Source organism: Novosphingobium percolationis (assembly GCF_020179425.1).
Lineage (GTDB): Bacteria > Pseudomonadota > Alphaproteobacteria > Sphingomonadales > Sphingomonadaceae > Novosphingobium > Novosphingobium percolationis.
The window spans coordinates 386,943-443,682 of record NZ_JAILYM010000004.1 but is presented as its reverse complement, the minus strand read 5'-3'; the positions used below and the strand labels follow the sequence as shown (position 1 = coordinate 443,682).

Here is a 56,740-nt window from a genome sequence, read left to right as displayed (position 1 = left end):
CCATGCACTGCGCGCGACAGCGCCAGCACGCCCAGCACCTGCACGCCAAGGATCATCGCGACGATCGCGCGCAGCGCTGCCTCCGGCCCGATCACGGGGATCAGCGCCTGCGCCAGCAGGTCGCAGCCAAGGTTGCCCAGCAGCCCCCATTTGAAATCGTACCATTGCCGCAGGATCGGCGAGGCCCCGCCATCGACCTGCACGATCCAGCGACCCATGTGGCCGGCAGCATCGACCAGCGGCGGCGTTGCGACAAAGGCCATCGGCAGCATCGCGGCGAAGACCAGAACCGCGGCCAGCCAGCGGCTCTGGACTGCCGCCTCTACCTGCGCGGGCCAATCCTGATCCGCACCTTCGTTGCCCGTATCGGGAAACACGAAGCGGCGCGACAACCAGTAGAACGCGACGGCATAGACGCCGGTGGCGGCGATATGCGGAACGATCGTTCCGCCAAGGCCCAGCCGTTGCCCGCCTGCCACAACCAGCAGGTTGAGCGCATAGGCGAGCGCGGCGGCGGCAGCGAAGCGCGGCAACTGGCGCCCATGATCGCCGTTATCGGCGCGGAAAGTGACGCGGCGGTGCAGCAGGTACGAACAGCCGAAGCCCCCGGCATAGCCGAAGGCATTGGCGGGATAGTCGCCCAGCCCCAGCCACAGCCCCAGCTGGATCAGTGACAGGCCGACCGCGGTGTTGATCGCGCCGACGCCGATGAAGCGTGCGGGCAGCGCCATGGCGGCGCGCAGGCTGCGCCACGGCAGCACGCCGCCTTCAACCATCCCCGCTTCTGAACTCATTGCGGATCGCCCCGGCGCACTTCGCGCACGATGTACATCGGGCGGCCCTTGGTTTCGATGTACATCCGGCCGAGATATTCGCCGAACACGCCGAGCACGAGCAGTTGCAGGCTGCCCAGGATCAGCACCACGCCGATCATGCTGGTCCAGCCATGAACGGTGCCGCTGCGCAGCCACACGCTCAGCACCCAACCGAGCATGACGAAGCCTGCGAGCCCCGAAAGCCCGCCGCACAGCGAGGCGAGGCGCAGCGGCTTGACCGAGAAGCTGGTCACGGCATCGAAGGCCAGCGCCAGCATCTTGCGCAACGGATAATGCGTTTCGCCCGCGAAGCGCGCATCGCGACGATAGGGCAGCGCAACCTGGCGGAAGCCCACCCAGCCGACCATGCCGCGCACGAAGCGGAACCGTTCGGGCATGGCGTTCAGCGCATCGACCACGGGCCGCGTCATCAGGCGGAAATCGCCGGTGTCCCGCGGGATGCGGATATCGATCAGCTTTTCCAGCAGGCGGTAGAACGCCGCCGCGCTGGCCTTCTTGAACAGCGTTTCGCCGGCGCGCGCCACGCGCTGGCCATAGACCACGTCGGCACCCGCTTCGATCAGGCGGATCATCTCGGGCAGCAGTTCGGGCGGGTCCTGAAGGTCGGCGTCGATCGCCATCACGAGATCGCCCCGGCACACCTGAAGCCCGCAGGTCAGCGCCAGCTGGTGGCCGTGGTTGCGCGCCAGATCGACGCCCACGATGTGGGGTGATCGCGCCGCGTGCGCCTCGATCAGCGACCATGTGGCATCGCTCGATCCGTCGTTGACCAGCACGATCTCGTAATCGCCCGGCCGCACCGCTTCGCAAATCGGTTCCAGCCGCGCCATCAGCGCGTCGATCACCGGCGCTTCGTTGTAGCAGGGCACCACCACCGACAGGCCGATCCGGCCCGGAGTGCGCCACGGCGAGTAGGTCCCTTCGACCTGCCAGTTCTGAAGATCCTGAAGCATGGCCGCACTTATCCGGTGGGTATGGTTAAGCACTCGTAAAGGCGGCGCCGGGCCGGGACGATTGATGGGCGTCAATGCACGGGCACCCGCCGCAATTTATCCGGCTTACAAAATACCGCAAAAGAGGATGCCATGGCGGACAAGGACTTGGTGCTGCTGGACACGGGACTGACCCGCGCGGCAGAGGCGTTGGGCGATATCACCCCGCGCGTGATGCAGCGGCTGCTGGCGCGCTTTCCCGAGGCAGCGCAGCGTTTCGATTCGCTCTGTTCGTGGGATCGCACGCCCGAAGTACGCGCGCGGCTCGAAGGCGAGATGGTCGAACAGGCGCTCTATTGCCTGATGCGCTGGCTCGAATCGCCGCAAGAGGTCGAGATCATCCTCTACGGCAGCGTGCCGCACCATGCCGAAACGCTCGACGTGCCGCCCGCGATGTTCACCGGCCTGCTCGAAGCGGTCTGTGACGAGATCATCGCCACGATCCCGGCGGACGTCGGGGACGAATTGCAGCTGTGGCAATCCCTGCGCGCCGATCTCGTCGCGCTGATCGCGCGCGCCGCGCTCAACTGAAGGCGGCGTTCCATTCGGCAGGCTTGAAGCCGACCAGCAGCCCACCGGCGTGTTCCACGATCGGGCGCTTGATCAGCGAAGGCTGCTCCACCATCAGCGCCACGGCTTTTGCGCCGTCGAGATCGGCCTTCGTTTCATCGGACAGCTTGCGAAAGGTCGTGCCCGCCTTGTTCAGCACCTTGTCCAGCCCGGCCCGTTCCACCCAGCCTGCCACCTGTGCCGCATCGGCACCCTGCTTCTTGTAGTCGTGGAAGGTGTAGGCGAGGCCCTTGCCGTCGAGCCAGACGCGCGCCTTCTTCACGGTGTCGCAGTTGGGAATGCCGTAAAGGGTGATGCTCATGCGTTCGACCTGTCGAAGTGGTGGTGGCGGGATGGCTCCCCTGCGAACAGGGTGTAGCTCTCGTAATAGTCGGCGCGGCCCCGGCCTTGCACGGCGGCGTGGTCGGCCTGCCTGCGCCAGTTCAGCGCGGCGGCTTCGTCGGCCCATTCGGACAGCGCGATCACTTCGCCGTCGTCGGCGGCATAGCTCTTGAACGACAGGAAGCCCGGCTGTGCGCGGGCGAGCGCCTCCATCGCCTCGGCATCGGCGGAATAGGCGGCGGCATCGATGTCGGCGCGTTTGCGGTTGCGGAAGACGACGAGGTACATGGGGCGCGTTCTAGCGCGCGCCGCTTCGCCGCCAATGGACTTTTTCGCCCCGTTGCGACAAAGCCCCTGCCCATGAGCTTCAATTCCTTCGGACACGTCTTCCGCTTCACCACATGGGGGGAAAGCCACGGCCCCGCGCTCGGCGCGGTCGTCGACGGGTGCCCGCCGGGGCTGCCGATCTCGGAAGCGGTGATCCAGCCGTTCCTCGACGCGCGCCGTCCCGGCCAGTCGCGCTTCACCACGCAGCGGCAGGAACCCGATCAGGTCAAGATCCTGTCGGGCGTGTTCGAGGGGCGCACCACCGGCACGTCGATTTCGCTGATGATCGAGAACGTCGACCAGCGCTCGAAGGACTATGGCGACGTGGCCAAGGCCTATCGCCCCGGCCATGCCGACTATGCCTATGACGCCAAGTACGGCTTCCGCGACTACCGCGGCGGCGGGCGTTCCAGCGCGCGCGAGACGGCGGCGCGCGTCGCGGCGGGCGGCGTGGCGCGGCTCGTGATCCCTGAGGTGAAGATCACCGCGTGGGTCAGCGAGATCGGCGGCGACAAGATCGACATGGACCACTTCGACGCTGCCGAAATCGGCCGCAACCCGTTCTTCTGCCCGGATTCGTGGGCGGCGGCGCGCTGGGAGAAGCTGGTGGACGATGCGCGCAAGTCGGGCTCGTCACTCGGCGCGGTGGTCGAATGCGTGGCCGAGGGCGTGCCCGCAGGCTGGGGCGCGCCGCTCTATGCCAAGCTCGACGCCGAATTGGCCCACGCGATGATGGGGATCAACGCGGTCAAGGGCGTCGAGATCGGCGATGGCTTTGAATCGGCACGGAATACCGGCGAAGGCAATGCCGACCCGATGCGCCCCGGCAATGACGGCCCTACCTTCCTTGCCAACCACGCCGGCGGCATCGCGGGCGGAATTTCGACCGGGCAGCCGGTGGTTGTGCGCGTGGCGTTCAAGCCGACCAGCTCGATCCTGACGCCGATGCCCACGATCACGCGGGAAGGCGAAGCGACCGAGCTGTTCACCAAGGGCCGCCACGATCCCTGCGTGGGAATCCGCGGGGTTCCGGTGGTCGAGGCGATGATGGCGCTGGTTCTGGCCGACCAGAAACTGCTCCACCGCGCCCAGACCGGTCGCTGATTCGCACCGCGCCTGAACCACACCTAAAGTGACCTGAACGGCACCTAAGCCGTTCTCAACGTCCCTTCCACACCGGCGAACGCTTCTCAGCGAAGGCCAGCGCGCCCTCGTGCGCGTCCTCGCTCTGTCGCCACGCGGCAAACGCAGGGTAGCTGCCCTGATTCGCCATCGCCGCTTCGATCCCCGTCTCGTCCAGCCCGCGCATGACCGCCTGCTTCGAGGCGCGGATGGACAGTGGCGCGCCCTTCAGGATGGCATCGACCCAGCGGCGGGTCGCGGCTTCCAGTTCGCCATCGGGCACCACTTCGGTCACGAAGCCCAGCCTCTCGCCCTCTTCGGCGCTGACGCGGCGGGCGGCGAGGATCATGCCCATCGCCTTCTTCAAGCCGATCTGGCGGGCAAGGCGGTGGACCCCGCCGCCCAGCGCCACCGCGCCGACCAGCGGTTCGGGCAGGCCGAAGCTGGCGCCTTGCGCGGCGATGATCAGGTCGCAGGCGAGCGCGACTTCGAAGCCGCCGCCGAGCGCGAGGCCGTTGACCGCCGCGATGATCGGCTTGTCGCAATCGAAGCGTTCGATCAGGCCAGCATAGCCGTGCGCGGGGTAGTCGCGGTGGCCGTTGGCGACCACGGATTTCAGATCGCTGCCAGCGCAGAACGCGCGGCCTTCGCCGGTGACGACGCAGATCCACTGGTCGGGATCGGCGGAATAGGCGTTGAACGCGGCTTCCAGTTCATCGTGCATCTGCGCATCGATGGCGTTGAGCACTTCAGGCCGCGCCAGCCGGATCCACGTTACCGGGCCTTCGCGTTCGACCCTGATCTTGTCCATGCGCCTTGATCCTTCCCTGTTTGCGCCAAGCCTAGCCAGAGGTTAGTCTCGCGCGCAACAATCTTGCGGGGACGAAACACCTTGGGCCGACGCCTTACTCTCTACATCGTGATCGCCATGGTCGCGGGCATTCTCACCGGCTTCGCGCTCAACCGCGCCTATCCTGCGGGCGATGCCACGCTGGCGAGCCTTGCCGATACGCTCAAGCTGCTGCCGGAAGTGTTCCTGCACCTGATCAAGATGATCATCGCGCCGCTGATTCTGGCGACGCTGGTGACGGGCATCGCCGGGATGGGCGACAGTTCGGCGCTGGGCCGCATCGGTGGGCGGGCGCTGGGCTGGTTCATCACCGCCAGCCTGATATCGATCGGGTTGGGGCTGTTGCTGGTCAACCTGTTCCAGCCCGGCGTCGGCCTGCAATTCGTGCCCGCCACGCCGGTGGGCGATCTCGCCACGGCGGACTTCACGCTGCGCCATTTCGTGCTGGAGATCTTCCCGACCAGCGTGTTCGAGGCGATGGCCAAGAACAACGTCCTGCAGATCCTCGTGTTCTCGCTGTTTGGGGGCGTGGCCCTGTCGGCCATCGGCGAAAAGGGCGCGCCGCTGGTGCGCGGGGCCGAGGCGCTGGCGACGCTGATGCTGACGATCACCGATTACGTGATGCGCGCCGCGCCCTTCGCGGTGTTCGGCGCGCTGGCCTCCGTCGTCGCGACCAAGGGTCTGTCGATCATCGTGACCTACGGCGTGTTCGTGTCCGAGTTCTTCTTCGGGCTCCTGCTGCTGTGGGTGATCCTGTTCTCGCTGGGCGGCATCTTCCTCGGCAAGCGGGTGCTGCTGCTGGCGCGCTACATCCGCGAGCCGCTGCTGCTGGCCTTTTCGACCGCGAGTTCGGAGAGCGCGCTGCCCAAGCTGTTCGAACAGCTCGACCGTTTTGGTGTGCCACGCCGCATTTCGGGCTTCGTCCTGCCGCTGGGCTATTCGTTCAACCTCGACGGTTCGATGATGTACACCAGCTTCGCGACGATGTTCATCGCGCAGGCCTATGGCGTCAACCTGTCGATGGGGCAGCAGATCGCCATGCTGTTGACGCTGATGGTCACGAGCAAGGGCATCGCCGGGGTGCCGCGCGCCAGCCTCGTGGTGATCGCGGCGACGCTGACCCAGTTCGGCCTGCCGCTCGAAGGCATTGCGCTGCTGCTAGGGGTCGACACCTTCCTCGACATGGGGCGCACCGCGACCAACGTCGTCGGCAATGCGGTGGCGACCTCAGTCATCACCAAGTGGGAAGGCATGTTGCAGGTGCCGATGGACCCGGATGCGGTAGAGGCGCTGCCGCCGCACGACACGCCCGAGCAGGGACGCCGGGGCCTGCATCTCGATCCGGAGCAGTGATCGCTCGGGGGGGGATAAGAAGAAAACGAAGGCGAGGGGGTACCCCCTCGCGCTCCCAGGACGTCTTCCGACGCGTAGGTTGCGCTGGGGGTGACGGAGCGCCGGTCCTTGCCGTCGGCGCAAGGTTTGGCCGGGAGACGGACACGGGGTGCAGGGGTGGTAAACCCCTGCCGTTGGCTCTTCTTCAAACCAAACAAAAAGGCCGCCCCGGTTCCCCCGGAGCGGCCGTTTTCATGTCAGCGCGAAAAGGTCGATCAGCGCAGGCGAACCGGCACGTAGATCGGCGGCTGGCCGCGGCGCTGGATACGCAGCAGTACGGCTTCGCGGTTTTCGGCCTTGGCCTGGCGCACCACGCCTTCGAGGTCAGCGAGTGTCGCCACCGCCTTGTAGTTGGCCGACAGCACGATGTCGCCGCGCTGCAGGCCCTTAGCCGCCGCATCGCCCGAGGTATCGACCGCGGTGATGACCACGCCCTTGGTGTCCTCGCCCGCGCCGAGCTGGCGGGCGATCTGGGCGGTCAGGGGCATGGCGGCAAGGCCGAGCGACTGCTGGATGGCGGGGCCAGCGGTCTGCTTTTCGACGCCAGGCTTGGCGAAGCCGTCGCCGTCGCTGTCGTCCTGCGCGTCGGGGTCGAAGGTGTTCTTGGCCAGTTCCTCCTCGCTCGGACGCTTGCCCACGACCGCCTGCACCGTCAGGCGCTGGCCGTTGCGGATCAGTTCCAGCGGGATGCGCGTTCCAGGTGCGGTGTTGGCGACCATGAACGACAGCGTCTGGTCGGGCGTCACTTCCTGGCCGTTGACCTTCGTCACCACGTCGCCCGCCTGGATGCCGGCTTTGGCCGCGCCCTGGCCGGGTTCGACCGACTGGATGAACTCGCCGCGCTTCTTGGCAAGGCCCAGCGAGGCGGCAAGGTCGTCCGACAGCTGCTGGATGCGCACGCCGAGGTAGCCGCGCTCGATCGCCTGCCCGCTGCGCAGCTTTTCCACGATCGGCGCGGCGATTTCCGCCGGAATGGCAAAGCCGATGCCGACGCTGCCGCCGGTGGGCGAGAAGATCGCGTTGTTGATGCCGATGACGTTGCCGTTCATGTCGAACATCGGGCCGCCCGAGTTGCCCCGGTTGATCGACGCGTCGGTCTGCAGGTAGCGGTCATAGGCCGAGCCCGAGCCGGTGTTGCGATAGACCGCCGAGATGATGCCGCTGGTGACGGTGCCACCAAGGCCGAACGGGTTGCCGATGGCGATCACCCAGTCGCCGACGCGGGCATGGCGCGAATCGCCGAACTTCACGAACGGGAAGGGCTTGGTGCCGGTGATCTTCAGGACCGCGAGGTCCGAGGCGGCATCGCGGCCGATGAGCTTGGCGGGATAGTCGGTGCCGTCGGTCATGGTGACGGTGATCGATTCGACCTCGCCCTGACCGTCGGCGGTGATCACGTGGTTGTTGGTCACGATGTAGCCATCGGCCGAGATCACGAAGCCCGAGCCCAGCGACTGCGCCTCGCGCGTTTGCGGGTTGCCCTGCTGCTGGCCGCCGAACAAGTCGCCGAAGGGCGTGCCCGCGAAGGGGTTGTTGGGCGCGACCTTCACCCGCTGTCGGGTCGAAATGTTGACCACGGCCGGCTGGAGCTGTTGCGTCAGGTCGGCGAAGCTGGCGGGCGCGCCCGCGCGCGGCACCGTCTGCATCTGCGATGAATCGTTTTGCGCCACCTGGGCCCCGGCCGGAAAGCCGGTCACCAGGGTCGCCGCGCTGCCGGCAAGGAGCAGCGCCGTAGTTACTCCATAAGCATATCGCACGTGGCTCGTTCCTCTTGTCCTATGCGTTGGCGACGGTGCTGACCGCGCCCGGTCCCCGTCGGCGATTCACGCTTCGTCGCATGAACGGGGTTTGAATGGGCGCGTTCCTGTCACTTTCCGCGGAATTGCCTCAGGTACTGGTTGTCGGGCGACAGCACGATCGACGTGCTGGACCCCTTTTGCGCAAACGTCGTGTCATAGCTCTGCATCGCGCGATAGAAATCGTAGAACGACGGATCCTTGCCGAAGCTGTCGGCATAGGTGCGCGAGGCATCGGCTTCGGCCTGCGCACGGATGATCTGCGCGTTCTTCTGGCCCTGCGCGCGGATCGTTGCGGCTTCCTGCTGGCGGGCGGTTGCCATGCGGGTGAAGGCGGATTCAAGGGGGGCGCCATCGGGCAGGTCCGCCCGCTTGATGCGCACGTCGATCACCTGTGCGCCATATTCGCGCGCTTCCTTGTCCAGCCCCTTGCGGATGTTGGCCATGGCCTGGCCCCGATCGGCGGTGAGCAGGCTGGCGAACGTGCGCTTGCCCAGTTCCTGGCGCAGCACCGAATTGAGGATCGGCTGGAGCTGTTCGGACACGCGCTCGACCGTGCCGGCGGTCTCGTACATCTTGACCGGGTCGATCACGCGGAAGCGGGCATAGGCGTCGACTTCGAGACGGCGCTGGTCGGCGCTGGTCACCTGCTGGCGCTCCATGTCGACATCGAGCACGCGCTTGTCGACCCAGACCACCGTTTCGAGGAACGGAATGCGCCACGACAGGCCTGCGCCGGTCTGCCCGAAATCGGCATTGGGGCGGAAGCGGTTGATCACGCGCTGCGGATCGCCCAGCCGGACGATCAGCGCCTGCTGCGTTTCTGGCACGACGAGAAGGCTGGAGAAGGCCCCGAACAGCGCCACCACGGCGACGGCGAGGGACAGCTTGTGGTCGGCCCAGATGCGTTCGATGGGGTTCATCTCAGCGGCCCTCCTCGGCGGTGGCGTCGGCAGGGCGGCGTTTGATCTCGGGCAGCGGGAGGTAGGACTGCACGCCCGGCGTCTCGACGATAACCTTGTCGGTCTGGCTCAGCACGCGTTCCATCGTTTCGTAATACATGCGGCGGCGGGTCACTTCGGGGGAGAGCTTGTACTGCTCGTAGACCTTGTCGAAGGCGGCGGCCTCGCCCTGCGCGCGCGCGGTCAGCTGCTGGGCCCAGGCCTGCGCGCGGTTGACCTCGCTCTGCGCGTCCTGCTGCGCGGCGAGCACTTCCTTGAAGGCATCGACCACCTTGGTCGGCGGGTCGGTCTTCTTGATCTCGACGCCCTGGATCTTAACGCCCGAGCGATACGCATCGAGCACGCGCTGCATCCGCTCGCGCACGTTCTGTTCGATCGTGGCGCGGCCGGAGCCCATCGCATCGTTCAGCGTCACTTCGGCGATCGAGGCGCGCATTGCGGCCTCAGCCACTTCGCGCACGGTCTGGTCGGGCTCGGCCAGCTGGAACGAATAGAGCTTCAGGTCCTTGATGTTCCAGCGCACCAGGTAGGTGAGATCGACCAGGTTCTGGTCGGCGGTCAGCATCAGCTTCTCGCCCTCGCCCTCGGGGATGGATTCGCGCCGGATCGAGGTCACGTCCTTCACCCGCACCGACTGGACCGGCCAGGGCAGGGTCAGCGCCATGCCCGGATGGAGCGTGCGCGAATAGGAGCCAAAGGTGGTGACGATGCCCTGTTCCTGCGGGGCGATGCGGTGGACCATCGACGTGCCCAGCCACAGAGCCACGAAAGCAGCGACGCCGATCGGCACCCACGATTTGCCGTCGGGGCGCTGCGGCAGGCGGAACGAAGGGCCGCGCCCGCCGGGGCCGCCTGCGCCGCCGCCCCCGTTCCCGCCACCGTTGCGGCGGCGGAACAGCTCTTCGATGCCGGGGGCCTTGCGTGGCTCGCCCGAGGCGGGGGGCAGCCAGGGATTGCGCGGTCCTTCCGCCGGCGGCGCCTGTGGCGGCGTGCGCGGTTCGTCCGGGCCTGCGCCACGGTCTTCGGGCGGGTTTGCACTGCCCTGCGTTGCTTCGCCTTCCCCGCCGGGATTGCCCCATGGGCTCTTCTTGCCGGTCATCGCGCCACTGCTCCCCGGCAAGGGCTAAGCCTTGCGCCGTCTCCGCCGAAATCCATCATGCCGTCCGTTATAGGAACCCTGCACGCGAAAAACAGTGTCTCGCTCCCAAAATTCCTCTGCTAGGGGACTGCCCGAAAGGCCGGGACGCGGCCGGAAGGACAGGAGCGGGCGTGAGCCTCGATGGCAAGGCGCTGCACGATGCGGTGCGGCAGGTGGCGGGCGAGCGGTTGCAATCGGCAACCGTGAAGGAGCAGGTGGCGACGGTCGTGCTCGACGTGGGCGGCATGGACGGTCCCGCGCGCGACCAGTTGAACCTTGCGGTGCGCGATGCGGCCAAGGCTGCGGGCGCTGCCGACGTGCGCGTGGCGATGACCGCCGAAAAGCGCGCCGCGCCGCTCATCCTGGCGGTCGGATCGGGAAAGGGAGGGGTTGGCAAGTCGACGCTTTCGGCCAATCTTGCGGTGGCGCTGGCGCGCAGCGGCAGGAAGGTCGGCCTAGTCGACGCCGATATCTACGGCCCCTCGCAGGCGCGCCTGCTGGCGACCGAGGGCATGCGCCCCACCGCAGAGGGCAACAAAATGCATCCGGTGCAAAGCCCGTGGGGCCTGCCGCTGCTGTCGATGGGGCATCTCGTCCAGCCGGGGCAGGCGATCGCCTGGCGCGGCCCCATGGCCAGCAATGCGCTGGGCCAGCTGACCGACGCGATCTGGGGCGACATCGATCTGCTGGTGGTCGACCTGCCGCCGGGCACCGGCGACGTGCAGCTGACCATGCTGCAGAAGCACAAGCCTGCGGGTGCGGTGATCGTGTCCACCCCGCAGGATCTGGCGCTGATGGACGCCACCCGCGCGGTGCAGCTGTTCGAGCAGGCGCACGTGCCGATCGTCGGTCTGGTGGAGAACATGGCCGGCTACATCTGCCCGCATTGCGGCGAGGAGAGCGATCCCTTCGGTTGCGGCGGGGCGGAAGCGGCGGCGAAGACCATGGGCGTCCCCTTCCTCGGGCGCGTGCCGCTCGACCTGTCGATCCGGCAGGACAGCGATGCCGGGCGGCCCCCGGCAGCAGGAGAGGGCAAGCAGGCCGAAGCCTTTGCGGCCATCGCGCAGGGCGTGATCGCCTGGCTCGACGCGCGCAAATAGGGCGATGCGGCTTACCCGGCGCGGACTGCTGATCGGCGCTGGCGCGGGCGGTGGCCTGCTGCTGGCGTTCCGGCTGGTCCCGCGCCACTACGCGGGCGCGCTCGTCGCGGGCGAGGGCGAGCGCATCTTCGACAGCTTCATCCGGCTGGCGCGCAATGGCGATGTCAGCGTCGCGGTGCCGTTCTGCGAGATGGGGCAGGGCGTCACCACCTTGGCCGCGCAGATCGTGGCGGTGGAGATGGGCGCGGACTGGAAGCGCGTTGGCGTGGAACCCGCGCCGGTCAGCCCGGTCTATGGCGATGCCGTGCTGGCGGCGCGATGGGCCCCGCTCTGGATGCCGCTGGCGCCCTCGCTGGCCGATAGCCCCGAGGGCACGCTGGCGCGGCTTCATGCCGAGCGTGAACCGTTCCAGATCACCGCCGAAGGCACCGCGCTCGCCGCGTTCGAGGCACCGTTGCGCGAAGCGGCAGCGGCGGTGCGGGCGGTGCTGTCGATGGCGGCGGCGGACCAGTGGGGCGTCGGCTGGGAAACGCTGGAGGCGCGCGACCACGCGATCTTCAACGGCAGGCAGCGGCTGGGCTTCGTGCGGCTGACGCAAGCGGCAGCGCGCTTCGATCCGCCCGACCCGCCGGTACTGCGGGCCGAACCCGCGCGCGAGAAGCCCGGTTCCTTTCCCGATGGCGCAAGGCCCGCCTACCCCCGGCTCGATCTTCCGGCCAAGGTCGATGGCAGCTTCGTTTTCGCAGGCGACGTGCGCCTGCCGGGCATGGTCTTTGCCGCGATCGCGCACGGGCCGCAGGGCGACAGCGTGCTGGCAAGCTACGACAAGGCCGCGGCGGCCGATGTGAAGGGCCTTGTCGGCGTGGTCCATGCCAGGCGCTGGCTGGCGGCGGCGGGTACCACCTGGCACGCCGCCGACAAGGCACTCAAGGCAATGGACCCCCGCTTCAAGGCGGCGGGCCGCATCGCCGACAGTGCAGCGCTCGAAGCGCGCATCGACACGGCGCTGCACAAGGGCGCCAAGGTGCGCATTGCGGCCGAGGGGGATCCCGATGCGCTGCTGGCCAAGCCCAGCCTGTCTGCGCGTTATGATGTCGAGCCTGCGCTCCACGCGCCGCTCGAAACCGCCACCTGCACCGCGCGGCTGGAAGAGGGGCGGCTGGAAATCTGGCTGGCGACGCAGGCCCCGGACCTCGCCCGCCGCGCCGCAGCCCGCGCGGCGGGTGTCCGCTTGCGCGACACCGTGGTCTATCCGCTCCACGCCGGCGGCAGCTTCGATGCCCGGCTCGACGTGCGCGTAGCATCGCAGGCCGCCGCGATTGCCAAGACCTTGAACCGCCCGGTCCAGCTCATGTGGTCGCGCTGGCAGGAATCGCTTGCCGGATACCCGCGCACGCCGGTTTCGGCGCAGCTTTCCGCCGCGATGAGCCCGGACAAGCAGCGCCTGCTGGGCTGGCGCACGCGCATGGCGCTGCCCGCCAGCGCGATCGAATGGGGTACGCGCCTGCTCGATGAAACCAGTGCGCAGGCAGCGCAAGACGCGGCGCACGGCAAGGCCGATCCGCTGGCCTGCGAAGGCGCGCTGCCGCTTTACGCCATCCCCGAAAAGGCGGTCGATCACGTGCCGCTCGATCTGCCGCTGCCCACGGCGCGGATGCGCGGCGGCGCACTGGGCTATACCGCGTTCATGGTCGAAAGCTTCGTCGATGAATGCGCGCATTTCGCGGGTGCTGAGCCACTATCGTTCCGCGTGGCAATGCTGTCGGGCCAGCCGCGCCTTGTCGCCTGCCTGCAAGGTGTGGCGAGGCTGGCGATGTGGGGTGGTGGTGCCGATGCCTCGGGGCAAGGCATCGCCTGCCAGCGCATGGACCTCGCCGCGCCCGAAGGCTTGCGTAGCGGCTTCATCGCGGTGGTCGCCACCGCACGGCAGGAAGAGGGCGCTATCCGCGTCGACCAGTTGTCCGCCTATGCCGACATCGGCCGCATCGTGAACGTGGAACTGGCCCGCCAGCAGATCGAGGGCGGCTTGCTGTTCGGCCTTGCCCACGCGATCGGCGGCAGCACCGCCCATGCCGCGGGCCTGCCGCTGTCGGGCCGCCTGTCGCAACTGGGGCTGCCGCTGCTCGCCGATTGCCCCAAGGTCGATGTTGTCTTTGCCGATTCGGGAGAGCAGCCGTTCGACCCTGGCGAACTCGGCATGGTGGCGACCCCGCCCGCCATTGCCAACGCTTTGTTCTCGGCCACCGGCGTGCGCCTGCGCCGCCTGCCCCTCCTTTCCGAAGGTTTCTGATGACCGATTCGCCCACTACCGACGGCCGTCCCGCCGACCACCCGCCGATCCGCACCGGCAAGGTCGGCGTGCTGCTGGTCAACCTCGGCACGCCCGATGCGCCGGATGCCAAGTCGGTGAAGCGCTATCTGGGCGAATTCCTGTCCGACAAGCGCGTAGTCGAAATTCCGGCGCTGATATGGCAGCCGATCCTGCGCGGGATCATCCTGAACACGCGCCCGAAGAAGAGCGCGCACGCCTATGAGCAGGTTTGGACGCCGGAAGGTTCCCCGCTCGCGGCGATCACGGCGGCGCAGGCGCGGGGGCTTCAGGCGCGGCTGGGCGACGGCGTGATCGTGCGCCACGCCATGCGCTACCAGAACCCTGAGATGGGCAAGGAACTCGACGCGCTGCTCGAAGCCGGGTGCGAGCGCATTCTCGTTGCCCCGCTCTATCCGCAATATTCGGGCGCGACGACTGCCAGCGCGCTCGATGCCGTGGCCGACTGGATCAAGGCCCGCCGTCGCCTTCCCGCGCTGCGCACGCTGCCGCCCTACCACGACGATCCCGCCGCGATCGGCGCGCTTCATGCTGACTTGTCGCGCCAGATCGGTGCGCTCTCCTTCACGCCCGAACTGCTGCTGCTGAGCTATCATGGGATGCCCGAGCGCACGCTGCACCTGGGCGATCCCTACCATTGCCACTGCCGCAAGACCTCACGCCTGCTGGCCGGGCGTTTCGCGCAGAGTCATCCCGCCTTGCGCGTGGAAACCACCTTCCAGTCGCGGTTTGGCAAGGCGAAGTGGCTGGAGCCGGCGACCGACGTGGTGCTGGCGCAAGAGGCGAAAAAGGGCACGAAGCGCGTGGCCATCGCCGCGCCGGGCTTTTCTGCCGACTGTCTCGAGACGCTGGAGGAACTGGCGATTCGCGGCCGGGACGACTTTCTCGCTGCGGGCGGCACGGACTTCGCCGCGCTGGGCTGTCTCAATGCGGGCGAGGCCGGCATCGATCTGATCGAGGCGCTGGTGCGGCGCGAACTGTCGGGCTGGATCTGAAATCTTCCGGGTCTTGCCTGTGCTGACATTCGTGTCATCAATGGGGCAAGCAAAAATCCCGGGAGAATATCGATGGCGAGCGTTCCCGCCCGCAGTTTCACCGACGTGACCGTCCAGTCCGAGCGCGGCAATCCCCACTGGACGCGCCACCCCGGCGATGGTGCGCTCGACGCCATTCCCGGCGAGGACGGCCGGCCGATCGTCGGCACGACCTTCCGCCAGCTCGCCGATCCGACGCGGTTCGGGCAGGAGATGCTGGCCAAGTACGGGCCGGTGTACCGCACGAAGAGCTTCGGGCGGCGTGGCGTCACCTTGGTCGGTCCTGATGCCAACGAACTGGTGCTGTTCGACCGCGACAAGCTGTTCTCGAACGAGCAGGGGTGGGGGCCTATCCTCAACCTGCTGTTCCCGCGCGGCCTGATGCTGATGGACCACGAAGCGCACCGCATCGACCGGCGCGCCCTGTCGATCGCGTTCAAGCCCGAGCCGATGCGGGCCTACTGCGGCCAGCTGAACGAACAGATCGCGCACGGCGTCGAAGCCTGGGGCAAGGAAGACGTCACGCAGGTGCGCTTCTACGATCTGATCAAGGCGCTGACCCTGCAGACCGCCGCCGTCAGCTTCCTGGGGCTTCCGCTGGGGCCCGAGGCCGACCGGCTGAACAAGGCCTTCGTCGACATGGTGCAGGCTTCGGTCGCGCCGATCCGGCGGCCGCTGCCCTTCACCGCGATGGGCCGGGGCGTTGCCGGGCGCAAGCTGATGGTCGAATACTTCACCCAGCTGGTGCGTGAACGACGCGAGCAGCCGGGGCAGGACATGTTCAGCCAGTTCGCGCTCGCCCGCCGCGAAGACGGCAGCCTCTTGCCCGAAGACGTGGTCGTCGATCACATGATCTTCCTGATGATGGCCGCGCACGACACCATCACCAGTTCGTTCACCACGCTTGCCTGGCATCTTGCGCACGCGCCCGAATGGCAGGACAGGCTGCGCGCCGAAGCCCTGGCCGTGACGGGCGGGGCAGGCCGCCCGCTCGCCTACGAGGATCTCGGCAAGCTGGAGTTGTGCGACATGGCCTTCAAGGAAGCGCTGCGCATCATGCCGCCGGTCCCGGCCATGCCCCGCCGCGCGCTGCGCGACTTCACCTTTCACGGCCACCGCATTCCGGCGGGCACGGGCGTGGGCATCAGCCCGGCCGCCGTCCACGCCGATCCTGTGCTGTGGCCCGATCCGGACAGGTTCGATCCCTTGCGTTTCACGCCGGACAAGGTGGCGGCGCGGCACAAGTACGCATGGGTGCCCTTCGGCGGCGGCGCGCACATGTGCCTGGGGCTGCACTTTGCGGCGATGCAGACCAAAGTGCTGGTCGCGCAGATCCTTTCGCGCTATCGGCTTGAAGCGACGCCCGGGTATGCACCGTTGTGGCAGGCCTGGCCCATCCCCAAGCCCCGCGACGGACTGCGGCTGACGCTGCGGAGGCTGGCCTGATGACCAGCGAATCTGTTGACCGAAGCCCCGATCGCCGCTAAGGGCGCCGCTTTCCGGCGGGCTTTCCCGCTTTCCATCACGATTGCTTGGGCGCCTTGTCAGGTGGCCCGCCAGAGGACACGAGACAGGAACACATGGCCAACACGCCGCAAGCCCGCAAGCGCATCCGCCGCAACGAACGTCGCGCCGAAATCAACGGCAACCGTCTTTCGCGCATCCGCACCTTCGTGAAGAAGGTCGAAGCCGCGCTGGCCGGTGGCGACAAGACCGAAGCGGCCGAAGCGCTCAAGGCTGCCCAGCCTGAGCTGGCGCGCGGCGTTGCCCGTGGCGTGCTCCACAAGAACACCGTTGCCCGTAAGATGAGCCGTCTCAGCAAGCGCGTCGCCGCTCTCTGATTCGGTAGCGACGCCGGTCGATGACCGGCGCGTTACGGCACAAAAAAAGAACATGGCCGGCGTGTCAAACGCCGGCCATTTCTTTTGGGCGTCTGTTTCAACACCGTCATTTTTGTGCAGGCGCAGCAAGTCACGGAATCTCCGCGATTCGGCTGGAACATCTCAGAAAATCGTTATGAATCAGTATATTGATGGAGTTCTGCGGGGCAGAGCCGAGTCAAGCGGGTTTATTTCAGTTTTTTTGCTTCACGCCGCTTGCGCGATTGGGCGCTGGGCCAATAGACAGGATGAACCGGCAGCGACGGGGGCCTTCTGCTTCGGCAGGGCGATCGCGCGGTCGGTGTCACGAACATCGCTTGAAGCAGGGTCCGGACGCGAAAAACGCGATTCCGGACAAGGGGTAAGTCGTGCCTTGCGTCCCGTTAATGGGGCGGGGCCGGAATGCGGGACGGCGGCACGTGAAGATTGACGAATTCGGCAGTGGTAGCAGCATTGGTGGCGGCGCGGGGCATGGCGCTGCCGGAATCAACAAGACATCGGCGCAGGCCGGGCAAGCGAAGAAGGGACGTGACGGCGCAATGATCGAGGACCAGGAAGCCCTGGATCTGGCCGCCGACTGGGCCGACATCAGCCAGGGTCTCAAGAAGGACCTCGGCTCGCAGTTGCACAGCCAGTGGATCAAGCCGATCCAGCTCGGCAGCTTCTGCAAGGAAACCGGCACGCTCGACCTGTTCCTGCCCACCGAGTTCTCGGCCAACTGGGTGGCGGACCGATTCGCCGATCGCCTCAGCCTCGCCTGGAAGATCGCCCGGGCCGAAGTGCGCCAGGTGCGCATCACCGTCCATCCGCGCCGCCGCGCGATGCCCGAGCTGCGCGTAGGCGCGCCCTTCGCCGGCGAGCCGACCGCGCCTGTGCGCGCCGTCGCTCCCGCGGTTGTCGAATCGGCGCTTGCCGGGCTCGATCCCTCGCTGACCTTCTCCGACTTCGTCTCAGGCGCGACCAACGTGCTCGCCGTCAATGCGGCGCAACGCATGGCCGCGCTGGAAACCCCGCAGTTCTCGCCGCTCTACCTCAAGGGTTCGACCGGACAGGGCAAGACGCACCTGCTGCACGCCATCGGACACGCCTATGCCGCGGCCAGGCCCGGCGCGCGGATCTTCTACTGCTCGGCCGAGCGCTTCATGATCGAATTCGTCCAGGCCATGCGCTCGAACGAGATGATCGAGTTCAAGGCGCGCCTGCGCGGCTTTGACATGCTGCTGGTCGACGACATCCAGTTCATCATCGGGAAGTCCAGCACGCAGGAGGAATTCCTCCACACGATCGACGCGCTGATGAGCGCGGGCAAGCGCCTCGTCGTCGCCGCCGACCGCGCGCCGCAGGCACTTGATGGCGTCGAACAACGCCTGCTCTCGCGCCTGTCGATGGGCCTCGTCGCCGACATCCAGCCCGCCGATATCGAGCTGCGCCGCAAGATCCTCGAACACCGCCTTGCCCGCTTCGGCAACGCCCAGGTGCCCGCCGACGTGATCGAGTTCCTCGCCCGCACCATCAACCGCAACGTGCGCGAGCTGGTCGGCGGCCTCAACAAGCTGATCGCCTATGCCCAGCTCACCGGCCAGCCGGTTAGCCTGCAACTGGCGGAAGAACAGCTCACCGACATCCTGTCTGCCAATCGTCGCCGCATCACCATCGACGAGATCCAGCGCACGGTCTGCCAGTTCTACCGCGTCGACCGCACCGAGATGGCCAGCAAACGCCGCGCCCGCGCCGTCGTGCGCCCGCGCCAGGTGGCGATGTACCTCGCCAAGGTGCTCACCCCGCGCTCCTATCCCGAGATCGGCCGCAAGTTCGGCGGACGCGACCACTCCACCGTGATCCACGCCGTGCGCCTCATCGAAGAACTGCGCGCGCGCGATGCCGATATGGATGGCGACGTGCGTACGCTGCTGCGCCAACTTGAGGACTGAGGAAAGATAAGGGAAGGCAGGGATTTACCATCCCTGCACCCTGTTCATGTCTCCCGGCGACAGGACCGCGCAAACCTTACCCTTACCCGGATCCTCCCCGTTTTTGTGAAGCACAAATGGCGAGGGGGACCGCCCGCAAAGCGGATGGTGGAGGGGCAACCAAGCACGCCGCGCAGACCCACCCCCTCCCGCCTGCGGGAGGGGAGAAACAAGCGCCCCGTATCATTCCCCTCCCGCCAGCGGGAGGGGGCAGGGGTAGGCACTCCCCGCTCCTTGCGTCAGATAAGCCCGGCTAGCGGGCTGGACGGATCTGCGTACTTGCGCGTGCCCATGCGCCCGGCGCGATAGGCGGCGCGGCCCGCCTCGACCGACAGGCGCATCGCGCGCGCCATCAGCAACGGGTCCTTGGCCTCGGCGATGGCGGTGTTCATCAGCACGCCATCGCAGCCCAGTTCCATCGCCACCGCCGCATCGCTGGCCGTGCCGACACCCGCATCGACCAGCACCGGAACCTTGGCGCCCTCGACGATCAGGCGGATGGTCACGCGGTTCTGGATGCCCAGGCCCGACCCGATCGGCGCGCCCAGCGGCATCACGGCGACGGCGCCTGCGTCTTCCAACTGCTTCGCCGCGATCGGATCGTCGGTGCAATAGACCATCGGCTTGAAGCCTTCCTTGGCCAGCACTTCGGTGGCGCGCAGGGTTTCGACCATGTTGGGATAGAGCGTGCGCGCCTCGCCCAGCACTTCCAGCTTGACCAGATCCCAGCCGCCCGCCTCGCGCGCCAGCCGCAGCGTGCGGATCGCGTCCTCGGCGGTGAAGCAGCCTGCGGTGTTGGGCAGGTAGGTGATCTTCTTGGGGTCGATGTAGTCGGTCAGCATCGGCGCCTTGGGATCGCTGACATTGACGCGGCGCACGGCCACGGTAACGATTTCCGCGCCCGAGGCTTCGACGGCCGCCGCGTTCTGTTCGAAATCCTTGTACTTGCCGGTGCCGACGATCAGGCGCGAGCGGAAAGTGCGCCCGGCTACCGTCCACGTATCATCCTCTTGCCCGCCGCCGACGAAGTGGACGATTTCCAGCACGTCGCCGTCGGCCAGAGCCACGTCCGCCAGCGTCGAGCGCGGTGCGATCTCGCCATTGCGTTCGACCGCGACCTTCGCCGGATCGAGGTCAAGGCTGCGCACGAGGTCGGCGATCGAACCGGGCGCTGAACGGCGCGGTTCGCCATTGACGGTGAGCGAAAGGGTGAGGGTCGAGGGAGTGCTTGCCATGCGCGCCGATGTAGCGAAGGCGCGGGCGGGTGCAAGGGCGTGAAAGGTCAGCAGCCCCGGCGCATGTTGATGACGTGCGCGCTCGCCACCAGCAGTACGCCCATGATCGTCAGCACGGCCTCGGCGCTGCCGTGCCCTGCCAACACCGCGCCCAGCATCAGCGCAAGCCCGGAGCTACCCACGATCAGCGGCAGCCGGTGCCCATGGCGCAGCGCGCCAAGGCCGATGGTGCTTGCGCCGACCACCAGCGCCAGCACCAGCCCGAAGCGGTGGATCGCCGGATTAAGCAGCGCGCCACCGCCCAGACCCAGTACGCCGACGAGAAAAATCCCCGCTAGGCAGTGAATCATGCACAGCCCCGAAAGGAGCACGCCGAACCGGTCGAGCCGGGCACGCAAGGCAAGAAGGGCCTGAGTCATCGTGTACTCGATATATGTAACACTATAACATCACGCAATGGGCTTGTGCGGTTCGAGGGCCTGCCCTCTCATCCCCCTTGCGATTTGCACGGGGCGGACGCAGAGCGCGGGGCCATGAAGACAGCGCAACCCTCCCCGCTTGCTCTCGCCCGCTGGCTGTTCGTCGTCGCGGCTATGGTGGTCGCCATCGTCGTCGTCGGCGGCATCACCCGCCTGACCGAATCGGGCGTGTCGATCACCGAATGGAAGCCGGTCGCGGGCACTTTGCCCCCGCTCACGCAAGGCGAATGGCAGGCTGAATTTGACGCCTACCGCCAGACTCCGCAATACGTGCTGGTCAATGGCCCGGCGGGCATGACGCTGGCGACGTACAAGTTCATCTTCTTCTGGGAGTGGGTCCACCGCCTGCTGGCGCGCACCATCGGCATGGTCTTTGCCCTGCCGCTCGTCTGGTTCTGGGTGAAGGGGCGCATCCCCCAAGGCTACAAGCCGCGCCTGCTGGCGCTGCTGGCGCTGGGCGCGTTGCAGGGCGCGGTCGGCTGGTGGATGGTCAAGTCTGGGATCGTGCATGACGTGAAGGTCAGCCACTTCCGCCTCGCCACGCACCTGCTGGTCGCGCTGACCACGCTGGCGGGCCTCGTCTGGACCGCGCTCGACTTGCGCGCGCTGCATCGGGGCGAGCCGCGCGCCCACCTGAGCGGTTTTGCCGCGCTGGCGCTGGTGATGCTGGTGGCGCAACTGTTCTATGGCGCGCTGCTGGCTGGCCTGCGCGCGGGCACCTCGGCGGGCGGGGGCTGGTTCAACTGGGACGCCTGGCCGCTGATGCAGGGCTCCCTCTATCCCGCCGGGGTCGACTGGGCGCTGGGCGCGGCCCATGCGCTGTTGTCCGACCCGTTCCTCGTCCACTTCGTCCATCGCTGGTGGGCCTGGGCGGTGGTGGCGGTGTTGGTCGTACTCGCCCGAAAGGTGCGTCAGACGGCGCGCGCCGCCTCGATCGCGATCCATTCGGCGTTCGGCACGCAAGTGCTGCTCGGCATCGCGACAGTTTGGAGCGGCGTGGCGATCTGGTTGGCGGTGCTGCACCAGTTGACCGGAGCCTTGCTGCTCGTCGCGACGACCTGGGGAGCGCACGCTTTGGGGCGTAAAAACTGAAAGGTATTATTTTACCTCTCCGCAAACCCGCCGTTTGCTTGACTCCAACGCCTCTTTGCAACAAAGGCGCGGTTCCTCGCCGTGATGCGCAAGCCCTTGCGCGTCCGGTGCACCAAATCCAGGGAATGACCCAGCCATGAAGGCTCTCAGCAAGGTCACCCGGTCGATCAAGCCGGCCGAGGTGGAAAAGAAGTGGCATCTGATTGATGCCGAAGGCCTGGTGGTCGGCCGTCTCGCCGTCATCGTCGCCAACCTCCTGCGCGGCAAGCACAAGCCGAGCTTTACCCCGCACGTCGATTGCGGCGATCACGTTGTCGTGATCAACGCCGACAAGGTGGCGTTCACGGGCAAGAAGCTCAAGGACAAGATCTACTACAAGCACACCGGCTATGCCGGCGGCATCAAGGAAGTGACCGCGGACAAGGTCCTCGGCGGTCGCTTCCCCGAGCGCGTGCTTGAAAAGGCGGTAGAACGCATGATTCCGCGCGGGCCCCTGGGCCGTGCGCAGATGCGCGCCCTGCACCTTTATGCCGGCGCGGAACACCCGCACGCCGGTACCCAGCCGGAAGCGCTCGACGTCGCTTCGATGAACCGCAAGAACAAGGTGGGTGCGTAAGCCATGTCCGACACCGATACCGTTTCGAGCCTGGCGGACCTGAAGAACCTCACCGCCAATGCTCCCGCCCCGGCCGCTCCGGCTGCCGATGCCGACGTCGATGCCCCGGTTGTCCCGGCTGCGCCGACGATGCCGCTGCGCGATCGTGAAGTCGACGCCCAGGGACGTTCGTACGCCACCGGCCGCCGCAAGGACGCCGTGGCCCGCGTGTGGCTGAAGCCCGGGTCGGGCAAGGTCACCGTCAACGGCCGCGACCAGGAAGTGTACTTCGCCCGTCCGACCCTGCGCCTAGTGATCAACCAGCCGTTCCAGGTCGCTGGTCGCGAAGGCCAGTACGACATCGTCTGCACCGTCAAGGGCGGTGGCCTTTCGGGCCAGGCTGGCGCGGTCAAGCACGGCATCGCCCAGGCGCTGACGAAGTTCGAGCCCGCCCTGCGCGGCGCGGTCAAGGCCGCCGGCTTCCTCACCCGCGACCCGCGCGTCGTCGAACGCAAGAAGTACGGCCGCGCCAAGGCTCGCCGCAGCTTCCAGTTCTCGAAGCGCTGATCGTTCTGGCTGGCGGGCGCGTTTCGCAACGTGCCTGTCGCCGGGCCGCAACAACGGGTTGCAAAAACAAGACGCCCGGCAGAAATGTCGGGCGTTTTTGTGTGTGCAGGGAATGGAAATGGGCGACGAGACCCGCAACGCCGTGAAATTGCCGACCGTCAGCATCGTCACGCCGACCTATCGGCGGCACCCGTTCCTCGAACAGCTGCTGCGCTGCGTTCGCCTGCAGGACTATCCTCGCCATCTGATTGAAGTCGTGATCCTCGATGACAGCCCGCGACCGCCGGTGCTGCGCGCCGACTGGACCGACGACCTCAACGTGCGCGTGGTCCACAGCGCGGTTCGCGTGGCCTTGGGCGAAAAGCGCAACCGGCTGCACCGCTATGCCGATGGCGAGGTGATCGTCTGCTTCGACGATGACGACTGGTATCCGCCGCAGCGCGTGTCGCACGCCGTGGCAGCGTTGCAGGCGAGCGGCCTTTCCCTGGCCGGATCGAGCCTGCTGCCGATCTGGTTCACCGGCAGCGGGCGCATGGTTGCGTATGGTCCCTATGGTCCCAATCACTCGTGCAACGGCGCGCTCGCCTATACCAGCACCTATGCTCGCCGGCACAAGCACGACGCCGGGCGCGGTTCGGGCGAGGAGCCTTCGTTCACTGGCAACTATACCGAGCCGATGGTGCAACTCGATGCGGCGAAGACCATGCTGGCCATCGCGCACCAGCGCAACACCGTAGCCAAGGCGGAAACCGGCGTAGGCCGCACTTCACTGCCCAACATGGTGCAGTTCCCCGGCTTGCCGCACCAGACCTGGCGCGACTGGGTGACCGACGAGGACAGCCGCGCCTTCTACCGCCGGACGTTCGACCTGACCGATTGAGCTAGTCCAACCGGACCAGCGGCAGCAGGCGGGCGATGTCGGCCGCGCGGGCGAGGTCGGTGCCCGCGCGCAGCACCGCGGCGCTACCTGCCGCGATGCCGTGTCGGAAGGCTTCTTCGGTGTCTTGTCCCATCGTGAGCGCGTGGACCATGCCGGCCAGGAAGCTGTCGCCCGCGCCGACCGCGCTCTGCGCCTCGATGGCGAGCGCCGGGCTGTAGAGCGTGCCTTCGGCGTGGGCGAGGACTGCGCCCTCGTGGCCAAGCGTGGTGGCGACCACGCGCGCCTGTCCGGCCGCGACGATCGCGGCCGCGGCCTCGGCCACGGCCTCGATGCTGCCGAGCGCATGGCCGACGAGGCCTTCCAGTTCGCCCCGGCTCGGCTTGACCAGCGCGATGCCGCCCGCAGCCAGCCCTTCCCGCAGCGCCGCGCCGGAGGTGTCGAGCACCATCGGAATGCCGCGCGCCGCCATGCGCCGGGCGAGCGTGGCGTAGAAGTCTTCGGGTATGCCCGGCGGCAGCGATCCGCTGGCCACCAGCCATTCGCCCCCGACATGGTCGAGCACATCGAGGCAGGCGGTCCATTCGGCCTCGCTCACCGTTGGGCCCGCCGGGGTAAAGCGGTATTCCCTGGCCGTCGCGTGTTCCAGCGCATCGACCGCAATGCGCGTGTGCCCGGCGATCGGCACGCGGGTGCGCACCAGCTGGTGCAGGTCGATCAGTCCGTCGAGCGCCGCGCCGGTCGCCCCACCCGACAGGTAGACGCAGCGCGCATTGCCGCCCAGCCGCACGAACACACGCGCCACGTTGATGCCGCCGCCACCGGGATTGTAGTATTCGCGCGTTGTGCGGATCTTGTGCGTGGGAGCGATGCGTTCGACTTCGTAGGCGACGTCGATGGTCGGGTTCAGCGTCAGCGTGACGATCGAGGGCATGACAAAGTATCCATCTTGCTGGGCCAATGGGATTTCTCCCTCGCAAGGCAGGCGAAGGGTTGTATTGACCGCCATCAATCGCACCCGTGGGGAGGCCAGATTGCAACCTGTTTTTCGAGGCCCGGTCCATCGGGGGGCTGCCGCCGCAGCGCAATGGAAGCCCGGCGGGCGGCTGGGCTGGGCGCGCGGCGCGCTGGGGGCGCTCATCGGCATCGCGCTGGCAGGCCTGGCCACGAAGATGGTTGCCTATGGCGATGCGCCGTGGCTGGTCGCCCCGATCGGTGCCTCTGCGGTGCTGGTCTTCGCCGTGCCCGCAAGCCCGCTGGCGCAGCCCTGGTCGGTGTTGGGCGGCAACATGATCTCCGCTGCGATTGGCATAGCCTTGGGCCATGCGATCGGCGCGCCCTGGCTGGCGGCGAGCCTTGCCGTTGGCGTGGCGATCGCGGTGATGACGCTGGCGCGCTGCCTGCATCCGCCTGGCGGAGCCTGCGCGTTGCTCTGTGCGCTGGGCGCCAAGGCGAGCGGCTGGACTTTTGGCGTGCTGCTGGTGCCGTTCCTGCCCAACGTGCTCCTGCTGATCTTCGCCGGTTGGGTCTACAACGGGCTGACTGGTCACCCATGGCCCCATCGTCCGCACCCTGCGCCGGTGCTGCCGCAGGGCACCTGGGCGGGGACGTACGAGGACGCGGATCTCGACGCGGTGCTCGAGGACTGGGATGAAGTGCTCGACGTCGAGCGCGAGGATCTCGACGCGCTGTTCCGCGCGCTGGAGCAACGCGTGCTCCAGCGCTGGCAGGCGCGCTGAACCGCCTCAGCGCGCGGCGGCGCGGACCTGTCCTGCCCAGTCGAACCGCTGCCCCAGCCAGCGCGACCCTTCGATCGAGAGGTGCCCGTCGTCACGATAGAGGATGACGTTGCCGTGCCGCGTCTCGCAGATGCCATGGGGGCACAGCATTGTGTCCAGCCGGATCACAGGCACTTGCGGGCTGACCAGCCGCATCAGCGCATTCGGGTAGTGATGGGCCTTTGCCAGCGGGAAGTCGCAGGGGTTTGCATCCACGCGCCTTCCGACGCCATCGCGGAGCGAACGCGCGAGGCATTGGCCGAGGTTGCTGCCGTCGGTGGGCGGCGGGCTGACGACTACCACCCGCGCGCCGGTTGCCCGGATCTCCGCCACCGTGCGCAGTAGCGCGGCCGCAACGATCTGCGGCGAAGGCGGCGCCGTGCTTCCGTCCGACCGCACCACGAGGTCGGCGAACATGGTGAAGGGCGAGGCGAGCACCACCGTGCGAATGCCGGGCCTGGTGCGCAGCCACGCCATGACCTGGCGGTTGAACACCGTGCAGTTGCGCAATTCGGCTTCGTCGTAGAAGCGCCCCAGCCCGGTCACGCCCATTTCCATCAGCGGGGCGCAGCTCGATACGGTGTGCTGGCGCAGGTCCAGCGGATGCGGTCCCGCTCGCAGCCCCGGCGCAAGGTGCATGGCGAAGCTGTCGCCCCACAACAGCGTATCAGGCCTGCGCGACGTGGTGCAGGCAGGCGACAGGCTGAAGGCGTACTCGCATTCGGGGCTGAGCCCGAAGTTGATCGCCAGCCGCTGCTCGACCTGTCCCATCGTGCCCGTGGCCGCTGGTCGGCCTGGGAAGCCCGCGCCTCGGTGCAGGACCAGCCCGGAGCCGCCCAGGACCGCCATTCCCGCCAAGGCTGCGATGAAGACCGAGGCACGGTTGGGCAAGGGGCGGATTCCGTGGCGGCGGAACGGCTGCTCCACCCAGCGCCAGGATAGCGCGCCAAGAACCAGCGACAGTGCGGACAGGAGCCCCATCTCGATCAGGGAAGGTGGTGCGGGCGATTGCGCGCGGGCAAACGCGAACAGCGGTTGATGCCACAGATAGGCGCTGTAGCTGATCAGCCCTATGCCGCGCGGCACGCGATGGGCCAGCAGGCGGCCCGCTAGCGTATCCGCCGTGCCATGGCGCAGCACCAGCACCGCGCCGCCCACCGGCAGCAGCGCCAGCAGGCCGGGAAAGGGCGATATATCGCTGAACAGCAACGCGGACGCACCGATCAGGCCCAGCCCGGCCAGGCCCGGCAGATGCCGCAGCTGCGATGCACTGGCGCGCCCGGAAGCTGGCAGCAGCGCGGCCAGCGCGCCCGCCAGCAGTTCCCATGCCCGACCGGGCGCAAGGTAGAAACCGGCGTTGGGCGTGTGTGTCACGCTCCATTGCGAAAGCGTGAGGCTGGCCAGCGCCAGCGCCCCCAGCACGGGCACCAGCCCGCGCCCGTCGCGCCCACTTCTGGCGCTCCAGCGCCAAAGGCCCCACAGCAGCAAGGGAAACAGGATGTAGAACTGCTCCTCGACCGCCAGGCTCCAGGTGTGGAGCAGCGGCTTGAGCGCGGTGTCGGCAGCAAAGTACCCCTGTTCCCGCCAGAACAGCACGTTGGAGGCGAACAACGCCACGGCAATCATGCTCTTCCCGAAATCAGCGAGCTGGCTCGGCAGCAGCCAGGCCCAGGCGAAGGGGATGCACGCCGCGATGACCACGAACAGCGCGGGCAGGATGCGGCGCGCCCTTCGTTCGTAGAACGCGGCGATGGACAGACGGTCATGCCGTAGGTCGGCGATCAGCAACGACGTGATCAGGTAGCCACTGATCGCGAAGAACACGTCGACACCGACGAAGCCGCCCCCGAAAGCTTCGAAGCCTGCGTGAAACAGGATGACCGGCAGTACGGCGAGCGCGCGCAAGCCGTCGATCTCGGGGCGGTAGCGCAGGCCTGCCGCAGATGGCGTCGCTGTCACGATGCCAGCGTTCAGCGCGCGTTCTTCGTCAGGCTCTCTGCCATGCGGGCGAGTTGTTCGGGTGTCGCCTCGCTCTGGCGCGTCGCCTTCCATTCCGCTGCCGGCATGCCGTGGATCAGTTCGCGTGCCGCGGCCTTGTCGAGATCCGCGCCCGCTTCGATGATCCAGTCGGCGAGGCAATTGCGGCAGAATCCGGCGAGCCCCATCAGGTCGATGTTCTGCGCATCGTGGCGCAGTTGCAGGTGGCGAACCAGCGTGCGGAACGCTCCGGCGGCGATTTCGTCGGGCAGGGTGTCGAGCGTGACGGCTGGCGAGAGAGGCGCATTCGTATCCATTGCAATTGTCCTTACGGCCTTCGCACTTGGGTTTTCAGAAGGGCTGGTCCATATCGCGCCCGCACCCAAAAGGCGAAGGAAGACGATCGTGGCACAGCCGGAAACCAATACGCCGGAAACCATCGTTCAGGACATGATCGGTCACGACCCGCGCAGCCGCAAGGTCAAGATCCTCGCCACCGTCGGCCCGGCGAGCCGCTCGCCCGAAATGCTCGAAAGGCTGTTCCGCGCCGGCGTCGATGCCTTCCGCGTCAACATGAGCCACGGCGACCACGCCACCCATGCAGAAACGATCGCCGCGATCCGTGCGCTGGAGGCCGCGATGGGCCGCCCCATCACCGTGCTATGCGACCTGCAGGGGCCCAAGCTGCGCGTCGGAACGTTCAAGAACGACAAGGCGGTGATCCGCCATTCGGGTCACTTCACGCTCGACCGCAATCCCGAGCCGGGCGACGAAACCCGCGTCTGCCTGCCGCATCCCGAACTGTTCGGCATCCTGCAAAAAGGCCAACGCCTGCTGATCGACGACGGCAAGCTGCGCCTGCGCGTGATTCGCGCCGAGGAGAACGAGATCCTGTGCACCGCCGAAGTCGGCGGCGTCATCTCCAACCGCAAGGGCGTGAACGTGCCCGACGCGGTCATCCCCGTGCCCGCGCTGACCGAAAAGGATCGCCGCGACCTGTCGTTCGCGGTCGAGCACGGGGCCGACTGGATCGCGCTGTCGTTCGTGCAGCGCCCCGAGGACGTGGCCGAGGCGCGCCGCCTGATGGGTGGCCACGGCTCGCTGATGGCCAAGATCGAGAAGCCCGCCGCCATTTCGCGGCTGGATGAGATCATCGAACTGTCGGACGGCATCATGGTCGCGCGCGGGGATCTGGGCGTCGAGCTGAACCCCGAGGACGTGCCGCCGCTGCAGAAGCGCATCGTCGAGAATGCGCGCCGGCAGGGCAAGCCGGTGGTCGTGGCGACCCAGATGCTCGAATCGATGATCGAGGCGCCCACGCCCACCCGCGCCGAAGTGTCCGACGTCGCCAACGCGGTCTACGATGGTGCCGATGCGGTGATGCTCTCGGCCGAAACCGCCGCTGGCGCCTGGCCCGAAGAGGCGGTGACGATCATGCACCGCATCGCCGTGCAGGTGGAAGCCGATCCCGGCTATGCCGCGCGCGTCCACTTCATCGAGACGCGACCCGATCCCACCACCGCCGACGCGCTGGCCGAGGCGTGCGCCAGCATTGCCAAGACGCTGCCGATCTCGGGCATCATCGTATTCACGGGCTCCGGCTCGACCGCGCGGCGCGTCGCGCGCGAACGCCCCGGCGTGCCGATGCTGGTGCTGACCCCGTCGGAAAAGACCGCGCGCAAGGTCGGCCTTCTTTGGGGAGCGCACGCTGTCCACACCAAGGACATCGGCAGCTTCGAGGAGATGATCGCCAAGGGCAAGCGCATGGCGCTGCGCCAGGGCTTCGGCGTCGCCGGGTCGCGGCTGATCACGCTGGCGGGCGTTCCCTTCGGCACCCCGGGCGCGACCAACCTCCTCCATGTCGTCACCCTGACGGGCGAGGAACTGAAGCAGCGTTGACGCGGCGCGTCAGCGCCCCGTGACCGCAAGGCGCGGGGCCGCGCCGCCTTCGCGGCCGGCGCGGCGTTCGGCGGCGCAGACCCGGTTCTTGCCGCCCTTCTTGGCCGCATAGAGCGCCGCGTCCGCGATCGGAACGACATCCGCAGCCGACGTCGCGGTTTCGGGAATCGCGCCAACGCCGAACGAGGCGCTGATGCGGCAGGCGTGGGCTTCGCTGAGAAGCTCGATACGTTCGCGCAGCTGTTCTGCTTTTTCCATCGCATCGTCGAGCCCGCAGTCCGGCAGGATGGCCAACAGTTCCTCGCCGCCATAGCGGCACAGCACGTCCGATGGTCGCAGACCCCCGACCAACTGGGCGGCCACGTCGCGCAACACCGCATCGCCCTTGGCATGGCCATGCTCGTCGTTGAGCGTCTTGAAGTTGTCGAGATCGAGCATGATCACGGCAGTGCTGGCGCCACCACGCGCGCCAAGCGACACGAAGCGCTCCAGCGCGTCTTCCATGTAGCGGCGGTTGTACAGGCCGGTCAGCGGATCGCGCAGCGACTGGGTGCGCAACTTTTCGCGCAAAGCGATGTTGGACAGCGCGAGCGACATCGAATCCGCCAGCGCCCGGCCAAGTCGGCGCACGCCAACCAGGCGCTCGAACGCGCCTTCCTGGTCCTCGGGCAGCAGGATCAGCAGTCCGTGGACCTGACCGCAGGCCATCATCGGGATTTCCACCGTGGCGGACTGGCTGGCGTGGTGGGCGCAGCACAACGTCGCCTCACCCGGCGCATTGACCTGCGGCTTGCCGCGCTTCAGCGCCCAGCAATTGTGCGGCGAGAGCGTTTCGGGCGCGACATAGCCGTCGGGAAGGTCCCACGACTTGGCAAGGTCCAGCCGGTCGCGCGAATTGTTGAATACGTAGAGCGCTGCCCCATAGCGCGGGAGCAGCCTGCGCGCCGTTGCCATCAGCACCGCGCTCGCATCGTCATAGGTTTCGGCTGCCTGCAGCATGTCGGTCATGGCGAACAGTTCGGTGATCTGGATGCGGCTTTCGTGGTTCGCGCGCGAATATTCGCGCTGGCGGGCGCGGACGGAAAGTGCGATGCGCCGCAGCACCAGATGCATCAGGAAGATCGCCAGCAGGGCGACCAGTGCGATCCAGGCCAGGTCATCGTGGTAGATGTCGGCAACCACCAGCGTCGATGCCACGGTCAGCGCCACCAGGGCGTGCGCCGCAAGGCTTGCCATGTGCAGCCGATCGAGCAGCGCATTGCCGCGCCGCAACTGCATCCGTTCGTCGGTATCGTACGGAACGCTGGCCATGCCGGATTCGAACTCGCTCAACGCAATCTCCCTCACCACGCCGCATAGCGGGCGAAGACGGGGGATCGGTTAAGGCCGCCGGTGGGCAAACCTTGGGTGGCGCATTACGCCAAGGTTAACCGCGATGGCGCGTTTCAGCGCGCCCCGAACAGCGCCGAGCCGATGCGGACGTGGGTGGCGCCGAGCGTCACCGCTGTCTCGAAATCGTCGCTCATGCCCATCGACAGCTTGGCAAGGCCATTGTCGGCGGCGAGCTTGGCCAGCAGCGCGAAGAACGGCGCGGCCTCTATCCCGGCAGGTGGCACGCACATCAGGCCCTGCACCGGCAGGTCGGCCGCGCGCGCTTGGGCCAGCAGTGCGGGGACATCGGCGACGGCGCAGCCGCCCTTCTGCTCTTCCGCGCCGATGTTCACCTGCACGAACAGCGGCACGCGCTTGTCCAGCTTGTCCATCGCGCGGGCGAGCGCGGTCAGCAGCGAGGGGCGGTCCAGCGAATGAATGCAATCGAACAGCGCGACCGCGTCCTCTGCCTTGTTCGACTGGAGCTGGCCGACAAGGTGCAGCGCCAGGTCGGGATGGGCTTCGCGGATCGCGGGGAACTTGGCCTGCGCTTCCTGCACGCGGTTTTCGCCGAACACGCGCTGGCCTTGCGCGATCAGCGCCAGCACGTCTTCGACAGGCTTGGTCTTCGAAATCGCCACCAGCGTCACGTCGGCGGCATCGCGGCGCGCGATCTTCGCGGCCTGCGCGATGCGGGCGCGCACATCGTCGAGCGGGGAGAGCGAGGGGGAGGCATCTGGCGCGGTCATGGCGCGGTGCTATAGCGCGGGCATGGCGAAGCGCCACCCCGTCCTGCCGCCACGGCGCCTGCTGCTGTCCGATGCGCGCAACGATGCCGTGCTGGCCCGCGCCATCGCTCGCCTGCCGCACGGCGCCGGCTTCGTGTTCCGGCACTATCACCTGCCCTTACGCGAGCGCGATGCCCGCTTTCGCGCGCTGGCGCGGCTGTGCCGGGCGCGGGGCGTGGTCGTGCTGGCGAGCCGCCCGCAACGTGGCTGGCGGATCGACGGCGTCTATGGAGGGGCGGACGACGGGCTCGGCACGGGCTTGCGCATTCTCACCGCGCATTCGCTGCGTGAGATCCGCGAGGTCTCCCGCACACGTGCCGACGCCGTGCTGCTTTCGCCGGTGTTCCCCACGCGCTCGCATCCCGGCGGGACGGTGCTGGGCCCGGTGCGCTTCCTTCTGCTGGCGCGGCGTTCGTGCGTGCCGGTGCTGGCGCTGGGCGGAATGACCGCAATGCGCGCCGCGCGGCTGCCGGTCCACGGCTGGGCCGCGATCGACGGGCTTTCGGCTTAGGAAAACCACGCTGGAATCCCGTGGATTCTTGACGGTGACTCCCCTTCGAGCGCATTATGTTCCACAAGGAACGGAAGGGATCGCAATGGCTAGCCGGGCACTATCACCTGCGGGGGCGTCCCGGGCGCGCACGGCTTCCGGTGCACGCGGCGACTGGCGCGCGATCCTGCGACGCAGCCTGCGCCGCAGCGCCGAGCTGATCGGTGGTGCGACACTGTTCGCCGCGCTGGTGTTCCTCGCGCTCGCGCTCGTCAGCTATACCCAGACCGACCCTTCCGGCAGTACCGCTTCGGGCAGCCCAGTCGAGAACTGGATGGGCCTGCCCGGTGCCTGGACGGCCGAGCGCGTGCTGCTGTTCTTCGGCCTGCCCGGTGCGCTGCTGGTGCCGCTGCTCTACGTCTATGCTCGCCGCCTGTGGGATGCCGCGGGCGATCTGATCGACGAAGGCCCCGACGACGAGGACGAGGATCTGTTGCCCGAACCGGCATGGTGGCGACAGGCGTTCCATCTGGCGCTCGCGATGGCGCTGCTCGGCACGACCGCGTCGCTTGCCTTCACCGCGCCGGGCGGCACGCTTCCCGCAGGCGTGGGCGGGCTGACCGGCCTGCTGGGCGCCGCCGCGATCCGCAGCGCGGCCCATCTGGCGCCGGCGATCGAGGGTTGGATCATCCTAGCCCTCGCGCTCGTCACGTTGGGCCTTGGCGCTTTTGCGGCCAGCCGCGTCTTTGCGTTCGAATGGGCGCGCCTGCTTGCGATCCCGGGGGTCCTGCGCCGCGTCCCCGCCTCGGTGGTCCCCGATTCGCCCGAGGGGCTGACCGCGCCTGCGCGCAAGCCGCGCCCGCCCAAAGCGGCCGAGCCTGCCGCCATCTTCGCCGAGCCGGAAGCGGACTCCGCCGCCGCCGCGCGCCGCCCGACCGAGATCAGCGATCCCAGCCGCCCGCCCGTCGCCGCGCCCATTCCCGGCGGGGCGAAGCTGCGGCAGGGTGACCTGTTCGACAAGTACGAGCTGCCCTCGACCGGCCTGCTGGAAGAGCCAGCGCCCAATTCTCAGCCCAAGATCGACAAGCTCGCGCTCGAACGCAACGCGCGCCTGCTCGAAAACGTGCTCGACGACTTCAACGTCAAGGGCGAGATCACCGCCGTTCGCACCGGTCCGGTCGTGACCATGTACGAGCTGGAGCCCGCGCCCGGCATCAAGGCCAGCCGCGTGATCGGCCTCGCCGACGACGTCGCCCGCAACATGAGCGCGATCTCGGCGCGCGTTTCCTCGATTCCGGGGCGCAGCGTGATGGGTATCGAGCTGCCCAATGCCGTGCGCGACATGGTCTCCTTCCGCGAGCTGGTCGAATGCGACAAGTTCGCCAGCTCGAAGGCGCTGCTGCCGATCATCCTGGGCAAGGACATCGCGGGCGAGCCCATCGTCGCCGACCTTGCCACCATGCCCCACCTGCTGGTGGCGGGCACTACCGGCTCGGGCAAGTCGGTCGGGCTCAACTGCATCCTGCTCTCGCTGCTCTACCGCCTGACCCCTGCGCAGTGCCGCCTGATCCTCGTCGATCCCAAGGTGCTGGAACTCAAGTCCTACGACGACATTCCGCACCTGCTCTCGCCCGTGGTCACCGAACCGGCCAAGGCGGTGCGTGCGCTGAAATGGGCGGTCGAGGAGATGGAGCGGCGCTATCGCCAGATGTCCTCCATCGGCGTGCGCAACCTGACGGGCTTCAACGAAAAGGTGCGCGCCGCCGCGTCCAAGGGCAAGCCGCTGGGCCGCCGGGTCGAAGTGGGCTTCGATCCCGAGACGGGCGAGCAACTGTTCGAGGAACAGCAGCTCGATTACCAGGTGCTGCCGCAGATCGTGGTCATCGTCGACGAACTGGCCGACCTTATGGTCACCGTCGGCAAGGAAGTCGAAGTGCTGATCCAGCGGCTCGCGCAGAAGAGCCGCGCGGCGGGCATCCACCTGATCATGGCGACGCAGCGCCCCTCGGTCGACGTCATCACCGGCGTGATCAAGGCCAACCTGCCCACCCGCATCAGCTTTGCCGTGACCAGCCGCATCGACAGCCGCACGATCCTTGGCGAACAGGGCGCCGAACAGTTGCTGGGCAAGGGCGACATGCTCTACAAGCCCAACACCGATCCGATCAAACGCGTCCACGGCCCCTTCGTCAGCGACGAGGAGGTCGAGCGCGTGGCCGATCACTGGCGCAAGCAGGGTAGCCCCGACTACGTCGATTCGGTTACCGAGGAGCCCGAAGATGGCGGCTTCGGCTTCGACGATCTCGACGCCACGGCTTCGGACAACCCCGAGGAGCGCAAGTATCGGCAGGTGTGCCAGCTGGTGTTCGAAAGCCAGAAGGCCTCGGCCAGCTGGATCCAACGCCAGATGGGCGTGGGCTACAACACCGCGTCCAAGTGGATCGAGCGGATGGAGGCCGACGGCTTTGTCGGCCCCTCCAACCACGTCGGCCGTCGCGAGATCTATCGCGACAAGGACGGCAATCCGCTGTGAGGTAGCCAGGGCCGGAAGCCCCCCTTAACCATCGCTTGCGCCCGCCGTCCTTGGGCTTGGACCGGCGGGCAGGTATTCTCCTCCCTCGTCTCCCACCGGCTTGCCGGTCCGAATGCCGCCGTCCTCCGACCACCGTTTGGCGCGGCGATGAGGAGAGCGCTATGCGAGCCCTGACCCAATGCTGGTTCACCCGTCTGCACCGTCCCGAACGCCGGATTGAGCACGATGACGACGGATCGCACCTTAGCCAGTGCCGCTATTGCGCGCGGCGCATCGTCAGCTGGGATCGCGATTCGTGGTATCTCGCAGACGGCTTCAACGTCTCGCGTCTGGCAGAAACCGTCGGCGCGCGTTCGCTGACGCTGGTCGACGTGACCGAGGAAATGGTGCTCCACCGCTTTTCCGTCTCGCACCTCAATGACGAGGAGGCGATTACGGCCTTCAAGCGCCAAGTTGCCGAGCGGTTCGGGCTGGACGAGCCGGGCAGCCCGCTGCGTCTGCTCGACAGCGCGGGCCATGCACCTGGACCGCCTGCGCGCAATCGCCGGGTCAGGCCCGCCGCACCGGATAACCCGCAAAGCGCTTGATCCTGCGCAGCGAGAAGCTCGACCGCATGGCCGAGACGCCCGGCAGGCGGGCGAGGCAATCGCGGTGGATCGCATCGTACTGTTCCAGGTCCGCCGCCGCCACGCGCAGCAGGTAGTCGGCGCTGCCGCTCATCAGGTGGCATTCGAGGATGTCGTCGAAATCGCCTACGGCGCGTTCAAAGCGGTCCATTGCCTCCCGGCTCTGGCTGGTGAGCGTGATCTCGACGAAGACTTCGACCGAAAGCCCCAGCTTTCGAGGATCGAGCCGGGCGGCATAGCCTTCGATCACTCCACGTTCTTCCAGCGCGCGTACGCGCCGGTGGCAGGCCGAAGGCGAGAGCGCCACCTGTTCGGCCAGTTCCGCGATCGAGCGCGACGAATCGCGCTGCAGCGCCTCGATCAGCGCGATGTCTGCACGCTCCACGCAAGAACCTTCCGAAATTTCCGGGTGGAAAGAGAATATTTCCCATTCAAGCATTCAAGCAAGTCCCAATCAGGTGAAACATTGCGCCTTTCTGCGCGTATTCTCCTCGCCACATCGAATTGGGGAGATCCACCATGCGCGTCGGCACCGTTCGCGAGATCAAGAACCACGAATACCGGGTGGGCCTGACCCCCGAGAGCGCGCGCGAACTGGTTGCGCATGGTCACCAGGTCTGGGTCGAGACCGGCGCAGGGCTGGGCATCGGCGCGACCGACGCTGATTACGCAGCCGCCGGCGCGTCGATCCAGCCCGATGCCAAGACGGTTTTTGATGCCTGCGAGATGATCGTGAAGGTCAAGGAACCGCAGGCAATCGAGCGCGCCATGCTGCGTGCAGGGCAGGTGCTCTACACCTACCTCCACCTCGCGCCCGATCCCGAACAGACCGCCGATCTGGTGAAGTCCGGCGTCACCGCCATCGCCTACGAGACGGTCACCGGCCCCAACCATTCGCTGCCGCTGCTCAAGCCGATGAGCCAGGTCGCGGGGCGCATGTCGATCCAGGCGGGCGCGACCGCGCTGGAAAAGGCGCATGGCGGGCGCGGCGTGCTGCTGGGTGGCGTACCGGGCGTTTTGCCGGGCAAGGTGGCGATCATCGGCGGCGGCGTGGTGGGGTTCAATGCCGCACAGATGGCGGTGGGGCTGGGCGCGGATGTCACCGTTCTGGATCGAGATCCCGACGCGCTTGAACGGCTCGGCATCCACTTCGAGGCGCGTGCCAAGACGCGCTTTTCGAATCGCGCCAACCTCGCGGCGGCGGTGGCCGAGGCTGACCTCGTGATCGGCGCGGTGCTGATCCCCGGCGCGGCCGCCCCCAAGCTGGTGACGCGCGAAATGCTCGGCACGATGAAGCCCGGCGCGGTACTGGTCGACGTGGCGATCGACCAGGGTGGCTGCTTCGAGACCAGTCATGCCACGACCCATGCGGACCCGACCTACATCGTCGATGGCATTGTGCACTATTGCGTCGCCAACATGCCCGGCGCTGTGGCGCGCACCAGCACCTATGCGCTCAACAACGTCACCCTGCCGCACGCGCTGCGTATCGCCGATCTGGGGTGGAAGGAGGCGCTGCGCTGCGATCCGCACCTTGCGGCGGGGCTCAACGTCCATGCCGGGCAGGTGACCTATGAAGCGGTCGCGCGCGAACTCGGCTACGAACACATTGCAACCGAACTCGTTCTAAACTGATTTAACTTCGAATAAGACATGACGTTCTATGAAGGCGTCATGTCGGGGTACAAGAAGCATCGAGGGGGCATTTTGCGACGGTTCGTCGCAATGTGCCTCGCCGTGCTTCTTGCACTCGTGGGATCGGGGGGCGCCGTGGCCGCCCCGTTGCCCGTTGCCGAAACCTGCCATGCGGGCGCACGGCTGGACGAAAGCGCGGCGCAGATCGCACAAGGGCGCTGGCGCTGCCGCGATGACAACTACTCGATCACCGACGACGTTGTTTTCGTCCGCTTCCGCCTGCTGCCCGCCGGGCAGGCCCCGGGCGCGGCAGGGTTCGTCACCCACGCCTCCACCTTCGAAAGCATCGACCTGACGGTGATCGACGCCGACGGCACCAGCCGGGCGGCGCACATCGACGCGGCGCAGGTCCACCATATGGGCGTCGGGCCGCTGATCGCCGCAGCACTGCCTCCGGTGCATGACGACAGCCGTTTCGTCATCGCGCGCATTGTTGCGCCCTGGTCCAAGACGCTGGCCAGCGATGCCAGGCTCGACACCATGCCGATGGGCAGCGGGTGGAGCCTCGGTAAGATCGTGGCGGTGGCGGCGATCGGCGGGATGCTGCTGGTGCCGCTGCTGCTCAATGGCGGTTTCTGGTTCGTGCTGCGGCAGTCCTACGTGGTGTGGCACACGGTGCTGATCTTCACGATGATGGTGCAGGCGCTGGTCGGCACCGGATTTATCCATATCCTCGGCGACCTGCCGATCTTCATGGAAGGGGCAATATCCAGCTTCTGCTACGGGTTGATGGGGGCGAGCGCGCTGAAGTTCGGCGCGACCTTCCTTGAACCCGAGGTGTTGAGCCGCCGGACGAAGGTGGCCATGAGCGCCACGGCAATGGTCACGCTCGCCTGTGGAGTCGTTTCGGCACTGCCCTTCGCCTGGCTTCGGCCCTACTCCACGATGCAGATGTACCTCGGCATGGGTCTGGCGCTCGTGATGATCGTGGTGGGGGTGGTCGAGGCCTGGCGGCGGGGCAGTCGCCTTGTGTGGTTCCAGATCGTGGGGTCGGCCCCGGCCGTTGCCGTCGCGCTCTATCGCGTGGCGCTTTATATCCTGCCGGATGGACACCCCACCAATTCGGTCGCCGCGCAGCAACTGGCGCTGGCGGTGGAGGTTATCGCCAGCTCGATCGGCATTCTCAGCCGTTTGTTCGAACTGCGTCGCCAGCGTGACAGCGCCACCGCGCTTGCGCTCGAACTTGAAGGCGTCGCCGGGCGCGATGCGCTGACGGGCCTGTGGAACCGCCGCTCGATCGAACGCCGGTTCGATGATCTGTTCGCCAAAGGCTTCCGCACGATGGCGGTGCTGGATCTCGATCACTTCAAGGCGGTCAACGACCAGCACGGCCACGCCATGGGCGATGCCGTCCTCCGCTCGGTGGCGGCGGTGCTGGCCAGCGATGCCGACACCCGCGCGGTGCGGATGGGTGGCGAGGAGTTCCTGCTGTTGCTGCGCGGGCCCGACTCCGCCGAACGCGCCGAACGCCGCCGCCGCGCGATCAGCGCGCGCATCGCGGCCGACCTGCCGGGGCTCGACCGGCTGGTCACCGCGAGCATGGGACTGGTCGAGCACGATACGCGTGGCGATCTCGGCGCGCGGTTCGAAGCGCTCTACGCTCATTGCGACCGCCTGCTCTACGAAGCCAAGCGCTTTGGCCGCAATCGCACCATGCGCGAAAAGCTTACGGCATTCGCCATTCCCGAAGCGATCGCCGCGTCCTGAGCAGGGTCAGGCGGGAAGGAATGGCGCGGCCACCTCGGCGGGCACGCGCAGCAGCCGTCCGCTTGCCTTGTCGAGCAGCGCCCAGGTAGTTTTGGCGCTGACGATCACCTTGCCGCCTGCATCGCGGAATTCGACGCAGCGGTCGAACCGTGCGCCGCTGGGGGCGTGGGGGATGAAGGTCTCGGCGGTGACGCTCTCGCCGTCGCCGATGTTGCCGCGATAGTCGATTTCGTGTCGCGTCACGACCCAGACGTACGCCGCCTGATGGTCGGCGGGCGCTACGGCCTCCCAGTGCGCCACGGCCAGTGCTTCCATCCACTGCACCCACACCGCGTTGTTGACATGGCCCATCACGTCGATGTGTTCGGGCCCCGCGGTGAAGGTGAGGGCATGGCGGCTGCTCAAGCGGGAACTCCCAGTTGCCACAGCACGAAGGCGAACTCCTCGGCCACTTCCTTCAAGCTTTCGAACCGGCCCGACTTGCCGCCATGCCCTGCGCCCATGTTGGTCTTGAGCAGCAGTTCGCTGTCATCTGTCTTCAGCTCGCGCAGCTTCGCCACCCACTTGGCCGGTTCCCAATAGGTCACGCGGGGATCGTTCAGGCCTGCCGTCACCAGCAGCGGCGGATAGGCCTGGGCGCGCACCTGATCGTAGGGCGAATAGGAGCGGATCAGCTCGAACGCCGCCTTGTCCTCGATCGGGTTGCCCCATTCGGGCCATTCGCCCGGCGTCAGCGGCAGGCTTTCATCGAGCATCGTCGCCAGCACGTCGACGAAGGGCACGTGCGCCACCACGGCGCCGAACAGCTCGGGGTCGGAATTGATCACCGCGCCCATCAGTTCGCCGCCCGCCGAGCCGCCCGAGATCGAGATGCGTCCGGCTCGCGTGAAGCCGCGCTCGATGAGCCCCTTGGCCACGTCGACGAAGTCGTGGAAGGTGTTGGTGCGCTTCTCCAGCTTGCCGTCCTTGTACCAGCGCCGCCCCAGATCGTCGCCGCCACGGATATGCGCGATGGCATAGGCAAAGCCGCGATCGACGAGGCTGAGCCGCGAGGTCGAGAAGCCCGGCCCGATGGCGATGCCATAGGCGCCGTAGCCATAGAGGTGCAGCGGGCCTCCCGTCGGTCGATCCTTGCGCCACAGCACCGACACCGGCACCGCCGTGCCATCCCGAGCGGTGATTTCCAGCCGCGCGGTTTCATAGAGCGAGGCGTCGTAGCCGCTCGGGATCTCCTGCACCTTCAACAGTTCGAGCCGCTTGTCGGCGACGTGGTAGTCATAGACCGAGGCCGGGCTGACCATCGATTCATAGCTCACCCGCAACTTGTCGACCGCCCATTCGGGATTGTCGGCCAGCCCTGCTTCATAGCTCGCCTCGGGGAACGCGATCGGCTCGATCCGCGTCGGATCGTCGTAATAGCGCACCTCGATGCGATCCAGCCCGCGAGACCGGCCTTCGACCACGTAGAAGTCGCGGAACAGCTCGAACCCGGTCAGGTAGAAATCGTCGCTACCCTCGATCAGCGTGGTCCATTCGCCGGGACGGTCCAGCGGAGCAGTGGCGAGGCGGAAGTTCTCGTGGGTGTCGTTGGCGTGGACATAGAGCACGCCGTCGCGCTCATCGACGTCGTATTCCACCCCCGCCAAACGCTCGCGCACGAGGATCGGCGGCGCCAGGGGATCGTCGGTGGGCACCAGCCGCACTTCGTTGGTCTCGTGGTCGCCGGTCGACAGGATCAACCATTTCTCGTTGGCCGAGAGCGCCGCGCCGGCGCGAAAGCCTTCGTCGTCCTCGTGGTACAGTTCCACGTCCTGCTCGACCGGCTGGCCCAGCCAGTGCAGCCGTACGTTGTCCGTGCGCCAGCTCTCGTTGGCGAGCGAATAGACGATGCCGGTGTCGCCCTTCACCCAGATCAGCCCCGAATTGGTACCCTCGATCACGTCGGGCAGCACCTCGCCGGTGGCCAGCACCTTGATCCGCGCGGTGAAGCGTTCCGAGCCGTTGTCGTCCACCGCCCACGCCAGCTTCGTGCCGTCGCTCGAGACCGAGATCGCGCCCAGCCGGAAGTATTCGTGCCCCTCGGCCAGCGCCACTTCGTCTAGGATCAGCTCATCCGCGCTGCCATCGTCCGCCGCGCCCACGGGCCTGCGCCACCACTTCTTGTATTCGGCGCCTTCCTCGAACGAGATCCAGTAGAGGAAATCGCCATCCTTCTGCGGCACCGAGGTGTCGGCTTCCTTGATCCGCGCACGCATTTCGGTGAACAGCTTGTCCAGCACCGGCTGGTGCGGCTTCATCCGCGCCTCGAACCACGCGTTCTCGGCTTCGAGGTGCGCCAGCACCGCCTTGTCGGCCACCTCGGGATAGCCCGGATCGCGCAGCCAGGCGTAGTCGTCGGTCACGGTCACGCCGTGGTGCGTGAAGCTGTGGGGCTTCTTTGCGGCGACAGGTGGGAAGGCGGGGGCGGCAGGGGTGGTCTGTTCCATCCCTCGCATCTATGTTCCCCGCATCACGCCCGCAAGGCGGCACAAATTCCGACCAGGACAAGACTCATGCTGATGCACACCCATGAAGCCCGTCTCGACGCGCTGCGCAAGCAACTGGCCGCGCAAGGTCTCGATGGCTTCGTCATCCCCATCTCTGACGAACACATGAGCGAATATGTCGGCGCCTATGCCCAGCGCCTCGCCTGGCTGACCGGCTTCGGTGGTTCGGCGGGCACCGCCGTCGTATTGAAGGACAAGGCCGCGATCTTCGTTGATGGCCGCTACACGTTGCAGGTGCGCGATCAGGTCGATGGCCGCTTCTGGGAGTACCAGTCGGTCCCGCAGACCTCGGTCGCCGCCTGGCTGGGCGAAAACGCGCCCGAAGGCGGCAGGATCGGCCACGATGCCTGGCTCCATTCGCGGGGCTGGGCCGAAGGTGTGGCCAAGGCTTTGGCCAACCGCGGCGCTAGCCTCGTTGCGGTGGAGCACAATCCGGTCGATGCGGTGTGGGAGGATCGCCCTGCGCCCTCCCTCGCCCCGGCGCTGGTCCATGCGGACCAACATGCCGGGCAATCGGGCACTGAAAAGCGCGCCGCCGTTGCCGAATGGCTTGCCGCCAACACGCTCGACGCCGTGGTGATCTCCGCGCTCGATTCGATCGCCTGGCTGCTCAACGTGCGTGGGCGCGACGTAGAACGCACGCCGGTCGCGCTCTCGTTCGTGCTGGCCCATGTGGATGGCACGGCGGACCTGTTCATCGCGCCCGAAAAGGTCACGCCCGACCTCGTCGCGCACCTCGGCAATGCCGTGCGTATTCGCGATCGCGCCGCCTTCGTGAGCGCGCTTCAGAGCCTTGCGAACAAGCGCGTGGGGGTCGATCCCGAACGCGCGGTCGCCGCGATCTTCACGCTGTTGGAAAAGGCCGGGGCGACGGTCGTGCCGCTGACCGATCCCACCGTGCTGCCCAAGGCGATCAAGAACCCGGTCGAACAGGCGGGGCACAAGGCCGCGCAGGCACGCGACGGGGCTTCGGTCGCCCGCTTCCTCCACTGGGTCGCGACCACCGCCCCGCAGGGCGGCGTCACCGAACTGGCCGCCTCGGACAAGCTGGAGGCCTTCCGTGCGGAGGGCGGCCTGTTGCGCGACTTGTCGTTCGACACGATCTCGGGGGCAGGACCCAATGGAGCGGTCGTCCACTACCGCGTCAGCGAGGAAACCAACCGTCCGCTCGAACCCAACAGCGTCTACCTCGTCGATTCGGGCGGGCAGTACGTCGATGGCACCACCGACATCACCCGCACCGTCTGGATTGGCCCGGATGCCCCGCCCGTCGAGGTGAAAGATCGCTTCACCCGCGTGCTCAAGGGCCACATCGCGCTCGCGCGCGCGGTCTTCCCCAGGGGCACCGCCGGCAGCCAGCTGGACGTTCTGGCGCGGCAGTTCCTGTGGGATGCGGGCCTCGACTACGCGCATGGCACCGGACACGGCGTGGGCAGCTTCCTGTCGGTCCACGAAGGGCCGCAGCGTATCGCCAAGGCCGGGGGCGGGCAGGCCGGAACCGGGCAGGATCTGGTCCCCGGCATGATCCTTTCGAACGAGCCGGGCTACTACAAGACCGGCGAATACGGCATCCGCATCGAGAATCTGATCCTGGTCGAACGCCGCGAGATCGCCGGGAGCGAAGGCGAGTTCTACGGCTTCGAGACGCTCACCCACGTGCCGATCGACCGCGCGCTGGTTGAGCCTGCCCTGCTCACGGCAGAGGAGCGCGCGTGGTGGAATGCCTACCACGCAGCCACGCGCGCAATCCTCGCCCCCCAGCTTTCGGGGGAGGACCTCGCCTGGCTGGAAGCGGCCTGCGCACCGCTGTGACAGGGCGCTTGCGACGCTGAATGTTCGTGATACGTTCTCCATATAGGCCGATTCGGCCGGATGGAGAACGATCATGATCGGATATGTCACGCTGGGCACCAGCGACCTCGCGCGCGGGGCCGCCTTCTACGATGCCATCGCCGCCGAAATGGGCGTCGGGCGCATGATGGAATGGGACGGGGCGATCGCCTGGGGCGCGCCCGGCGGCGGGGCGGGGATCGGGCTGACCAAACCGTTCGACGGCAACCCCGCCAGCGTGGGCAGCGGCGTGATGGTTGCGTTCGAAGCGAAGGACAAGGAGCAGGTCGATCGTCTCCACGCCATCGCGCTCGCTCATGGCGGCACGTGCGAAGGCGCGCCCGGCCCGCGCGGCGACGGCGGGTTCTATGCCGCCTATTTCCGCGATCCCGATGGCAACAAGCTCAACGCCTTCGTGATGGGCTGAGCCGGGCGCAGCTTGCGCGGCGATGAACCGTGGCGCACGTCGGCGACAAACTGCGACAATAATCCGCTTATCCTGGCATAGTCGCGCGACAAGGCGTACCTATATCAGGGTTCAAGGAAGTTGCGGCGGACGGTCATTCCAGTCCCCCATGAATCGGGCGGCGGAGCACTCCCCCTTCATTCGCCGCCCAGCCGACCCCGCAGCTTCCTCCCCCTTCTTTTCCAACCTGTTGGAGTTCCATCGCCATGAAGAAGCTCGCACTTGGCCTTTCCGCCGCCGCGCTCGCGCTCGGTGCGGGCGGGCTCTATGCCGCCACGCCCGCGCCGATGCACCATGGCGCCGACGCTGATGGTGACGGCGCGATCACCTGGGCCGAAGCCAAGGCCAAGGCGGACGAGGCGTGGACCCGGCTCGACGTCAACAAGGACGGCAAGCTCGACCAGGCCGACCGCGACGCCAAGCTGGTGCAGAAGTTCGACGAGATCGACACCAACCACGACGGCGCGATCAGCCGCGACGAGTTCATCGCACACCACCGTGGCATGATGGAGCACAAGGACGGCCCGATGGCGATGGACGGTCCTCCGCCCCCCGGCGGCATGGGTCAGCACGGCATGGGCGAGCACCGCATGGGCGGCCACGACATGATGGGTGGCATGATCGCGATGATGGCCGATGCCAACAAGGACGGCACCGTCACCCGCGCCGAATACGATGCAGCGGTGAAGGCGCACTTCGACAAGGCCGACGCCAACCACGACGGCAAGATCACGCCGGAGGAACGCCGCGCCGCGTTCAAGGCGATGCGCCCGCACGCCCGTGACGGAGAACCGATGGGCGACATGCCCCCGCCGCCTCCGGGCGAGTGATCCCCTGCTGAACTTGCGCTAAGCCCGACGGCATGATCGAAACCACGCCCACCCGTGTCCTGCTCGTCGACGACGAACCCGCGCTGCGCGAGCCTCTGGCGGACTACCTTGTCCGCCAGGGCTTCGTCGTCACCCAGGCCGGCACTGCCGCCGAGGCGCGCAGCCGACTGGTCGAGGGCCAAGGAGAGCACCGGCCCGACATCGCCCTGCTCGACATCATGATGCCGGGCGAGGACGGCCTTTCGCTTTGCCGCCATCTGGTCGAGGCGCGGCGTCTGCCGGTCATCTTCATCACCGCGCGGGGCGAGGCTACCGACCGCATCGTCGGGCTCGAGATCGGCGCCGACGATTATGTGGTGAAGCCTTTCGACCCGCGCGAGCTGGTCGCTCGCATCCGCAGCGTGCTGCGCCGCGCCGCGCGCCAGCCTGCCGAGCCGAACGACGCCGTGGTCTATCACTTCGAAGGCTGGAGTCTCGATCCGCTCAAGCGCCGCCTGACTGATCCCGAAGGCGCAGGCGTTGCCATTTCCTCGGCGGAGTTCCGCCTGCTCATGGCCTTCCTCGACCATCCGCGCCAGGTGCTCGACCGCGACCGCCTGCTCGACATGGTGCAGGGCCGGGAGGCGCACCTGTTCGACCGCGCCATCGACAATCAGATCAGCCGCCTGCGCCGCAAGATCGAGGCCGACAGCCGCAATCCCCAACTCGTGCAGACTGTCTGGGGCGGCGGCTACATGCTCGCCGCCGAAGTGCGCAAGCTGCCCGCGACGGACTGACGCGCGGGTGGCCTCGCTCTCGTACCGCATCCGCCGCCTGCCAGTCTGGCCGCGCAGCCTGCAAGGGCAGATGCTGCTGGCGCTCGCACTGGCTTTGATGGTGGCGCAGGGCATTTCCTCCGGCCTGATGTGGCGCGCCCAGCACGAGCGGCATCTCAACGGCATGGTCAACGCGCTGGCCTTTCGTCTGCTCGGCCAGCCTGCGCAGGACGGGCCGCCTGACGGGCCACCGACCGAGGCGCGTGACCGCCGTCCCCCGCCCGACGACGGCTTCCGTCTGCCCCGCCGCCTGCGCCTGCGCGTCGAGCGCGACTTCGCCCCGGTGCCGACCGATCACCGCCGCCACGATGCCGAAGGCGCGCTGCACGAAGTGCTCGAGGCGCAAGGCCTTCCCGCCGCGCAGGTCGTGGTGGTCGAGCGCGCGCTGATCGCAGATCCCGAGCTGACGGACTGGGTTGCACGCAAGCGAGCCCAGCAGGCAGCAGGCGATCCCCGCCGCGTGATCGTGGCTGCGCTGCGTCAGAACGACGGCGGCTGGCTGGTCGCGCGCGTGGTGGTCCCGGCAGACGAAGGACGCATCCTCGCCTCGATCCTGTTGCAGACGCTGTTCACGTACGTCGTGCTGGTCGGCGCCACCGCGTTGATCGTGCGCCGCATCGCCCGACCGCTGAAGGCGCTGACCCGCCGCGTCGATGCGTTCGCCGCCGACCGCTCGCTCGATGGCCAGCTCGCGCCGCAGGGGCCGGAGGACGTCCAATTGCTGATCGAGGCGCACAACGCGATGGAGCAGCGCATCGTTTCACTGCTCGATGAAAAGGACGTGATGCTGGGCGCGATCGGCCACGACCTCAAGACCCCGCTCGCCGCGCTGCGCGTGCGGATCGAGGCTGTGGACGATGATGCCGAGCGCGCGCGCATGGCCGCCACGATCGAGGACATCACCCGCTCGCTCGACGACATCCTCTCGCTCGCGCGCGTCGGCCGTCCGACCGATCCGGTCGAAAGCACCCAGCTGTCCGCGCTGGTAGCCGACGTGGTGGGCGAATACGAGGACATGGGCGAGGACGTCGATCTCGCCGACACCGAGCGCCTGGTCCTGCCGCTGCGCCCCACATGGCTGCGGCGCGCGTTGCGCAACCTCGTCTCCAATGCGCTGCGCTATGGCGCGCGCGCGCGCGTCTCGCTCCGTCGCGACGGACGCCATGCCGTGCTGCGCGTGGAGGACGACGGCCCCGGCATCCCCGAAGATGCCATAGCGCGCATGATGGAACCGTTCACCCGGCTGGAAGCTTCACGCAATTCGGCTACCGGCGGGGCAGGGCTGGGCCTCGCGCTGGCCCGCGCCATTGCCGAACAGCACGGCGGCAACCTCACGCTCGCCAACCGGCGTCAAGACGGCACGATCGTCGGCCTCACCGCCGAGCTGCGCCTGCCCCTGTCGTAAGCGCGTTCAGCGCAACAGGCCGCCCAGCAGCCCGCGCGCAAACCGTCCGAACGCCGCGCCGCCGATCTGCGTCGCCACCGTGCCGACCACGGCGGAAAGCCCCGAGGAGACGGGCGAAGCGCGCGACTTCTTGCCCATGATCTCTGCCGCGATCACTGCGCCCGCCGAACTTGCCACCGCACCCACGGCGGCCTTGCCGGCCTTGCCCCACAGGCTGGGCGACTGACGCGCGGTGCCGCGCTGCGCGACTTCGCCCTGTTCTTCCACCTGCTGCGCGGCGGCGGCGGCATCGCTCGCCTTTTGCGCCAGCACTTCGGCGGCGCTCTCGCGGTTCACGGCGGTATCGTACTTGCCCTCGAACGGGCTGATCGACTGGATCACCGCGCGTTCCTTGGGGCTGACCGGCCCCAGCCGCGAGCGTGGCGGCGCCACCAGCGTGCGCTGAACCACACTGGGCGCGCCATCGGCATCAAGCGTGGAGACCAGCGCCTCGCCCACTTTCAGCTCGGTGATCGCCTTTTCCACGTCGAGATCGGGATTGATGCGAAAGGTTTCGGCGGCGGCCTTGATCGCCTTCTGGTCGCGCGGGGTGAAGGCGCGCAGCGCGTGCTGAACGCGGTTGCCGAGCTGGCCTGCGATCTTTTCGGGGATGTCGATCGGGTTCTGCGTGACGAAATAGACGCCCACCCCCTTCGACCGGATCAGGCGCACCACCTGCTCCACCTTCTCGAACAGCGCCTGCGGGGCATCCTCGAACAAGAGGTGCGCCTCGTCGAAGAAGAACACGAGGCAGGGCTTTTCGGGATCGCCCACTTCGGGCAGCGCTTCGAACAGTTCGGACAGCAGCCACAGCAGGAACGTGGCGTAGAGCTTGGGGCTCTGCATCAGCTTTTCCGCCGCGAGCACGTTGACCATGCCGCGCCCCTGGTCGTCCACCTTCAGGAAGTCGTTGATCTCGAAGGCGGGCTCGCCAAAGAAACGGTCCGCGCCCTGCGATTCGAAGGCGAGCAACTGCCGCTGGATCGTGCCGACGCTGGCCTTGGAGACATTGCCGTAGCGCGTGGCAAGTTCACTCGCTGCTTCCGCGCAGGCGACCAGCACCGATTGCAGGTCGGCCATATCGATCAGCAGCAGGCCATTGTCGTCGGCGTATCGGAACGCGATGTTGAGCACGCCTTCCTGCGTTTCGTTCAGCCCCAGCAGCCGCGCCAGCAGCACCGGGCCCATTTCCGAGATCGTGGTGCGGATCGGATGCCCGGCCTCGCCATACAGATCCCAGAACACCGCCGGATTGTCGGCATAGGCATAGTCGGTGATGCCGACTTCCTTCGCGCGCGCCTCCAGCCTGTCGGCGTTCTTGAAGGTGGGGCTGCCGGGCATGGCGATTCCGGAAAGATCGCCCTTCACGTCGGCCATGAATACCGGCACGCCCGCGCGGCTGAACTGCTCCGCGATGCCCTGCAGCGTCACCGTCTTGCCCGTGCCGGTCGCGCCCGCAACCAGCCCGTGCCGGTTCGCCCGATCGAGCCGCAGCACCTGCTGCTGCCCATCCGCGCCAAGCCCGATCACGATCTCGCCCATGGGTATTGTCCTTCGCTGCCTTGTGCCCAAGGTCTAGGCCGCAGGCGGCAGTTTGCAAACGGGGAACACGCCGCATGGGCACCATCCCGCACGCCCCCTTTTGCATCCCCGCCGTCAAACGGCTAAGGCGCGCGACACCCTCATGCGCGCGCCCTTCATTCTTCTCGACGATGCCCGGCAGACCGGCACCAGCCCCTCTCGGCTCTACACCGACGCGCGCGAGATCGTCGTCGCGCGCCGCGCGCACGAGGTGGACGACGCGCTTGCGCGCATCGCCGCCACGCCGGGGGATTGGGCGGGCTTCATTGCCTACGAAGCGGGCCTTGCGCTCGAACCGCGACTTGCCCCTCTGGCCCATGCCAAGACCGGCGCGGGCGGGCCGCTGGTGTGGTTCGCGCGCTTCGATGGCTGGCGGGAGCTGACGGGCGATGAGGTCGAGGCGTGGCTGGCACGCGAAGCCAGCGGCCCCGGTCGGCTTGGCCCGCTCGATCCGCAACTCAGCACCGGCAGCTACGGCGCGGCCTTCGCGCGTATTCAGGATGCCATCCGCAGCGGCGACATCTATCAGGCTAACCTCACCTTTCCGCTCGGCGGAACATGGGCGGGCGATCCGCTGGCGATCTACCGCGCCATCCGCGCCGATGCGCGGGCCGGGTACGGCGGGCTGATCTGGGACGGCGCGCACTGGCACCTCTCGTTCTCGCCCGAACTGTTCTTTTCGGTCCGCGATGGCGAAGCCACGGTGCGCCCGATGAAGGGCACCGCGCGGCGCGGTGGCACGGCGGCGGAGGACGAGGCCCTGCGCGAAGGGCTGGCCGCCAATCCCAAGGATCGCGCCGAAAACCTGATGATCGTCGACCTGATGCGCAACGACCTGTCGCGCGTGGCGCAGGCAGGCTCGGTGCGGGTCGAGGCCCCCTTCGCGGTCGAGACCTATCCCACCGTCCACCAGATGGTGACGACCGTGCGCGCCCGGCTGCGGCCCGAAACCAGCGCCGCCGACCTGCTGCGCGCGATCTTCCCCTGCGGCTCGATCACCGGCGCGCCCAAGATCCGCGCGATGGAACTGATCGACGAAGTGGAGCGCGATGCCCGCGGGGCTTACTGCGGTGCGGTGGGCCGCTTGGACAGCACTGGCGATGCCGCGTTCAATGTGGCAATCCGGACTCTCCGCCTTGTGCCCGATCATCGGGATGCGCAGGGAGGACGCGCCACCATGGGGGTCGGATCGGGCATCGTCGCCGATTCCACCCTGGCGCGCGAATGGCGCGAATGCGTGGTGAAGGGGAGTTTCTTGCGTCTGTCCGCCGGCAATGCCGATCTGATCGAGACCATGGCCTTCGACCCGGCCAGCGGAATCGCGCTGCTCGAACTCCATCTGGAACGCCTGAAGGCGAGCGCCGCCGAGCTTGGCTTCAGCTTCGATCGCCACGCGGTGCGCAACGCGATCCATGCGCTGTGCTTCGATCTGGATGCCCCGGCCAAGGTGCGCCTGCTGGTGTCGCGGCAGGGCGCCCATGCGCTCGAAGCCGCGCCGATGCCGCCGGCCTTTGCCGGCCCCGTCGCCTGCATCGCGCTGCCGCTGCCCGTTTCCAGCGGCGACTGGCGTCTGCGCCACAAGTCCACCGATCGCGGCTTCTACGAAGAGGCGCTCAAGGTCGCCAAGCGCTCCGGCGCGGGCGAGGCGCTGCTGGTGCGCGACGATGGCCTTGTCACCGAAGGCAGCTTCACCAACCTGTTCGTCGAACGCGATGGCCGCCTGCTCACCCCGCGCGCCGCAACCGGCCTGCTGCCCGGCGTGCTGCGCCGCAGCCTGATCGAGGCGGGCCGGGCCGAGGAAGCGGACCTCACGCTCGATGATCTTTCCGGCGGTTTCTTCGTCGGCAATGCGGTGCGCGGCCTTTGTCCCGCACGGCTCCACGGCGAGTAACTCCCTGATGACACACCAGCTTTCCGCCGCGCTGTCGCGCATCGCGCCCTCGCGCACCACCGCCATGACCGACCGTGCGATGGAACTTCGGCTGGCAGGCAAGGACGTGATCTCGCTCTCGGTGGGCGAACCGGATTTCGCGACGCCCGCCCACGTGGTCGAGGCCGCCAAGCGCGCGCTCGATGCGGGCGACACGCGCTATACCGCCGTCGCGGGTACGCCCGCGTTGAGGAAGGCCGCCGCGCTGCACTTCGAACGCGATCTGGGGCTGGTGGTGCCGCCGTCGCAGGTCATCGTCAGCGCGGGTGGCAAGCAGGCGATCTTCCACGCGCTGCTCGCCACGCTCGATCCGGGTGACGAGGTGCTGGTGCCCAGTCCGTGGTGGGTGAGCTACCCCGAAATCGTGCGCTTTGCCGGGGCAAGCGTGGTGGACCTGCCGACCACCGCCGCCAGCGGTTTCCGCATCAGCGCCGATCAGCTCGAAGCCGCGATCACGCCGCAGACGCGCTGGCTGCTGCTCAACAGCCCCGGCAATCCCACCGGCGCGACGTATCCTGCCGAAGACATCCGCGCGCTGGGCGAGGTGCTGCGTCGCCACCCGCGCGTGCTGGTGATGAGCGACGATATCTACGCGCCGCTGCGCTATGTCGAAGGCGCGCACGCCACGCTGGCCGTCGAATGCCCCGATCTTGCGACCCGCGTGCTGACCGTCTCTGGCGTGTCGAAAAGCCACGCGATGACGGGTTTTCGCATCGGGGTTGCCGCCGGGCCGCTCTGGCTGATTCAGGCCATGGCCAAGCTGCAATCGCATTCGTCGGGCAACCCGGCCTCGATTTCGCAGGCCGCCGCCGTCGCCGCTTTCGAAGGACCGCAGGATTTCCTGATCGACTGGCGCGAACGCTTCCGCGCGCGGCGGGACAGCGTGGTCGCCGCGATCAACGCGATTCCGGGGCTTTCCGCCCCCGTGCCCGATGGCGCGTTCTATTGCATGGTCGATGCCGCGCCGCTGATGGCGCGCTTCGGTGATGACGATGCGCTGGCGATGCACCTGCTCGACCATGGCGTCGCCATCGTACCCGCCTCGGCCTTCGGTGGCCGCGACGGTTTTCGCATTTCCTTTGCCGCAGACGAGGCCCAGTTGGCCGAGGCGTTGCGTCGTATCGCCGGAGCCGTTGCATGATCGATTTTTCCATTCTGTTCGAAGACGGCGAAGCGCTGGTGATCGACAAGCCCGCCGGGCTGCCGCTCGACCGCCCGCGCGCTGGCGGGGTGAGTCTCGAGGACTACCTCGACGAGCTGCGCTTCGGGTTCCAGCGCCCGCCGGTGCCGGTCCACCGTCTCGACCGCGACACCTCGGGCTGCCTGCTGCTGGCGCGCAACCCCAAGGCTCTGAAGCGGTTCAACGCCGCTTTCGAGGCGCGCAGTGTCACCAAGGTCTATCTAGGTGTCGTTCAGGGCGCTTTAGGTGCCGCTGAAGGCACCATCGATCTGGCGCTGTCGAAGATCAGTTCCGAGGCCGAGGGCTGGCGGATGATCGCAGCGAAGAAGGGCAAGCCCGCGCGGACGCACTGGAAGGTTCTGTCTGAAAACAATGGCTTGTCGCTGGTCGAGTTCCGCCCCGAAACCGGGCGCACCCACCAGATTCGCGTCCACGCGCTCACCGGATTGGGCCATGCGCTGGTCGGCGATCCGATCTACGGTGACGGCACCGGCGCGGCTCGCACCCTGCTCCACGCGCGCGCCATCGAAGTGCCCCGCGACGGCAAGCCGCCGGTGGCGGCGGAATCCCCGATTCCCGAAGATTTTCAAGATCTTGGCTTTACCCTGTGAGCTTGGCCGAGGCTCTCGTTGCGCGGGCCATGGACCTGGTCGAGGAAAGTTTCATCGCCTCGGCCGGTCCCGGCGGACAGAACGTCAACAAGGTGGCCACCGCCGCGCAATTGCGGATCGATGTCTTCGCGCTGCGCCTCCCGCCGGAAATCTTTCATCGTTTGAAGGAGTTGGCGGGTTCGAAGATGACCGCCAAGGGCGAGATCGTGCTGACCGCGCGCAGCTACCGCACGCAGGAACAGAACCGCGAGGATGGGCGCAAGCGGTTGGCGGACCTGCTGCGCGAGGCCTGCAACCTTCCGCAAAAGCGCGCGAAATCAAGGCTTAACCGCGTGGGCAAGACCGCGCGGCTGGAAGGCAAGAAGAAGCGCGGCGCGGTGAAGGCCGGGCGCGGCAAAGTAAGCTTCGACTAGGGTCAGCTTCGACTAGGGAGTCGCTTCGCCTGCCGGAACGCTCGCCAGTTCGGCGGGGACAGTCGCTTCGACGAGCGGCGGTTTCGGCCTGTTTTCAAGCCTTTCCGCCGCTGCGTCGAGCGCCTTGGCCTCGCCCACGGTCACGCCGCCGGGGCCGGGGTCGGTGTCCTTGGAACACCCGGCCAGCACCAGCGGAAGGATCAGGAAGGCGAGGCGCATCAGCGACTTACTGCTGCGGCGCGGGCTTCTCGGTGCCAGTTTCGGCAGCAGCGGCAGCGGCGCGGGCGGCTTCGGCGGCGGAGACGGCGCTGTCGGCGGCGCTCTTGGCGGCATCCTCGGCGCTCAATGCGGCCTGCGAGGCGTCGGCGGCGGGGGCTTCCTTCTGGGGGGCCGGGGCGGCGGCGGACGGTTCGACCGCGGGCAGGTCGTCGGCCGGCATCTCGACGTTGTCGGCCGCGGCTTCCTGCGAGGCGTCGTCGGACTTGCCACAGGCGGCCAGGGACAGGGCGGCGGCCGCGGCAAATGCGGTGATCGCGAACTTCTTCATCGGGTCCCTCTCGAACGATTTCATGGACTTGGACAGGCATGATGCCCGCTTGCGCCGTTTCTATCGCCGCGTCTGCACAGAGGCCACATAAATCCGCAGTCCGTTGACCCATATAAAGAATGCTTTATATGCCCGTCGCGTGACCTTGCTGGATTCCCTTCGCGCCCTTGCCGATCCGACCCGCCTGCGGATCATGCGGCTGCTCGCCAGCATGGAACTGGCGGTGGGGGAACTGGCGCAAGTGCTTGGGCAAAGCCAGCCCCGGGTGTCGCGCCACGTCAAGATCCTGTGTGATGCAGGCCTTGCCGAGCGTCGTCGCGAAGGTGGCTGGGTGTTCCTGCGCAGCGGCGTGGCCGAAGGCGCGCCGGGACTCAAGACCGCGCTGGCCGCGTTGCTGGCGGCGGGCGAGGCGAACGATCCCGCCTTCGCGATCGACTGCGAGGCTGACCGTCGCCATCTCGACGCGATCCGGCAGAGCCGACAGGCGCACGCCGAAGACTATTTTGCTGCCCATGCGGAAGAATGGGACAGCTTGCGCAGCCTGCACATTGCCGATGGTCCGGTAGAATCGGCACTGGCCGCAATGCTGGGCGATGAAAGCCTCGGCCAGTTGCTCGACATCGGCACGGGCACGGGCCGCATGGCCGAACTGTTCGCAGCCCGCGCCACCCGCGTAGTTGGGCTGGACAAGAGCCCGGAAATGCTGCGGCTTGCCCGCGCGCGGTTGCAGGACTTGCCCGCCGGGCGGTTCGAACTGGTGCGGGGCGATTTCACCGACCTGCCGTTCGATGGGGCGGGCTTCGACACGGTGCTGTTGCACCAGGTGCTGCACTATGCGCAGGCGCCCGAACTGGTGCTGGCCGAAGCCGCCCGCGTCACTCACGAAGGAGGGCGGCTGGCGGTGGTGGATTTCGCCGCGCATGCCCGGGAAGACTTGCGCGAGCGCCACGCCCATGCGCGCCTCGGCTTTTCCGATGCGCAGATGACCAAGCTTTTCACCGACGCCGGCTATGCCTTGCAAGCCGAGCGCGCGCTCGCCGGGCACGAACTGATCGTCAAGATCTGGATCGGCGTGCGCCGCGCGGAACAGGGAGCGACCTCGCTCCGGAGGACAGGATGACCAAAGACCAAGTGCTCGACCAACCGCTGTTTGCAGGGCTTCCCGGCGACATCGCGGTGTCCTTCGAATTCTTTCCGCCCAAGACCGAGGCCATGGCCGAGCAGCTGTGGGAGACGGTGGTGACACTGGCCCCGCTGGCGCCCAAGTTCGTTTCGGTGACCTATGGCGCGGGCGGCACCACGCGCGAACGCACCCATGCCACGGTGTCACGCATCGTGCAGGAAACTGCCCTCGTTCCCGCCGCGCACCTGACCTGCGTCGCGGCGAGCAAGGCCGAGATCGACGAGATCGCTGACCAGTACTGGGAGGCGGGCGTGCGCCACATCGTCGCGCTGCGCGGCGATCCGCCGCCGTCGGACGGCGGGCGCTTCGTGCCGCACCCAGAAGGCTATCGCAACGCCGCCGAACTGGTCGCGGGACTGAAGAAACGCCACGATTTCGAGATTTCGGTCGCCGCCTATCCCGAGGCGCATCCGGAATCGGCCAGCCTCGAAGCCGATCTCGACAACCTGAAGCGCAAGCTCGATGCCGGGGCTACCCGCGCGATCAGCCAGTTTTTCTTTTCGACCGACGCCTGGTTCCGCTTCATGGACAAGGCGCTGGCGGCCGGGATCACCGCGCCGATCCTGCCGGGGATCATGCCAGTGACCAACTTTGCCGCGATCCGCCGGATGAGTGCCAACACCGAAATCCCTGCGTGGATGGAGGCGATGTTCGAGGGCCTCGACGAACGACCCGGCCCGCGTGGGCTCGTTTCGGCGGTGATGGCCGCCGACCTGTGCCGCCGCCTTTACGCGGGCGGGGTCCGCGATTTCCATTTCTATACGCTCAACCGTGCCGACTTGTCCTATGCGACGTGTCACCTGCTCGGCCTGCGCCCCGTACCCGGAAAGACCGCCTGATGCTGACATCCTCTCCCGCCCGCGCCGCATTTCTTGAAGCGGCCAGCCAGCGCATCCTGATTACCGATGGTGCGTTCGGCACAGAGATCCAGAACTGGAAGCTGTCGGAAGAAGACTATGCCGGCAGGCTGGGGCTGGCGAAGGACCAGAAGGGCAACAACGACATCCTCGCGCTGACCAAGCCCGAAGTGCCCGAGGCGATCCATCGCGCCTATTTCGAAGCGGGCGCGGACATTGCCGAGACCAACACCTTCAGTGCCAACCGCATCAGCCAGGCCGATTACGCCGCCGAACATCTGGTGCGCGAGATCAACCTCGAAAGCGCCAAGCTGGCGCGCCGTCTGGCCGATGAATATCAGGCCAGGGACGGCCGTCCGCGCTTCGTGGCGGGTGCGATCGGGCCGACCAACAAGACGCTGTCCTTGTCGCCCGACGTCAACGATCCGGGCTTCCGCGAGATCGACTGGGACACGCTGGTCGATGTCTACAAGGAGCAGGCCGCCGCGCTGGTCGAAGGCGGGGCCGACTTCATCCTGATCGAGACGGTGTTCGATACGTTGAACGCCAAGGCCGGGATCATGGCGGTCAAGCTGCTGGAACAGGATCTGGGCCGCGAAGTGCCGATCATGCTGTCGATGACGCTGACCGACCTGTCGGGCCGCAACCTGTCGGGCCACACGGTCGAGGCGTTCTGGTACGCGGTGCGGCACGCGAAGCCGGTGACGATCGGCCTCAACTGCTCGTTCGGCGCGACGCAGCTGCGCCCGCACGTGCGCGCGCTGTCGGACATCGCCGATACGCTGATCATGGTCTATCCCAACGCCGGGCTTCCCAACGAACTGGGCGAGTACGACGAGATGCCCGACACCACGGCAGGTCTGGTCAAGGAATGGGCCGACCATGGGCAGGTCAATGTGCTGGGCGGCTGCTGCGGATCGACGCCAGCGCACATCGCGGCGATGGCCCGGGCGGTGACCGGCTTGAAGGCGCGCCAGCTGCCGAAGCCCGAGCCGGTGACGCGCCTTGCGGGCCTTGAACCGTTCGTGATGGCGCGATGAAACAGTCCCCCTCCCGTAAGCGGGAGGGGTTAGGGTGGGCGCGATCCAGCACCTGCCTTTGATAAAAGCCCACCCCCGTCCCCTCCCGCCAGCGGGAGGGGTGGAGTTTGAAATGAACGCCACGACTTCCTCCGCCCGCTTCGTCAACATCGGCGAACGCACCAACGTCACCGGCTCTGCCGCGTTCAAGAAACTGATCCTCGCGGGCGACTACGCCAAGGCGGTCGAAGTCGCGCGCCAGCAGGTCGAGAACGGCGCGCAGGTGATCGACGTCAACATGGACGAAGGCCTGCTCGACGCGGTCGAGGCGATGACCACCTACCTCAAGCTGCTCGCCGCCGAGCCCGACATCGCGCGCGTGCCGGTGATGATCGACAGTTCCAAGTGGGAGGTGATCGAGGCGGGCCTGAAGTGCGTGTCCGGCAAACCGATCGTCAACTCGATCAGCATGAAGGAAGGCGAGGAGCCGTTCCTGGCCCATGCGCGCAAGTGCATGGCCTATGGCGCGGCGGTAGTGGTCATGGCCTTCGACGAGAAGGGCCAGGCCGACACGAAGGCGCGTAAGGTCGAAATCTGCTCGCGCGCGTACAAGCTGCTGACGGGCATCGGTTTTCCGCCCGAGGACATCATCTTCGATCCCAACGTCTTTGCCGTGGCGACGGGCATCGAGGAGCACAACAACTACGCGGTCGACTTCATCGAGGCGGTGAAGGAAATCCGCGTGGCGTGCCCGCATGTTCACTTCTCGGGCGGGTTGTCGAACCTGTCGTTCTCGTTCCGGGGCAACGAGACGGTGCGCCGGGCGATGCATTCGGTGTTCCTCTACCACGCCATTCCGGCGGGGCTGGACATGGCGATCGTCAATGCGGGCCAGCTCGACATCTACGACCAGATCGACCCGACTTTGCGCGAAGCATGCGAGGACGTGATCCTCAACCGCGATGAAGGTGCGACCGAACGCCTGATCACGCTGGCCGAAAGCTTCAAGGGCAAGGATGCCGTCGCGGAAAAGGCGGCCGAGGAATGGCGTGGCTGGGATGTCGTCCGCCGGTTGGAGCATGCGCTGGTCAAGGGCATCGACGCCTATGTGGTCGATGATACCGAAGAAGCGCGCAGCCTGATCGCCGCGCGCGGCGGTC

At 67.4% G+C, this 56,740-nt stretch carries 54 protein-coding genes (2 of these 54 only partly in view); 33 read left to right on the top strand and 21 right to left on the bottom strand.

Features of this window, described 5'->3' with window-relative positions:
- Positions 1–794, bottom strand: partial view of a GtrA family protein gene (locus K3A84_RS13480; RefSeq protein WP_225009854.1) — the 5' end (the start) only. 1,198 nt of this gene lie to the left of the window's left edge; the window shows 794 of its 1,992 coding nt (coding positions 1–794); the start codon lies at positions 792–794; its stop codon lies off the left edge, out of view.
- A complete protein-coding gene (locus K3A84_RS13475; RefSeq protein WP_225009853.1) occupies positions 791–1,789 on the bottom strand; it encodes a glycosyltransferase family 2 protein in 999 nt (332 codons plus the stop codon). Before K3A84_RS13475 ends, K3A84_RS13480 begins: the two co-directional genes overlap by 4 nt.
- Before the next feature lie 132 nt (positions 1,790–1,921).
- On the opposite strand from K3A84_RS13475, the gene K3A84_RS13470 reads away from it, so the two are divergent.
- A complete protein-coding gene (locus K3A84_RS13470; protein WP_225009852.1) occupies positions 1,922–2,359 on the top strand; it encodes a hypothetical protein in 438 nt (145 codons plus the stop codon).
- On the opposite strand, the gene K3A84_RS13465 is transcribed toward K3A84_RS13470, so the two are convergent.
- Together K3A84_RS13465 and K3A84_RS13460 are read right to left on the bottom strand one after the other, a co-directional pair.
- Positions 2,352–2,699, bottom strand: a complete 348-nt coding sequence (locus tag K3A84_RS13465) for an arsenate reductase (protein ID WP_225009851.1) — start codon at positions 2,697–2,699, stop codon at positions 2,352–2,354. The genes K3A84_RS13470 and K3A84_RS13465 overlap by 8 nt on opposite strands.
- Positions 2,696–3,007 carry an antibiotic biosynthesis monooxygenase family protein gene (locus K3A84_RS13460; RefSeq protein ID WP_225009850.1) on the bottom strand — a complete coding sequence of 104 codons (312 nt, stop codon included), beginning with the start codon at positions 3,005–3,007 and terminating at the stop codon, positions 2,696–2,698. Before K3A84_RS13460 ends, K3A84_RS13465 begins: the two co-directional genes overlap by 4 nt.
- 72 nt (positions 3,008–3,079) lie before the next feature.
- Between K3A84_RS13460 and aroC the strand changes: the two genes are divergently transcribed.
- Positions 3,080–4,150, top strand: coding sequence for a chorismate synthase (gene aroC, locus K3A84_RS13455; RefSeq protein ID WP_225009849.1), 1,071 nt, complete (start codon positions 3,080–3,082; stop codon positions 4,148–4,150).
- Positions 4,151–4,205: 55 nt separating this feature from the next.
- Here the strand turns inward: aroC and K3A84_RS13450 are convergent, their stop codons facing one another.
- Positions 4,206–4,979: an enoyl-CoA hydratase-related protein gene (locus tag K3A84_RS13450; RefSeq protein ID WP_225009848.1), complete on the bottom strand. Its 774-nt coding sequence runs from the start codon at positions 4,977–4,979 to the stop codon at positions 4,206–4,208.
- Between the two features lie 81 nt (positions 4,980–5,060).
- Between K3A84_RS13450 and K3A84_RS13445 the strand changes: the two genes are divergently transcribed.
- Positions 5,061–6,371: a dicarboxylate/amino acid:cation symporter gene (locus K3A84_RS13445; protein ID WP_225009847.1), complete on the top strand. Its 1,311-nt coding sequence runs from the start codon at positions 5,061–5,063 to the stop codon at positions 6,369–6,371.
- 254 nt (positions 6,372–6,625) lie between these two features.
- On the opposite strand, the gene K3A84_RS13440 is transcribed toward K3A84_RS13445, so the two are convergent.
- From K3A84_RS13440 to hflK, 3 genes are all read right to left on the bottom strand, one after another.
- Complete coding sequence (locus K3A84_RS13440; protein ID WP_225009846.1) at positions 6,626–8,167, bottom strand: Do family serine endopeptidase; 1,542 nt, start codon at positions 8,165–8,167, stop codon at positions 6,626–6,628.
- Positions 8,168–8,277: 110 nt separating this feature from the next.
- Positions 8,278–9,129, bottom strand: coding sequence for a protease modulator HflC (gene hflC / locus K3A84_RS13435; RefSeq protein ID WP_225009845.1), 852 nt, complete (start codon positions 9,127–9,129; stop codon positions 8,278–8,280).
- Between the two features lies 1 nt (position 9,130).
- Entirely contained in the window at positions 9,131–10,267 is a 1,137-nt protein-coding gene (gene hflK / locus K3A84_RS13430; RefSeq protein ID WP_225009844.1) for a protease modulator HflK, read from the bottom strand.
- Between the two features lie 368 nt (positions 10,268–10,635).
- On the opposite strand from hflK, the gene K3A84_RS13425 reads away from it, so the two are divergent.
- The 6 genes from K3A84_RS13425 to dnaA all read left to right on the top strand — a co-directional run bounded on the left by K3A84_RS13425 (position 10,636) and on the right by dnaA (position 18,580).
- Positions 10,636–11,406, top strand: a complete 771-nt coding sequence (locus K3A84_RS13425; RefSeq protein ID WP_225009881.1) for an Mrp/NBP35 family ATP-binding protein — start codon at positions 10,636–10,638, stop codon at positions 11,404–11,406.
- 4 nt (positions 11,407–11,410) lie between these two features.
- The gene (locus K3A84_RS13420; RefSeq protein ID WP_225009843.1) at positions 11,411–13,696 is read left to right on the top strand and encodes a molybdopterin cofactor-binding domain-containing protein; all 2,286 of its coding nucleotides are present in this window, start codon (positions 11,411–11,413) and stop codon (positions 13,694–13,696) included.
- Positions 13,696–14,730, top strand: a complete 1,035-nt coding sequence (hemH, locus tag K3A84_RS13415; RefSeq protein WP_225009842.1) for a ferrochelatase — start codon at positions 13,696–13,698, stop codon at positions 14,728–14,730. Before K3A84_RS13420 ends, hemH begins: the two co-directional genes overlap by 1 nt.
- Before the next feature lie 72 nt (positions 14,731–14,802).
- Complete coding sequence (locus K3A84_RS13410; RefSeq protein ID WP_225009841.1) at positions 14,803–16,215, top strand: cytochrome P450; 1,413 nt, start codon at positions 14,803–14,805, stop codon at positions 16,213–16,215.
- A 134-nt stretch (positions 16,216–16,349) separates the two neighbouring features.
- On the top strand, positions 16,350–16,610 hold the full coding sequence (gene rpsT / locus K3A84_RS13405) for a 30S ribosomal protein S20 (protein ID WP_225009840.1): 261 nt from the start codon (positions 16,350–16,352) through the stop codon (positions 16,608–16,610).
- Between the two features lie 578 nt (positions 16,611–17,188).
- Complete coding sequence (gene dnaA / locus K3A84_RS13400; protein ID WP_225009880.1) at positions 17,189–18,580, top strand: chromosomal replication initiator protein DnaA; 1,392 nt, start codon at positions 17,189–17,191, stop codon at positions 18,578–18,580.
- A 278-nt stretch (positions 18,581–18,858) separates the two neighbouring features.
- Here the strand turns inward: dnaA and thiS are convergent, their stop codons facing one another.
- Together thiS and K3A84_RS13385 are read right to left on the bottom strand one after the other, a co-directional pair.
- The gene (thiS, locus tag K3A84_RS13395; RefSeq protein ID WP_318248310.1) at positions 18,859–19,854 is read right to left on the bottom strand and encodes a sulfur carrier protein ThiS; all 996 of its coding nucleotides are present in this window, start codon (positions 19,852–19,854) and stop codon (positions 18,859–18,861) included.
- Between the two features lie 47 nt (positions 19,855–19,901).
- Positions 19,902–20,273 (bottom strand): MerC domain-containing protein, encoded by a 372-nt coding sequence (locus tag K3A84_RS13385; RefSeq protein WP_225009839.1) that lies wholly within the window; start codon positions 20,271–20,273, stop codon positions 19,902–19,904.
- Between the two features lie 114 nt (positions 20,274–20,387).
- On the opposite strand from K3A84_RS13385, the gene K3A84_RS13380 reads away from it, so the two are divergent.
- The 4 genes from K3A84_RS13380 to K3A84_RS13365 all read left to right on the top strand — a co-directional run bounded on the left by K3A84_RS13380 (position 20,388) and on the right by K3A84_RS13365 (position 23,467).
- Positions 20,388–21,425 carry a COX15/CtaA family protein gene (locus tag K3A84_RS13380; protein ID WP_225009838.1) on the top strand — a complete coding sequence of 346 codons (1,038 nt, stop codon included), beginning with the start codon at positions 20,388–20,390 and terminating at the stop codon, positions 21,423–21,425.
- Between the two features lie 136 nt (positions 21,426–21,561).
- Entirely contained in the window at positions 21,562–22,041 is a 480-nt protein-coding gene (rplM, locus tag K3A84_RS13375; RefSeq protein ID WP_225009837.1) for a 50S ribosomal protein L13, read from the top strand.
- A gap of 3 nt (positions 22,042–22,044) precedes the next feature.
- On the top strand, positions 22,045–22,587 hold the full coding sequence (gene rpsI / locus K3A84_RS13370; RefSeq protein WP_225009836.1) for a 30S ribosomal protein S9: 543 nt from the start codon (positions 22,045–22,047) through the stop codon (positions 22,585–22,587).
- A gap of 118 nt (positions 22,588–22,705) precedes the next feature.
- A complete protein-coding gene (locus K3A84_RS13365; protein WP_225009835.1) occupies positions 22,706–23,467 on the top strand; it encodes a glycosyltransferase in 762 nt (253 codons plus the stop codon).
- A 1-nt stretch (position 23,468) separates the two neighbouring features.
- Here K3A84_RS13365 and K3A84_RS13360 read toward each other — a convergent pair whose 3' ends face one another.
- Positions 23,469–24,398, bottom strand: coding sequence for a 1-phosphofructokinase family hexose kinase (locus tag K3A84_RS13360; protein ID WP_225009834.1), 930 nt, complete (start codon positions 24,396–24,398; stop codon positions 23,469–23,471).
- Positions 24,399–24,498: 100 nt separating this feature from the next.
- Here K3A84_RS13360 and K3A84_RS13355 point away from each other — a divergent pair, with 100 nt between their 5' ends.
- Positions 24,499–25,203: an HPP family protein gene (locus tag K3A84_RS13355; protein ID WP_225009833.1), complete on the top strand. Its 705-nt coding sequence runs from the start codon at positions 24,499–24,501 to the stop codon at positions 25,201–25,203.
- A gap of 6 nt (positions 25,204–25,209) precedes the next feature.
- Here K3A84_RS13355 and K3A84_RS13350 read toward each other — a convergent pair whose 3' ends face one another.
- Complete coding sequence (locus K3A84_RS13350; RefSeq protein ID WP_225009832.1) at positions 25,210–27,201, bottom strand: acyltransferase family protein; 1,992 nt, start codon at positions 27,199–27,201, stop codon at positions 25,210–25,212.
- A gap of 11 nt (positions 27,202–27,212) precedes the next feature.
- Complete coding sequence (locus K3A84_RS13345; protein WP_225009831.1) at positions 27,213–27,536, bottom strand: DUF1244 domain-containing protein; 324 nt, start codon at positions 27,534–27,536, stop codon at positions 27,213–27,215.
- Between the two features lie 133 nt (positions 27,537–27,669).
- Between K3A84_RS13345 and pyk the strand changes: the two genes are divergently transcribed.
- Entirely contained in the window at positions 27,670–29,118 is a 1,449-nt protein-coding gene (gene pyk, locus K3A84_RS13340) for a pyruvate kinase (protein ID WP_225009878.1), read from the top strand.
- Between the two features lie 9 nt (positions 29,119–29,127).
- On the opposite strand, the gene K3A84_RS13335 is transcribed toward pyk, so the two are convergent.
- Positions 29,128–30,450, bottom strand: a complete 1,323-nt coding sequence (locus tag K3A84_RS13335; RefSeq protein WP_225009830.1) for a sensor domain-containing diguanylate cyclase — start codon at positions 30,448–30,450, stop codon at positions 29,128–29,130.
- Positions 30,451–30,563: 113 nt separating this feature from the next.
- Positions 30,564–31,238: a YggS family pyridoxal phosphate-dependent enzyme gene (locus K3A84_RS13330; protein WP_225009829.1), complete on the bottom strand. Its 675-nt coding sequence runs from the start codon at positions 31,236–31,238 to the stop codon at positions 30,564–30,566.
- Positions 31,239–31,260: 22 nt separating this feature from the next.
- Between K3A84_RS13330 and K3A84_RS13325 the strand changes: the two genes are divergently transcribed.
- The 3 genes from K3A84_RS13325 (at position 31,261) to K3A84_RS13315 (ending at position 34,887) form a co-directional block, all read left to right on the top strand.
- Positions 31,261–31,788, top strand: coding sequence for a thiamine phosphate synthase (locus K3A84_RS13325; RefSeq protein ID WP_225009828.1), 528 nt, complete (start codon positions 31,261–31,263; stop codon positions 31,786–31,788).
- An 85-nt stretch (positions 31,789–31,873) separates the two neighbouring features.
- Positions 31,874–34,300, top strand: a complete 2,427-nt coding sequence (locus K3A84_RS13320; protein WP_225009827.1) for an FtsK/SpoIIIE family DNA translocase — start codon at positions 31,874–31,876, stop codon at positions 34,298–34,300.
- 161 nt (positions 34,301–34,461) lie between these two features.
- On the top strand, positions 34,462–34,887 hold the full coding sequence (locus tag K3A84_RS13315; RefSeq protein ID WP_225009826.1) for a hypothetical protein: 426 nt from the start codon (positions 34,462–34,464) through the stop codon (positions 34,885–34,887).
- Here the strand turns inward: K3A84_RS13315 and K3A84_RS13310 are convergent.
- Entirely contained in the window at positions 34,850–35,311 is a 462-nt protein-coding gene (locus K3A84_RS13310; protein ID WP_225009825.1) for an Lrp/AsnC family transcriptional regulator, read from the bottom strand. The two genes, K3A84_RS13315 and K3A84_RS13310, sit on opposite strands and share 38 nt — an antisense overlap.
- A gap of 134 nt (positions 35,312–35,445) precedes the next feature.
- Between K3A84_RS13310 and ald the strand changes: the two genes are divergently transcribed.
- On the top strand, positions 35,446–36,561 hold the full coding sequence (gene ald / locus K3A84_RS13305; RefSeq protein ID WP_225009824.1) for an alanine dehydrogenase: 1,116 nt from the start codon (positions 35,446–35,448) through the stop codon (positions 36,559–36,561).
- Positions 36,562–36,663: 102 nt separating this feature from the next.
- Positions 36,664–38,328, top strand: a complete 1,665-nt coding sequence (locus K3A84_RS13300) for a sensor domain-containing diguanylate cyclase (protein WP_225009823.1) — start codon at positions 36,664–36,666, stop codon at positions 38,326–38,328.
- Between the two features lie 6 nt (positions 38,329–38,334).
- Here K3A84_RS13300 and K3A84_RS13295 read toward each other — a convergent pair whose 3' ends face one another.
- Together K3A84_RS13295 and K3A84_RS13290 are read right to left on the bottom strand one after the other, a co-directional pair.
- Positions 38,335–38,733, bottom strand: coding sequence for an acyl-CoA thioesterase (locus tag K3A84_RS13295; RefSeq protein ID WP_225009822.1), 399 nt, complete (start codon positions 38,731–38,733; stop codon positions 38,335–38,337).
- On the bottom strand, positions 38,730–40,814 hold the full coding sequence (locus tag K3A84_RS13290) for a S9 family peptidase (protein WP_225009821.1): 2,085 nt from the start codon (positions 40,812–40,814) through the stop codon (positions 38,730–38,732). Before K3A84_RS13290 ends, K3A84_RS13295 begins: the two co-directional genes overlap by 4 nt.
- A gap of 72 nt (positions 40,815–40,886) precedes the next feature.
- Here K3A84_RS13290 and K3A84_RS13285 point away from each other — a divergent pair, with 72 nt between their 5' ends.
- The 5 genes from K3A84_RS13285 (at position 40,887) to K3A84_RS13265 (ending at position 46,220) form a co-directional block, all read left to right on the top strand.
- The gene (locus K3A84_RS13285; RefSeq protein WP_225009877.1) at positions 40,887–42,686 is read left to right on the top strand and encodes an aminopeptidase P family protein; all 1,800 of its coding nucleotides are present in this window, start codon (positions 40,887–40,889) and stop codon (positions 42,684–42,686) included.
- Positions 42,687–42,759: 73 nt separating this feature from the next.
- Positions 42,760–43,131 (top strand): VOC family protein, encoded by a 372-nt coding sequence (locus tag K3A84_RS13280; RefSeq protein WP_225009820.1) that lies wholly within the window; start codon positions 42,760–42,762, stop codon positions 43,129–43,131.
- Between the two features lie 245 nt (positions 43,132–43,376).
- A complete protein-coding gene (locus K3A84_RS13275; protein WP_225009819.1) occupies positions 43,377–44,000 on the top strand; it encodes an EF-hand domain-containing protein in 624 nt (207 codons plus the stop codon).
- A gap of 32 nt (positions 44,001–44,032) precedes the next feature.
- Complete coding sequence (locus K3A84_RS13270) at positions 44,033–44,776, top strand: response regulator (protein ID WP_225009818.1); 744 nt, start codon at positions 44,033–44,035, stop codon at positions 44,774–44,776.
- A gap of 7 nt (positions 44,777–44,783) precedes the next feature.
- Complete coding sequence (locus K3A84_RS13265; protein ID WP_318248309.1) at positions 44,784–46,220, top strand: sensor histidine kinase; 1,437 nt, start codon at positions 44,784–44,786, stop codon at positions 46,218–46,220.
- 6 nt (positions 46,221–46,226) lie between these two features.
- Here K3A84_RS13265 and K3A84_RS13260 read toward each other — a convergent pair whose 3' ends face one another.
- Entirely contained in the window at positions 46,227–47,801 is a 1,575-nt protein-coding gene (locus tag K3A84_RS13260; protein WP_225009817.1) for a helicase HerA-like domain-containing protein, read from the bottom strand.
- A gap of 142 nt (positions 47,802–47,943) precedes the next feature.
- On the opposite strand from K3A84_RS13260, the gene pabB reads away from it, so the two are divergent.
- From pabB to arfB, 4 genes are read left to right on the top strand one after another with little or no spacing between them, the layout of a single operon-like run.
- The gene (gene pabB / locus K3A84_RS13255) at positions 47,944–49,731 is read left to right on the top strand and encodes an aminodeoxychorismate synthase component I (RefSeq protein ID WP_225009816.1); all 1,788 of its coding nucleotides are present in this window, start codon (positions 47,944–47,946) and stop codon (positions 49,729–49,731) included.
- Between the two features lie 7 nt (positions 49,732–49,738).
- Entirely contained in the window at positions 49,739–50,911 is a 1,173-nt protein-coding gene (locus tag K3A84_RS13250; protein WP_225009815.1) for a pyridoxal phosphate-dependent aminotransferase, read from the top strand.
- Entirely contained in the window at positions 50,908–51,561 is a 654-nt protein-coding gene (locus K3A84_RS13245) for an RluA family pseudouridine synthase (RefSeq protein WP_225009814.1), read from the top strand. The genes K3A84_RS13250 and K3A84_RS13245 overlap by 4 nt, the downstream gene beginning before the upstream one ends.
- Complete coding sequence (gene arfB, locus K3A84_RS13240; protein ID WP_404823156.1) at positions 51,558–51,974, top strand: alternative ribosome rescue aminoacyl-tRNA hydrolase ArfB; 417 nt, start codon at positions 51,558–51,560, stop codon at positions 51,972–51,974. The genes K3A84_RS13245 and arfB overlap by 4 nt, the downstream gene beginning before the upstream one ends.
- Positions 51,975–51,986: 12 nt before the next feature.
- Here arfB and K3A84_RS13235 read toward each other — a convergent pair whose 3' ends face one another.
- The gene (locus K3A84_RS13235; protein WP_225009812.1) at positions 51,987–52,193 is read right to left on the bottom strand and encodes a hypothetical protein; all 207 of its coding nucleotides are present in this window, start codon (positions 52,191–52,193) and stop codon (positions 51,987–51,989) included.
- Between the two features lie 7 nt (positions 52,194–52,200).
- Positions 52,201–52,521 carry a hypothetical protein gene (locus K3A84_RS20390; RefSeq protein WP_263626279.1) on the bottom strand — a complete coding sequence of 107 codons (321 nt, stop codon included), beginning with the start codon at positions 52,519–52,521 and terminating at the stop codon, positions 52,201–52,203.
- Between the two features lie 139 nt (positions 52,522–52,660).
- Between K3A84_RS20390 and K3A84_RS13225 the strand changes: the two genes are divergently transcribed.
- The 4 genes from K3A84_RS13225 to metH form a co-directional block, all read left to right on the top strand.
- Positions 52,661–53,641, top strand: a complete 981-nt coding sequence (locus tag K3A84_RS13225; RefSeq protein WP_225009811.1) for an ArsR/SmtB family transcription factor — start codon at positions 52,661–52,663, stop codon at positions 53,639–53,641.
- Complete coding sequence (metF, locus tag K3A84_RS13220) at positions 53,638–54,543, top strand: methylenetetrahydrofolate reductase [NAD(P)H] (protein ID WP_225009810.1); 906 nt, start codon at positions 53,638–53,640, stop codon at positions 54,541–54,543. Before K3A84_RS13225 ends, metF begins: the two co-directional genes overlap by 4 nt.
- Positions 54,543–55,601 (top strand): homocysteine S-methyltransferase family protein, encoded by a 1,059-nt coding sequence (locus K3A84_RS13215; protein ID WP_225009809.1) that lies wholly within the window; start codon positions 54,543–54,545, stop codon positions 55,599–55,601. The genes metF and K3A84_RS13215 overlap by 1 nt, the downstream gene beginning before the upstream one ends.
- A gap of 112 nt (positions 55,602–55,713) precedes the next feature.
- Positions 55,714–56,740, top strand: partial view of a methionine synthase gene (metH, locus tag K3A84_RS13210; protein ID WP_225009808.1) — the beginning only. The gene runs 1,592 nt beyond the window's last position; only the first 1,027 of its 2,619 coding nucleotides appear in the window; it begins with the start codon at positions 55,714–55,716; its stop codon lies beyond the right edge, outside the window.

Coding starts and splice junctions, on each gene's coding strand:
- hflC (WP_225009845.1), bottom strand. CDS start 9,129: ATGAACCCCATCGAACGCATCTGGGCCGACCACAAGCTGTCCCTCGCC.
- K3A84_RS13280 (WP_225009820.1), top strand. CDS start 42,760: ATGATCGGATATGTCACGCTGGGCACCAGCGACCTCGCGCGCGGGGCC.
- K3A84_RS13475 (WP_225009853.1), bottom strand. CDS start 1,789: ATGCTTCAGGATCTTCAGAACTGGCAGGTCGAAGGGACCTACTCGCCG.
- rplM (WP_225009837.1), top strand. CDS start 21,562: ATGAAGGCTCTCAGCAAGGTCACCCGGTCGATCAAGCCGGCCGAGGTG.
- K3A84_RS13450 (WP_225009848.1), bottom strand. CDS start 4,979: ATGGACAAGATCAGGGTCGAACGCGAAGGCCCGGTAACGTGGATCCGG.
- pabB (WP_225009816.1), top strand. CDS start 47,944: ATGCGCGCGCCCTTCATTCTTCTCGACGATGCCCGGCAGACCGGCACC.
- K3A84_RS13385 (WP_225009839.1), bottom strand. CDS start 20,273: ATGACTCAGGCCCTTCTTGCCTTGCGTGCCCGGCTCGACCGGTTCGGC.
- pyk (WP_225009878.1), top strand. CDS start 27,670: ATGATCGGTCACGACCCGCGCAGCCGCAAGGTCAAGATCCTCGCCACC.
- K3A84_RS13325 (WP_225009828.1), top strand. CDS start 31,261: ATGGCGAAGCGCCACCCCGTCCTGCCGCCACGGCGCCTGCTGCTGTCC.
- K3A84_RS13365 (WP_225009835.1), top strand. CDS start 22,706: ATGGGCGACGAGACCCGCAACGCCGTGAAATTGCCGACCGTCAGCATC.
- hflK (WP_225009844.1), bottom strand. CDS start 10,267: ATGACCGGCAAGAAGAGCCCATGGGGCAATCCCGGCGGGGAAGGCGAA.
- K3A84_RS13460 (WP_225009850.1), bottom strand. CDS start 3,007: ATGTACCTCGTCGTCTTCCGCAACCGCAAACGCGCCGACATCGATGCC.
- K3A84_RS13320 (WP_225009827.1), top strand. CDS start 31,874: ATGGCTAGCCGGGCACTATCACCTGCGGGGGCGTCCCGGGCGCGCACG.
- K3A84_RS13345 (WP_225009831.1), bottom strand. CDS start 27,536: ATGGATACGAATGCGCCTCTCTCGCCAGCCGTCACGCTCGACACCCTG.
- K3A84_RS13470 (WP_225009852.1), top strand. CDS start 1,922: ATGGCGGACAAGGACTTGGTGCTGCTGGACACGGGACTGACCCGCGCG.
- rpsI (WP_225009836.1), top strand. CDS start 22,045: ATGTCCGACACCGATACCGTTTCGAGCCTGGCGGACCTGAAGAACCTC.
- rpsT (WP_225009840.1), top strand. CDS start 16,350: ATGGCCAACACGCCGCAAGCCCGCAAGCGCATCCGCCGCAACGAACGT.
- K3A84_RS13425 (WP_225009881.1), top strand. CDS start 10,636: ATGACCGCCGAAAAGCGCGCCGCGCCGCTCATCCTGGCGGTCGGATCG.
- dnaA (WP_225009880.1), top strand. CDS start 17,189: ATGATCGAGGACCAGGAAGCCCTGGATCTGGCCGCCGACTGGGCCGAC.
- K3A84_RS13420 (WP_225009843.1), top strand. CDS start 11,411: ATGCGGCTTACCCGGCGCGGACTGCTGATCGGCGCTGGCGCGGGCGGT.
- aroC (WP_225009849.1), top strand. CDS start 3,080: ATGAGCTTCAATTCCTTCGGACACGTCTTCCGCTTCACCACATGGGGG.
- K3A84_RS13245 (WP_225009814.1), top strand. CDS start 50,908: ATGATCGATTTTTCCATTCTGTTCGAAGACGGCGAAGCGCTGGTGATC.
- thiS (WP_318248310.1), bottom strand. CDS start 19,854: ATGGCAAGCACTCCCTCGACCCTCACCCTTTCGCTCACCGTCAATGGC.
- K3A84_RS13410 (WP_225009841.1), top strand. CDS start 14,803: ATGGCGAGCGTTCCCGCCCGCAGTTTCACCGACGTGACCGTCCAGTCC.
- K3A84_RS13250 (WP_225009815.1), top strand. CDS start 49,739: ATGACACACCAGCTTTCCGCCGCGCTGTCGCGCATCGCGCCCTCGCGC.
- hemH (WP_225009842.1), top strand. CDS start 13,696: ATGACCGATTCGCCCACTACCGACGGCCGTCCCGCCGACCACCCGCCG.
- K3A84_RS13275 (WP_225009819.1), top strand. CDS start 43,377: ATGAAGAAGCTCGCACTTGGCCTTTCCGCCGCCGCGCTCGCGCTCGGT.
- K3A84_RS13380 (WP_225009838.1), top strand. CDS start 20,388: ATGAAGACAGCGCAACCCTCCCCGCTTGCTCTCGCCCGCTGGCTGTTC.
- K3A84_RS13270 (WP_225009818.1), top strand. CDS start 44,033: ATGATCGAAACCACGCCCACCCGTGTCCTGCTCGTCGACGACGAACCC.
- K3A84_RS20390 (WP_263626279.1), bottom strand. CDS start 52,521: ATGAAGAAGTTCGCGATCACCGCATTTGCCGCGGCCGCCGCCCTGTCC.
- K3A84_RS13215 (WP_225009809.1), top strand. CDS start 54,543: ATGCTGACATCCTCTCCCGCCCGCGCCGCATTTCTTGAAGCGGCCAGC.
- metF (WP_225009810.1), top strand. CDS start 53,638: ATGACCAAAGACCAAGTGCTCGACCAACCGCTGTTTGCAGGGCTTCCC.
- K3A84_RS13330 (WP_225009829.1), bottom strand. CDS start 31,238: ATGACCGCGCCAGATGCCTCCCCCTCGCTCTCCCCGCTCGACGATGTG.
- ald (WP_225009824.1), top strand. CDS start 35,446: ATGCGCGTCGGCACCGTTCGCGAGATCAAGAACCACGAATACCGGGTG.
- K3A84_RS13315 (WP_225009826.1), top strand. CDS start 34,462: ATGCGAGCCCTGACCCAATGCTGGTTCACCCGTCTGCACCGTCCCGAA.
- K3A84_RS13290 (WP_225009821.1), bottom strand. CDS start 40,814: ATGGAACAGACCACCCCTGCCGCCCCCGCCTTCCCACCTGTCGCCGCA.
- K3A84_RS13235 (WP_225009812.1), bottom strand. CDS start 52,193: ATGCGCCTCGCCTTCCTGATCCTTCCGCTGGTGCTGGCCGGGTGTTCC.
- K3A84_RS13465 (WP_225009851.1), bottom strand. CDS start 2,699: ATGAGCATCACCCTTTACGGCATTCCCAACTGCGACACCGTGAAGAAG.
- K3A84_RS13285 (WP_225009877.1), top strand. CDS start 40,887: ATGCACACCCATGAAGCCCGTCTCGACGCGCTGCGCAAGCAACTGGCC.
- K3A84_RS13260 (WP_225009817.1), bottom strand. CDS start 47,801: ATGGGCGAGATCGTGATCGGGCTTGGCGCGGATGGGCAGCAGCAGGTG.
- K3A84_RS13360 (WP_225009834.1), bottom strand. CDS start 24,398: ATGCCCTCGATCGTCACGCTGACGCTGAACCCGACCATCGACGTCGCC.